Source organism: Sphingomonas sp. LHG3443-2, from assembly GCF_049896405.1.
Taxonomy (GTDB): domain Bacteria; phylum Pseudomonadota; class Alphaproteobacteria; order Sphingomonadales; family Sphingomonadaceae; genus Sphingomicrobium.
Genome location: NZ_JAFCUG010000001.1, coordinates 1658606 through 1715509, shown reverse-complemented (window position 1 = coordinate 1715509; position 56904 = coordinate 1658606). Strand labels below are relative to the sequence as shown.

Sequence of the window (56904 nt, the reverse complement as noted above, 5' to 3'; positions counted from 1 at the left end):
GTGTCGGGCGATGCCATTGTCGCCGAAGGCGCCGATGGTGACTGGCGCCTCCAAACGCTGCCGCTGGTCGCCCTCGCGCCGGTCGCAGCCACCCGCCTCGACTGGCCTGAACCGGAGGGCCAGACCGAGCGCCAGCGCCTCGCCATCGCTCGCGCCAATTCGGTGACGCAGGGCATGGCGGAAGCAGCAACGCTGCACGCCGTGGCCGGGATCGTCGACGATCGGCTCGGCGTCGCCACCGTCGCCAACGGCCAGGTGGTCGAGTGGCTCGACTGGCTCACAGCGCACGGCGGAGATCCGATCGCCATCCTCCCTGCGGGCCTTCTTGTCCCATGGAGCCATGGCTGGACTGCCGCCTCGCTCGGTCCCGAGCACATCATCGCGAAGGGCGGGCTCGTCGCTCCCGACGAGCCCGCCCTTCGCGATGCCCTGGTGGAGCCAGGCGAAGAGGTCGCACTGCTCGCTTCGGAAACGGTGCATCAGCGCCTCGTGTGGCTTGCCCGCGCGCTGCCGCTCAACCTCCGCACCGGCCGCTTCGCGCGCCGCCGCTTGCTGCTGCTCGACTGGCGCCGCCTGCGTGAGCTTGCCGCGCTGGCGCTGCTTATTCCCTTGCTCGGGCTGACGATCGGCCTCGCCACCCTCATTCGCCTCGACAGCGCGTCGGCCGCTCTCGAGGCCGAGACTGCGCGCCTGACCAGCGCTGCGATCGGCCAGGAGGTCTCTGCCGCCGCAGCCGCCGCAGCGCTCGATACCCGCATCGGCGCGACGCCCGGTGCCAGCGGATCGCCCTTTCCGCCGCTTGCCGCTCTTTACCAGCAGTTGCAGCCGCTGACCGGCGTCACCGCCGTGTCGGTCGCCTACCGTGCGGACGGCACGCTTGCAGCGAGCCTTGCCGCGACGCGGGTGGAGGACGTCAACCGCCTGCTGCTTGGGCTACAGCGGCTCGGCTACCGGGTGACGGCGACCACCCGTCCTGGCACCGGCGGGCAGATGATCGCAGACCTTACCCTCCGGAGCGCGGAATGAGCCGCCTCGCCCCTGCCACCGATTGGTTCATGGCGCGCAGCCTGCGCGAGCGGTGGCTGCTTGCGCTGATGCTGGCGATTGCCGTTCCTTTGCTGTGCTTCCTCCTCATCTACCGCCCGCTTACCGCCGCGATCGAGCGGGCCGAGCAGCGCCACGCTGCTGCCATCACCAATCATGGTTTGGTCTTATCGCGCCTGGCACAGCTCGATCGGGTGCAGCGCCCGGCGGCAAGAGCAATGCCGCAAAGCAGCGCACCGCTATCGCTGCGAGTGACCGAGGCGGCGGCACTGGCCGGCGTATCGCTCAGTGCCAATGAACCGCGCGGCACCGCCTCTGCGTTGATCACCCTGGCGCCTGCCGCGCCGACCGCGACGCTACGCTGGCTGCGGCAGCTGGAGGAACAAGGGATCATCGTGCGCGAGCTTACCATCACTCCGCAGCCGGGCGGACAGGTCGTCGCGACCGCCACCCTGTCCCAGGCGGGTGCGCGATGAACTGGCGCTGGGCCGTCTGGACCACGGGCATCGCGCTGATCGCCATGCTATTGCTGCTGCCGCTGCGAATCGCCCTGTCGGCGGCCGATCTTGGATCGCTCGGCATGAGTGCGCGGCAGGCCGGCGGCACTATCTGGGGCGGGCGCATCGGCGAACTCATGCTCGGCCGCCAGCTCCTCGGCACCTTCGACGTTCGTCTTGACCCCGCTGCGCTGTTGCTGGGCCGGATCGCCATGCGGTTCGAGCGGCTGGACCAGGTCCAGGGCCCGCTTACCGGCACCCTGCGCACGGGCGGGTCGATCAGCGGGGTCGAGCGACTGACCGGCGCCATTCCTGCCGGCAATCTCCTTGGCGGCGCGCCGATCGATGCGCTGACCTTCACCGACACCACCATCCTGTTCGATGGAAAACGCTGCGCGGAGGCAAGCGGCCGGATTGCCGCCAATCTCGCCGTCCGCTTCGGTCCGCTCGCCCTCGATCGCGGTTTTGCGGGTACCGTGACCTGTGACGGCGACCGGGTTCGCGCCCGGCTCGCCAGCGAAGCGGGGACCGAGCAGGTGGAGTTCTTCGTCAGCTCGTCGGGCCAGGTTCGCGGCTGGATCACCATTCGCTCGCCCCTACGCGGGCTCGACACTCTGCTGGCGACCTACGGCTTCCGAACCGGGCCTGGCGGCCTCACCCTGCCGTTCGAAACGCGGCTGTGATCGAGCACGTCGCCGGCGCCATTGCCGGCTTCGTCCTCGGCGCCATTTTCGGCAGCTTCATCGCGACCCTGTGCCTACGTTGGCCGAGCGACCGCAGCGTGCTCGCTGGCCGCTCGACCTGCGACGGCTGCGGCAAGCCGATCCCCGCGATCCGCCTCATCCCCCTGCTCAGCGCTGCTTTCTCACGCGGCAGGGCGACCTGTTGCGGGGCGCGGATCGACCCGTTCCACCCCCGGGTCGAGCTGATGGCCGCATTGGTGGGAGCGGTGTCCCTCGGCCTCGCTCCGTCGCTGCAAGGCGCAGCGCTCGCTGCCTTCGGCTGGCTCCTCCTGCCGCTGTTCCTGCTCGACCTGCGCCACTTCTGGCTGCCGGACCTGCTGACGCTGACACTCGCTCTAGCCGGCCTGGCACTAGGCCCCTGGCTCAACGACGTCCCGCTGATCGAACGCCTCCTCAGCGCCCTCGTTGCAGGGGTCGGCCTGGCACTGGTCGGCTGGAGCTACGCCCGCCTCCGCCATCGTGAAGGGCTTGGCGCCGGCGATCCAAAGCTGCTCGGCGCGCTTGGCCTGTGGCTGGGTGCGGAAGGGATCGTCGCCACCTTGCTCTGCGCGGCGCTGATCGGGCTGGCCATCGCTGTATGGCGTCGTCACGCCCGGGACGCGGCGCTGCCGTTCGGCGCCTATCTCTGCCTCGCAGCATGGCTGATTGCCACTCTCCGCCCACTCGGCGTGCCATGATGGCACGAAATTTCCGGGTCGCTGTCAGCAGCTTGTAACAGTGCAGAGCCACTGGCAGAGGCCACAAACATGGTTTCGGCGGCCTTAGGATTCGGCCGCTTAGGAGGGGATTGAAGCGAATGGCCAAGACCTATTTCAGCCTGAAGACCGGCAACTTCCTGCAGGATTGGAGCGACACCGGGCTGATCACGGCCAACGACGATTGGTCAAAGGTGCCAAGCATCGTCGGATATCTTGGCAACGACATGGTCGGCAGCTCAACGGGCGTGAACCCCGGCACGGTGACGGGCGACAGCACCGACGTCGACGTCATCGCCAACCTCACCAATCCCAACACCAGCACCAATGGCGGTGTTGGCGAATTCCAGATCACCAACCCAACGATCGCGTTGCAAGGGTCGGGCACGGCCGGCGCTCCGTACATTGCGCTCTACATGGATTCGACCGGGCGCGAGAATGTCGTCCTGACCTTCAATGCCCGTGACATCGACGGCAGCGCCGACAATGCCGTCCAGCCTCTAGCCGTCCAATATCGCATCGGCGACAGCGGCGCCTGGATCACCGTTCCGGCGGGCTCCTACAGCGATGTGACGACCGGCCCCAATGCCGCCACGCTCAGCACTCCGGTCGTGGTGGCGCTCCCGACCGAAGCGAACAACCAGCCGCAGCTGCAAATCCGCATCATCACCACCAATGCGCCCGGTAGCGACGAGTGGGTCGGCATCGACGACATCAACGTCAGCAGCATGGCGGTTTCCGCGGTGGCGCCTGGCATCCTCTCGATCGGCGATGCCAACCTCGTCGAAGGCGATGCCGGCACCACCGACATGCTGTTCACCGTCACCCGCAATGGCGGCACCGACGGCGCGGTGTCTGCGACCTGGACCGTGTCGCTGAACGGCACTGCGGGCAGCGATGACCTCGGTACCCCGCTGACGGGAACGGTGAGCTTCGCCGCTGGCCAGACCAGCGCCATCATCCGCGTACCCGTCAGGGGCGACCTCGCGACCGAGCAGAACGAGACCTTCTCCGTCCTGCTTTCCAATGCGCTCGGCGGCGCGACGATCAGCGACGGATCTGGTGCTGGCACTATCCGTAACGACGACTTCCCGCCGCTCGCCAACGTCTTCATCAACGAGATCAACTATGATCCCGCCGGCGACGACACCGGGGAGTTCGTGGAGATCGCCGGTCAAGCCGGAACCGATCTCACCGGATGGACGCTGGTGCTCTATAACGGCAACGGCGGCGGCACCTACGGCACCCCCCTCGCCCTCTCGGGTGTGCTGACCGACACCGCCAACGGGTTCGGCTTCCGCTCGGTGACCACGCCCGCCAATGGCCTCCAGAATGGCGAATCCGACGGTATCGCGCTGGTCGATCCCTATGGCCGCGTGGTGCAGTTCTTGAGCTACGAAGGCACGGTGACCGCGGCCAATGGACCGGCTGCGGGCATGACCTCGACCGACATTGGGGTCTTCCAGACCCAGGCGCCGGTCGGCACCAGCCTGTCGCTGACCGGCACCGGATCGAGCTACGCCGATTTCACCTGGGACTTCAACATTGCCGACACCAGCGGCGGCGCCAACACCGGGCAGAGCTTCCTGTCGGGCACCGATCAGGGCCAGATCCGCATCAGCGACGCGGCCGTTGTCGAAGGCAATAGCGGCACCACCGCCATGACCTTCACCGTCAGCCGGTCGGGCGGTTTCGCCACCGCAGCCTCCGTCGCCTGGACGCTTGACCTCGGTACCTCCGCCAGCGCGGACGATCTAGCCCCGGGCACGCCCGCAAGCGGCGTCATCACCTTTGGCCCCAACGAATTCACGAAGACGATCACGATTCAGGTTGCGGGTGACACCGTGGGCGAGAACAATGAAGGCTTCCTCGTCCGCCTCGGCGCGGTCACCGGCAATGCGACGGTGGTCGACGGCAGCGGCCTCGGCATCATCCTCAACGACGATCCGGTCGCCCGCTCGATCATGGAAATCCAGGGCGAAGGCCATGAATCGGCTTATGTCGGTCAGCCGGTCATCACCGGCGGCATCGTCACCGGGGTCGATATCAACGGCTTCTACCTTCAGGACCCCAAGGGCGACGGCAACGCGCGCACATCGGACGGCATCTTCATCAAGACTGCCGCTGCCCCGACCGTGGCGGTCGGTGACGCCGTTCAGCTCACCGGCATCGTCAACGAATACAAGCCCGCCGACACCGGCCTGTCGATCACCCAGGTCACAGCCTCGGCGGTCACCATCCAGTCGAGCGGCAATGCCCTCCCCGCTGCCGTCGTGATCGGCACCGGCGGCATCCTGCCCCCGACCGAAAGCATCGACAGCGACGGCCTCACCGTCTTCAACCCCGACGTCGATGGTATCGACTTCTGGGAAAGCCTCGAAGGCATGCGGGTCACCATCGACACGCCGATCGCCGTGTCCAACAGCAATGAGTTCGGCGAAACCGATCTCGTCGCCTCGGGCGGCATCGGCGCAACCGGCATCAACGAGCGCGGCGGGATCACCATCAGCGCTGGCGACTACAATCCCGAGAAGATCCAACTCGACGATCGCTTCGTCGGCCAGCCCACGTTGTCGATCGGCGACCGGCTCGGCTCGGTCACCGGCGTCGTGAACTACAGCTTCGACCGCTACGAAGTGCTCGCGACCGAGCGCGCGGTGATCACCACCGACCGGACGCTGGGTGACAACGACACGGCGCTCAAGGGCGATGCCAATTACGTCAGCGTCGCGACCTACAATGTCGAGAATATGGACCCGTCGGACAACAAGTACGACATCCTGGCAAACGACATCGTCAACAGCCTCAAGGCGCCCGACATCGTCGCGCTACAGGAAGTGCAGGATGCCGATGGTGCGGGCGGTGGCTCGATCCTCTCGGGTGCGAGCAACGTGCAGGGCCTGATCGACGCAATCGCCAAGCTCAGCGGCCTCGTCTACACCTATGTCGAGATCGCTCCGACCACCGCCAATTCGACCGGAGGCGAGCCGAACGGCAACATCCGCAACGGCTATCTCTATCTCTCCAGCCGCGTGACCCTGCTCGAAGGCAGCCTCGGCCTGATCGAGGATGCGGCGTTCAACGGCTCGCGCAAGCCCTTGGTCGCGACCTGGTCCTTCAACGACCAGGAATTCACCACCGTCAACGTCCACCTCACCTCGCGCCTCGGCTCCGATCCTTTGTGGGGCGATGCGCAGCCGCCGCGTGACGGCGGCGACGCCTCGCGTACGGCGCAAGCGGCGGCGGTTGGCGACTATGTATTCGACATCCTCGCGGCTGACGCCTCGCGCCAGTTCGTGCTGCTGGGCGACTGGAACGGCTTCTATTTCGAGAAGGCGCAGACCCAGCTGACCGATGGCGGCGTGTTCACCAATCTGTCGACCCTGCTGCCGGAGGAGGAGCGTTACTCCTACCTGTTCGAGGGCAATTCGCAGCTGATCGACAACATGCTGGTGACCGGCGGCCTGCTCTCCGGCGCGAAGTATGATGCGGTGCACATCAACGCCGAATTCACCGGCTCGCGCCCGACAGACCACGATCCGCAAGTGGCCCTGCTGCGCCTCGGGATCACTCCGCATGACGTGGTGATCAGCGGTGCCAAGGTGGCCGAGAACCTGCCGGCCGGGACCATCGTCGGAAAGCTCAGCGCGACCGACACGCCGGGCGACGCGCTCAGCTACAAGCTCCTTGACGATGCCGGCGGCCGCTTCACGGTCGATGCGGATGGCGTCGTGCGCACCACCGTCGCGCTCGACTTCGAGGCCGCGTCGAGCTTCACGCTCAAGGTGCAGGTCACCGACAGCGCGGGCCTCACCAGCAGCAATGATGTCACGATTGCCGTCACCGACGTCAACGAGGCGCCGGTTGCCAAGGCTGACAGCATCACGATCGACGAAGATGCGACCAGCGCCAATCTGTGGAGCCTGCTGCTCGGCAATGACAGCGACGTCGATGCCGGTGACATCCTGTCGATCAAGGCAGTCGGCACCGCGGGCACACTCGGCAGCCTGCTGTTCGATCCCGAGACCAAGAACCTGCGCTACGTCGCCGACAACGACGCGTTCGACGCCCTTGCGCCGGGCGCCACGGCGACCGACAGCTTCACCTACACCGTAACCGACAAGGGCGGTCTCACCAGCACCGCCACGGTCAGCGTGTCGGTCAAGGGTATCGCGGACGGGATCACGACGCCCGGTGGCAACGGCAACGACAGCCTGACCGGCACCGGCGGCGAAGATCGCTTGTCCGGCGACAATGGCGACGACCGCCTGTTCGGGCTCGACGGCCACGATCGTCTCGACGGCGGGCGCGGAAATGACCAGCTGTTCGGCGGGCGCGGCAACGACCTGCTGATCGGCGGCCAGGGCGACGACACGCTCGAAGGCGGCACGGGACGCGACAGCTTCGTGCTGAGCGCGCGCGGCGGCAACGACGTGATCCTCGACTTCGACATCGCGAACGACAAGCTGCTGTTCGACGGCACCGCCATTCGCTCCAGCGAGGCGCGCGACTGGAACGGTGACGGCATCACGGACATCCGCCTGAACCTCAGCGCCGGCGGCACCGTGACGCTGCTCGGCCTGTCGTCGCTGTCGGGTGTGCAGACCGGCACCTACAGCGAGGCGGGCGACGCCCAGCAGGCGCTTCGTCTCGACGCCACTGATGGTCTGGCCGAGCGCCAGGCCCTGATCAACGGCGATCTCTGGCTGATTGCCTGAGCTGAGCGGCGGGGTGGTTTGCGAGCCGCCCCGCCGCACTCAGCTGATCACGGCCGCCAGCCCCTGATAGACAATGGCCACGGCCGACAGCGCCGCGCCGAACAGCGCGATCCCGCCAAGCCACGGCCTAAGCTCGTCACCATCGCGCACCTGCCACACGCGCCATGCGCCATGGCCGAGCCATCCCACCACGACCAACGCCAGCACCGTCAACGCGAGCGTCAGCCATGCCGCCAGCGGCTGACCCGGAAACAGGCTGGCGGCGATGTAGATGGCGAAGAAGTGCGCGGTCCACACCAGCAACCCGCCCAGCGCAAACAGCCACTGGCGCATCAGGCCGCCACCGGGAACAGGCGGATCAGCAGAGCCGTCGCTGCGCCCTGCGCCGCTGTATAGAGTGTAAACAGAGCGACCACGTCGAACGTCGTATTGGCAGGCCGCGTCACAAGCCCCCGCGCCGTTCGCGCCGCGAGGTAGACGGCCATCAGCACCACGACCGCGACCAGCTGCCCTTGCAGCGCCAGCATGGCGTGCGACATCGCGCCTTGGCTGGTGAGCTCGGGATCAATCCCCTGCGCGCGCCAGCTGAACCAATCGATCGCTAGCGCGGTGGTCACGGCCACACAGCCGAACAACACTGCCGCGGTCGGGCTCCAGGTGGTTGACCGTTCGCGCTTAAGCAGCCCGCGGCCAAGCAGCACGAGCAGGGCGCCGGCGCCGTACAGGCCCGCGATCGGCCACGCCCACCAGCGGTTCGTTGGCAGCGTCCAGAAGCTCGGGTGAATGCCGTACAGGAACAGATAGCCGAACACGGCCATCAGGAAGATCATGAAGCAGACGATCAGAAGGCAGACGATCGCCCACCATCCGTGCGCGCTTCGTCCCGTGACGTAGGTCGGCAGCATGATCCCCGCGCCGACATCGACCTTGGGCATCGGCGGCGGTCGGTCGGTATCCCACAGCCAGCGCAGCACCGAGAAGATCGCCAGCGGCAGGCAGGCGACCGACAGAAAGTAGGCCTGCACCGTTAGCAGCAGGAAGAAGCCGGCGGTGAACACGGCCGCCAGGAACGGCCACACCGAGGGGCCCATCATGATCGTGAGATACTGCGGCTCGGCCCGAACCGGGCTGGTGATCAGGGTTTCGCGCAGGCCCGTCGCGCTGTTTGGAAGGAAGTAGCGCCCTTCCTCTACGTCGCGCGGTAGATCGGGATCGTCCCACATTGGCTGGCGGCTCTTCACCACCGGAATGCTGCGGGTGGAGTAGAGCCCGGTCGGAAGCCACTCCAGCGTACCGCCGCCATAGACATTGCCGACATCCTCATTGGTCGTGAACCGGAAGTTGCGTGCAAGGTCGAACAGGAACAGCAGCACCGACAGGGCAAGCACGAACGCCCCAACCGTCGAGAGCAGATTGGTCCATTCCCACTCCATCCCGGGCAGATAGGTGTAGACCCGCCGCGGCATCCCCATCAGGCCGGTCAGGTGCATCGGCAGGAACGTCAGGTGCATGCCCGCGAAGAACAGCCAGAACACCCATTTGCCGAGCCGCTCGGATAAGCGTTTGCGGCTGGTCATCCCCGACCAGAAATAGAAGGCGGCGAACACCGGCATCACCGCGCCCCCGATCAGGACGTAATGGAGGTGGGCAACGATGAAGTAGGTGTCGTGCGCCTGCCAGTCGAACGGCACCATCGCGACCATGACGCCGGTCAGCCCGCCCATGACGAAGGTCACCAGACCCCCGATCACGAAAAGGGTCGGCGTATTGAGGCTTGGCCGGCCGGTCGCCAGTGTCGCGATCCAGCTGAACACCTGGATGCCGGCAGGAATGCTGACCGCCATGCTCGCGGCGGAAAAGAAGCTGGTCGACAGCGCCGGCATGCCGGTCGCGAACATGTGGTGAGCCCAGACGCCGAAGCTGATGAAGCCGGTGCCAACCAGGGCGAGGACGATCAGCTGGTACCCGACCAGCTCCGTCTTCGCGAGCGCGGCGACCATCATCGACACCAGCCCTGCCGCCGGCAGGAAGATGATGTAGACTTCGGGGTGGCCGAAGAACCAGAACATGTGCTGCCACAGCATTGGGTCGCCGCCGCGCGTCGCGTCGAAGAACGGCCAGTTGAGCGCCCGCTCCAGCTCCAGCAGCAAGGTGGCCAGGATCACCGAGGGAAAGGCGATCAGGATCATGCCCGCGAACACCAGCATCGCCCACGCGAACAGGGGCATCCGGGCCAATGTCATGCCGGGCGCGCGGGTCTTGAGGATGCCGACCAGGATCTCGATCGCGCCGGCAATCGCGCTGATCTCGATGAAGCCGATGCCGAGCAGCCAGAAATCGGCGTTGATCCCCGGCGAGTAGGTCGTGCTGGTGAGCGGCGGATACATGAACCAGCCACCGTCGGGTGCGAGGCCAGCGAACAGCGACATGAAGAAGCACAGGCCGCCGATGAAATAAGCCCAGAAGGCATAGGCCGACAGCCGCGGGAATGGCAGGTCGCGCGCCGCCAACATCTGCGGCAGGAGCATGACCCCGATCGCTTCCATGATCGGCACCGCGAACAGGAACATCATCACCGTGCCGTGCATGGTGAAGAACTGGTTGTAGGTTTCCTGCGGCAGCACCCCGAGCAGCGGCAGCGACAACTGCAAGCGCATCACCAGCGCCAGCACGCCCGCCAGCAGGAAGAACAGGAAGGCAGCGCCGACGTACCACAGGCCGACATAGTTGTTGTTCACGTCCGTCAGGCGGGCCCAGCCAGTCGGCGACTTCCAGATTTCCTCCAGTCGCTCGAACTCGCCTTCTGGCCGCGGCTCCTTGGTCGGAAAGCGGTCGTAGAGCTTGGGATCGAACGCCGTCTCCGACCTCACTTCTGCGCCTCGAGATAGGTGGCGAGCGCGTTCAGCTGCTCGGCCGACAGGACGGTATAAGGCGGCATCCGGTTGTTGGGCTTGATTGCCTGGCTATTGCCGATCCACCCCATCAACGTGCCGCGATTGTTCGGAAGGATTCCCGCACCCAAGCTGCTGCGGCTGCCGACATGCGTGAGGTCCGGCCCTGCCAACCCGTTAGCGTTGGTGCCGGCAATGCGGTGGCACGACGAGCAGCCGGTGCTTTCGAACAATTGCGCGCCAGCGCTCGCGGTGATCGGTGCGGCGGCCGTCTGCCGCGCCAATTGCGTCGCCATCAACTCCGCGAATTGAGCGGGCTGGTGGGCGATGACCTTGAAGCCCATCAGCGCATGCGGTCCACCGCAATATTCGGCGCATTGCCCGCCGAACACGCCCGCCTTGTCGGCCTGAATGCGCATCAGGTTGCGGCGTCCGGGGATCATGTCGAGCTTGCCCGACAGACGCGGGACCCAGAAACTGTGGATGACATCGGCCGACTGGAGCTCCAGCACGACCGGGCGCCCGACCGGAATGTGCAGTTCGTTCGCGTCCTGCACCACTTCGCGGCCGCTGCCATCGAGATAGGCGACCCGCCACCACCACATCTCGCCGGTGACCCGCACACGAAGCTCGTTGCCGGTGATCGGATCGGACAGGTGCCGCGTCAGCGACAGGCCGTAGATCAGCAAGGCGGTCAGAACGACCAGCGGGAAAGCGACGCCGCCGACCCAGATCGCGGTCTTGCCGCCAACTTTCGCTTGCAGCGCGGACCGCCCGAAGAGCGCAAGGTAAAGTGCAACCAGCACCACCACCAGCACCGCGGAGCCCATGCCGAACAGAATCCAGCTCAACAGGCTGACCGAGGTCGCATAGGGTCCCGCCGGGTCCAGCACGGGGGGCGGCCAGCCTTCCAGCATGTTTTACTTCGCTCCCTGTTCGTAGAGGTAGGCCGCGATGTCGCTGGCATCAGCGTCGCTGATCGGCATCGCCGGCATGGCGGAGCCAGGCACCAGCGCGGGCGCGTTGCGGATGTAGGCGGCGAGCACGTCGGGTTCGTTTGAGAGCTTTCCTGCAATCAGCGCGCGCTCGGCAAGGCCATCGAGCGCAGGGCCAACCTTGCCCTGCGGCCAGCGCACGCCGGGGATGATGTGGCAGCTCCCACAGCCGACCCGCTCGATCACCGCCTTGCCATGCGCGGCATTGGCTTGCGGCATGAACTGGCGTTGGTCGGGCGGCGGCTTGCAGGCGGCAAGGGCAAGCGCCAGCAACGGGAACAACAGGCTCGTTCGGCTGGTTGCGGCTCCGTGCGCAAGTTCATGCTTCTCCTCGCAGCCACGACGCTGCTTGCCGGCTGCGCGGCGGCCGATACCACCTCGCTCGATCGCTTCGCCGCGAATGGCCGGCTGATCGCGCTGAGCGGCGCCAAGGCCGGGGCGTCCAACGCCTGCTTCACCTGTCACGGCCTCGAGGGACGCGGCAACGGCGCCGGAGCCCCTCGCCTCGCCGCGTTGGACGCCGGCTACATGGAGCGGCAGCTCGATGCTTATGCCGATGGGCGTCGCTACCACCCGCAAATGGGCTGGATCGCGCAACAGCTCTCCGCCGACGAACGAAAGGCGGTGTCGACCTTCTACACCGGTCTGCCCTTCGACGTTCGCACCGCCGCACCAGCCGAGCGGCTGGCGCTTTATCACCAAGGCGATTCCAATCGCGGCATCCTCGCCTGCGCCGCCTGCCACGGCGAGCAGGGCCAAGGCCTCGGCGCCGGCAATCCGCCGCTCGCTGGCCAGCCCGCGACCTACCTTGCCGAGCAGCTCCGCTTGTGGCGTATCGCCAAGCGCCGCAACGATCCCGGTGACGTGATGCTGCGGATCAGCCAGCTTCTGACCCCTGTGGAAGCGGCGGCGTTGTCCGCTTATTCGGCGGCACTGCCAGGCGGTGCCCGTCCCAGTCAGGCACTTCGGGAAGCATCGCCGACAGCACGTCGTGTCGATCCCAGAAATGATGCTTCAGCGCCGCCCCTGCATGTGCCGGAATCAGCAAGAGCAGAAGAATGACCGACGCGATATGCACGTCCTCGGCAAGGTCGAGGATGGCATATTGGGTGATCGCGTCGAGCGAGCTCAGCGGCACCTGCGGCCACGGCACGATCCCGCCCAGATAAAGCGGCCCGGGTGCCGCGACCGATGACCACATCACCCAGCCCGACACCGGCAGCGTGAAGAACACGACGTAAAAGGTCATCGCCGTCCAGTGCGCGATCTTGCTCTGAAAGCCCTGCCGATCAGCGTCATTGACGGGATCGGTGATCAGAATCCGCCAGAACACGCGCGCCACCGCAAGCAGCAGGACGGGAAGGCCCGCAGCACTATGCACCTGATAGGCGAATAGCTTGTCCCCGCCCGGCATGATCGAGTCGGCCCAGAACCCCCAGCCGATCTGGAACAGGATCAGCAGCGCCATGACCCAGTGAAAGGTGATTCCGATCGGCGAATAGCGGCCACGCCGCGTATGGCTGTTGCCCCATTCGCGCAGCCGCTCGATCATGCCGGCATGCCGTGATTCTCGGACGTGAACCAGCGCTGCGCGATGACGAGAGCCGCGGCGAGATACAGGCCGGCCGAGGGCGCCCACATGATGAGCCCGGCCATTTGCTGGTCCTCAAGCGCGCTGAAGCCCCACGGTTCGGTGGTGAAGAAATGCGGCGCGTAGAGCGGTGCCGCCGCGAAGGTAATCAGTGCGCCCAGCAAACCCATCTGCACCGTGCTCACCAGCAGCGCCGCGACCGACGCCAGCGCGCTCGTCCGCCGCAGCGCCGCCCAGAAGCCCATTGCGGCCACCGTCAGCGAAATCTGCATCAGCCAGTAAAGCGCATCACTGCTAAGCGCCTCGGCATAAAGTCCCGGCGCGTGCCAGAGCCAGAAGGTCACGGCCTGCACGCCCGTCCAGAACGCAAGTGAGCCCGGCCACCGTGTCCGATGCTCAGGCAGCGCGTGGACCAACAACGGCGCCAGCACTGCGGCGAGCAGCACATGGTGCGTTACCCGCGCGCTGAACAGCGCCGAGCTTAACGCGCAGAAGGGTGAGACGAACAAGAACAGGGCGAGACCAACGGCTGCAAGCGTCAGCCTCCGCTGAATGGCCGTCTCTCCTGCCCGCCACAGCAGCAATGCGGCAACGGCGATCCCGACCAGTAGCAGCGGGTCGAGGTTCCAGCGGCCAAACAGGTCGCCCGGCACCGGCGCCCCTCCGCAATAAGGCAGCCACTCGCGGCCGGCGGAAGGGCTCACCTGACTGAGGCGACCCGGGCCGGCGCTTGCGATCCTGTTGGCGTGACCCGCCACAAGGTGTTCGACAAGTCGTCCGCAACGATCAGCGCGCCGCGCGGATCGACCGTGACCCCCACCGGTCGCCCGAACGTCTTGCCGTCAGCTTGGAAGCCGCTGACGAAATCGACCGGCTGCCCGCTCGGCCAGCCGCCGCGGAAGGGCACGAAGCTCACCCGGTAGCCGACCGGTGTGCCGCGGTTCCAGCTGCCATGCTCACCGATGAACACGCCATCGGCGTAGTTCGCACCCATCGTGCCGTTGGAGAAAGCAACCCCGAGCGGCGCGTGGTGCGATCCAAGCGAGAAGTCGGGCTTGATCGTCTTGCCCACCATCTCCTGCTTGAACGGCTGGACGCGGCGATCCGGGTTGGCACCCCAATAAGCATAGGGCCAGCCATAGAAAGCGCCCTGGCGAACCGAGGTCAGATAGTCTGGAACGAGATTGGGCCCGAGCTCATCGCGCTCGTTGACCACCGCCCACAAACGGCCGGTGCCGGGCTGGATGGTCAGCGCGGTCGGATTGCGGATGCCCGTCGCATAAGGCCGTGAGGCGCCGGTCTGGGCGTCGATCTCCCAGATCATGGCGCGATCTTCCTCGACGTCCATGCCGCGCTCGCCGATGTTGCTGTTCGACCCGATGCCGACATAGAGCAGGCGGCCATCGGGGCTGGCGGTGAGCGACTTGGTCCAATGGTGGTTGATCGCCGCCGGCAGCTTGGTGACCTCCACCGCTGGGCCGCTCGCCGCGGTTTGCCCCGGCTGGTAGGCGAAGCGGACCAGCGCATCCTGGTTGGCGACGTAAAGCTGGTTGCCGACCAGCGCGAGCCCGTAAGGCGCGTTCAAGTTTTTCGCGAACACCGTGCGGCCCTCGTAAGTGCCGTCACCATTGGCGTCGCGCAGCAGGGTCAGCTGGTCGCCGCCTTTGACGCTGCTGGTGCCCTTGGCCATGAAATAGCCCGCGATGAAGTCCTTGGGACGCATTGCCGGGGCGTCGCCGCCGCCCTTGCCCTCGGCAACGAGGATGTCGCCGTTCGGCAGCACCAAAGTCTGGCGCGGGATCTTGAGATCGGTTGCGATCGGCGTGATCGAGAAGCCCTGCGGGACCGTCGGCCGGCGATCGCCCCATCCCGCCGGGCTGGCAATCTTGAGCGTCGGGACCAACCCGCGCTGCTTGTCGGGAAGCGTCGGGTTCGGCCCGAATTGCCGCGCATCGGGGTCCTGGCCGCCGCAGGCCGACAGGAGGCAAGCCAAGGCAGCGGCGGTGAAAAGGGCGGGCGACTTCATCGACGGGCTCCCGAGCGAAGGGTGGAGAAGCCGAGCCACACGGCTGCGACGGCGAGCAGCAAGGTAATGAGCGACATGATCAGCCCGGCCGGCATGGTCGCATAAGCGTCCTTGCTGTGGATGAGGGCAGTGATGAAGCCGATCACGAAGGTGGCGGACAAGACCACCAGATAGAGCACCGAGGAACGATCACGCCGCACATCAGCGCGGAAGAAGTCGATGATCGCCCAGGCGAGCGCCAGTCCAGCGAACACCAGCGCTCCTGCATTCAGCCACGCTGCGAAGTTGATCCACTGCACCTCGAAGGTCGAGGAGTAAGCCCAATCCGCCAAGAGAGCGCCGAGGAACAGCGCAAAGGTCGAGGCGAGGAAGAGTGCGTGGACCGGGTGTATGACCCGCCGCGGCGCGGTAGTGCTGGCCATGAAGCCTCCTTTGCGCGTCGGCCCGCCCCTCTCGGGTCAGGCCATGTGTGGAGCCGTTCTGTTAACGTCGAGGCTCCTTATCGCTGGAGCTACCTTGCCAATGCCGGGCGCCCGTACCGGTTCCGTCACAGATTCACGAAAGCTTGCCGGACGCAGCCGGTTCGGCCCCTGCTCGCGGTTGGCGGCCAAGCCCATCATCACAAAAGTGAATGACGGGATGTTTGGCCTCACTCATCTAAAGGCCTCTAAAGTTGGGGCTAATTCGATGGGCGAGCTTCTTGTCCTTGGCGATCTGAAATTCCGCAGTCATGAACGGCGCCAGCGTCGCATTGCCGAACCACGGCACGCAGAGAGTGATGCGGAATATTTCGAGCGGCGCAGCCGGGAAGAAGCGTGCTTCGCTGCCGAGGTTGCCTGCGACCAGACGCGGCTGATCCATCTCGAACTCGCGAGCCGCCATGCCCAGCGTGCGGCCGCCATTCGCGAGGCGTCGCAAAAGACCGCCTAACCCGCTCAATCGTCGGGGTCGAGATTGGCGCCGTCGCGGTCGAGATGAAGGTAGTTGGGATTGAACATGGCGGCCTCCTGCAGGCGCGCCAGGTCGGGGATGCGCAACCTCTTCTGGCCGATCTCCACCAGCGATTCGCCGCGCAGCAGTTGAAGCGTCCGATTGACGTGCACCGGGGTCAGGCCCGTCGCCTCCGCCAGATCATATTGAGTGAGCGGGAAGTCGCAGCTGTTAGCTTCCGCCAGTCCGATGCTTTGCATACGCATAAAGAGCTCAACAAGCAGGTGCGCCAGGCGCTGAAAGGCAGGTCGCGCTCCGACGTTGTGGGTCCATTCGCGCTGCACGGCGGCGTTGACCAGTTCGTGCCAAAGCAGCGCCTGGGTCACCTGAGGACGGTCGACCATCAGTTGCAAAAGATCGCTCGGTTCTATGGTGGCCACACGAAGCGACGTGATGGCGCCGATGCTGTGGTCCATCTGCTTTAGAACATAGGCGTTTAGGTCGCAGAAGTCGCCGGGGATGAAGAAGCCGACCAACGACCGCTTGCCGTCGGGCAGCATCTTGTAGCGCGCGCCCCAACCTCGCAGCACCAGATTGACGTGCGTTGGTAGGTCACCTTCCCTGATGAGGTCCTTGCGTGGTTCGATGACGCGGATCTTGGTCGTCAGTCGGCTGAGCGCCGCACGATCCTCGCTCGATAGTCGCGTGAAGAGTTCCAGACGTTTGAACAGGGCCGATTCCATTGCATGTGAGCCTCGCTGCCCGCGCTGGTAATCCGTCGCCTCAAAGTCCGATTTAACTTACATCAGTGGTCGATTGGGACGATTTCCAACCCGCTCAGCCAAGGCTTTCGATGATGGTGACATTGGCGATGCCGCCACCCTCGCACATGGTCTGCAGGCCGAAGCGCTTGCCTCGCGCCTTGAGAGCATGAACCAGCGTTGCCATCAGCTTGGTTCCGCTGGCGCCCAGCGGGTGACCAAGCGCGATGGCGCCGCCGTTGACGTTCAGGCGCTCGGGGTCGGCCTCAAGCTCCCGTAGCCAGGCGAGCGGCACCGGGGCGAAGGCTTCGTTCACTTCGTAAAGGTCGATGTCACCAATCGCGCGGCCCGCCCGTTCGAGCGCGCGGCGGGTAGCCGGAATGGGCTCCATCAGCATGATCACCGGGTCACCTGCCGTGACCGTCAGATTGTCGATGCGCGCCAGCGGGGTCAGGCCATGCTCCTTCAAGGCGCGCTCGCTGACGATCAGCGCGCCGCTCGCACCGTCGCAAATCTGGCTGGCGTTGCCGGCAGTGATCACGCCGTCGGGCTTCAGCGTCTTCAAGCCGGCGAGCCCCTCGATCGTTGCGCCCGCGCGAACGCCTTCATCACGGGTGTGGAGTTGGCGATTACCCTCCGCATCGGTCACTTCGAGCGGCACGATCTCGTCGGCGAAAGCGTCTGCTGCGATGGCCGCCTCGGCCTTGCGGTGGCTGCCGAGCGCGAAGGTGTCGAGCTCTTCGCGGCTCATGCCATATCGCTCCGCGATCATCTCGGCGCCGGTGAACTGGCTGAACTCGGTCACGCCATAGCGATCGAGGATCGCCTTGGACCATGGCCCCGTCCCAATACCGGCCTGCATCGGCAGAATGACCGGCGTGCCCATCGGAACCCGGGTCATGCTTTCGACACCAGCGGCGATCACCACGTCCTGCGTCCCGCTCATAACGGCCTGCGCCGCGAAGTGCAGCGCCTGCTGGCTGCTGCCGCATTGACGATCGATGGTCACTGCGGGGACGCTGTCGGGGAGGCGGCTTGCCATCACCATGTTGCGCCCGACGTGAAAGCTCTGCTCGCCGACCTGACTGACGCAGCCGACGATGACATCCTCGATTGCCGCCGGATCAATTCCGCTGCGCTCCACGAGCGCATTCAGTACCGCAGCGCCAAGATCGGCTGGATGCCAATCGCGCAGCGCCCCTCCCCGCTTGCCGCCAGCGGTACGGCGGGCATCGACGATATAGGCTACGGACATGGCGGGCTCTCCGGTGACGACAAGGGTTCCTGTCGACCTGCAAAGCCCTAAGCGGCTGCCCGGTCAAGGCGGAGCAAGCGTGCGCGCCCGCCTTAGCTCAAGTCGTGACCTGCCAGCCGCCACCAAGCGCAAGAAAGAGGCTAACGAGATTGTTCGACAGCTGCGCTTCTGCCTGAGCCACCGCGCTATCGGTCTGCGCCAGCGAGCGCTCGGCTTCGAGGACGATCTGGAACGCTTCGCGGCCGGCACGATAGCGAAGACGCGCGATACGCGCCGCTTCCGCACTGTTGGCACGCGCCCGGCGGAGCGCCTGTAGGCGCTCCTGTTCTCGGGCATAGCGGGTCAGTGCGCTTTCGGTTTCTTCCAGTGCGCCGAGCCACGTGCCGTCGAACCGCGCGAGCGATGCCTGCGCGGACGCTTCGGCCTGCGCAATGCGCGCACGGGCCGCGCCGGTGTTGGGGAAGGTCCAGCTGATCAGCGGGCCGAGCCCGAAGCGAAACCCGCGTGACGACGCCAGATCGCCGACCGAGGTAGCGGTCGAGCCGACCGACAGGCCAAGCTGGATGTCGGGATAAAGGTCGGCGGTGGCGACCCCGATGCGGGCAGTGGCGGCGGCGAGCTCGCGTTCGGCCTGGCGGACATCGGGACGGCGGGCGATCAGGGTGGCGCCAATGCCAACCGGAATCGCCCGGCTCAGCGCAGGCGGAGTGCTGCACGCCGCTGCCTGGGGCGAGATCTCGGCTGGCGGGCGGCCGGTCAGGACGGCGAGGCGGAACAGCGCGCTCTGGCGCTGGGCTTCGAGCGTCGGGACGGTTGCGCGCGTCTGCTCCAGCAGCGAACCCGCCTGACCCGTGTCGAGCGCGGTGCCCCGCCCGCCCGCGACAAGGCGGCGTGTCAGGTCGAAGGTCTGCTCCTGAAGACGCACCGTTTCGCGCGCGACTTCGAGCTGGCGGCCGGCGCTGCAGGCGTCAGCATAGGCTCGCGTGGTCTCTGCGGCGACCGTGACCCGCGCCAGGTCGAATGCGGCCTGCAATGCTCCGACGTCGGCACGGCTCGCTTCGGTAGCGCGGCGCAGGCGGCCGAACAGATCGACCTGGTAGCCAACGTCGAGGCCGACATCGAAGGTCGTGTCCGTCGGCAAGGGATCGGGCTGGTTGGCGTATGTCGCGCTGCCCGAAACGGACGTGGACGGCAGCCGCGCCGAGCGGGTTTCACGCAAGACGGCGCGAGCGCGGGCGAGGTTGGCGGCGGCGACCCTGAGGTCGGTGTTGGCCGTCAAGGCCTGCTGCACCAGCCGATCCAGCGCCGGATCGTTGAACAGGCTCCACCAGCGTCCAGGCGGCTCGTTGCCGGTGAACAGCGGCGAGATCGTTGCACTGACGAACGGCCGCTGCGCCTGTGCCTGCACTTCGGGCGCGGGCGAGCGGTAGTTGGGACCAACGGTCATGCAGCCGCTGAGCGCCAGCAGGCTGGTCACGGTCAGGAGGAGACGCTTCATGAATTTGCTCCATCCGCGGCGAGCGGCGGGTGTGTATCGTCCTTGCGGCGCATGACCCGCGTGCGGACCTTGCGCAGGCGATCGGGAAGACCGCGCATGACGACATAGAAGACCGGCGTGAAGATCAGGCCGAAGATGGTGACGCCGAGCATGCCGAAGCTGACCGCGGTGCCAAGCGACTGGCGCATCTCGGCGCCTGGACCGACGGCGATCGCCAGCGGAATGACGCCAAAGATGAAGGCGAAGCTGGTCATCAGGATCGGGCGCAAACGCTGGCGGGCCGCGGTGACGGCCGCTTCGAGCGGGCTGGCACCATCCTCTTCCTCGGCCTGCTTGGCGAATTCGACGATCAGGATCGCGTTCTTGGCAGCCAGCGCGACCAGCACGACAAGGCCGACCTGCGTCAGGATGTTGTTGTCCATGCCGCGCAGCATGACCCCGAACAGCGCCGCCAGGATACACATCGGCACGATCAGAATGACCGCCAGCGGCAGGGTCAGCGCTTCATATTGCGCGGCGAGCACGAGGAAGACGAACAGCACGGCAAGGAGGAAGATGAGCGTCGAGCTGCTTCCCGCCGCTTTCTCCTGGAACGCGAGACCGGTCCATTCGAAGCTCATGCCCTGCGGAAGCGTGCTCGAGGCGAGCTGCTCCATGGTGGTCAGCGCGTCACCCGAGGAGACGCCCGCCGCTGCCTGTCCCTGCAGCTCGACCGCCGGGAACATGTTGTAACGGACAACGCGTTCCGGACCGCTGTCGTTGCGCAAGGTCGCGACGGAGGCGAGCGGTACCATGTCGCCGTTCGCGGAGCGCACCTGCAACTGTCCGATGTCGGCAAGGTCGTCGCGGGCGGCAGGTTCGGCTTGGGCAGTCACCCGGAAGGTGCGGCCAAGCATGTTGAAGTCGTTGACGTAGGTCGAGCCGAGGTAGGTACCCAGCGCCTCGTAGACCTGCGACGGCTGGACCCCCAGCAGCTGCGCACGATCGCGGTCGATCTCCGCGTCGATCCGGGGCGAGCCGGTGTTGAAGGTCGAGAAAACCTGGGTCACCTTGGGCTGCTGCGCGGCGGCGCCCATCATCGCCATCGTTGCGCCTTCCAGCGCCTGATAGCCGGCGCCGGAGCGGTCCTGGATCATCATGGTGAAGCCGTTGCCGGTGCCAAGGCCCGGAACCGCCGGCGGCGCGATGATGAAGACGTTGGCTTCCTGGATCTGCCCGGCGAGCGCGCCGGTCAACGCCTTGGACAATGCATTGGCAGACAGCTGCCCGCCGCGCTCGCCCCAATCGGCAAGACGAATGAACATGGTACCGGCGTTGGACGCCTGCGAGAAGCTGGCGCCGTCGAGACCGGCAAAGGTGGCGGCATCGACCACGCCTTCTTGCTTGCGGACGATCTCGTAAGCGCGGTTCAGCACCTCCGTGGTGCGGTCGAGCGAGGCGCCCGGCGGCAGCTGGACGACGCCAATCAGGACGCCTTGATCCTGTTCGGGAATGAAGCCGGTCGGCGTGGATGCGAGCTGCACGCCGGTGAGCCCAAGGAAGACGGCGTAGATCACCAGCATCAGCCCGGTCTTGCGCACCAGCTGGCTGGTCAGGCGCCCGTAGCGGTCCGACAGCCAATCGAAACCGGCGTTGAACTTGGTCGCGGCAAATCGCAGCGGGCGGGTCAGCCTGGAGCCACCGCCCGCATCCATCTCGACGTGCGGCTTCAGCAACAGCGCGGCAAGCGCCGGCGAGAGGGTCAGCGACACGACCAAGGAGATCAGGGAGGCCGCCGCGATGGTCACCGCGAACTGGCGGTAGAAGATGCCCGGGATGCCTGACACAAAGGCGGTCGGCACGAACACGGCGGTCAGCACCAGGCCGATCGCGATCAGCGCGCCCGACACTTCCTGCATGGTGCGGTGCGCCGCTTCGCGCGGGCTCAGCCCTTCGCGGATGTGCTTCTCGACCGCTTCCACGACCACGATGGCGTCGTCGACCACGATGCCGACCGCCAGCACGAGCGCGAACAGCGACAGGGAGTTGATCGAATAGCCGAGCGCCAGTTGGACCGCGAAGGTGCCGACGAGCGCGATCGGGATAGCCAAGATCGGGATCACCGCCGCGCGCCAGGTCTGGAGGAAGACCATCACCACGATGATGACGAGGATCACCGCCTCGAGCAGCGTTTCCTGCACCGCTTCGACCGAGGCGGAGACATATTCGGTCGGGTTGTAGGGGACCGAATACACGATGCCCGGCGGGAAGTCCTTGGACGCGGTCTCGACCTCGTTCAAGACCAGCTCGGCCGCGTTCAGGGCGTTGGAGCCCGGCTGCTGGATCACCGCCAGCGCCACGCCGCTCTTGCCGGTGAACGAGCCGCGGATGCCATAATCCTGGGAGCCCAGCTCTACCCGCGCAACATCGCGAACACGGGTGATGCCGCCCGACGGGTCCGTCTTGATGATGACGTCGGCAAATTGCTCGGGATCGCTAAGGCGACCCTGGACTTGGATCGGCAGCTGGAAGGACGGGTTGCCACCGCCATATGGCGGCTGACCGAGCGCGCCGCCCGCTACCTGGACGTTCTGGGTGCGCAACGCGGTGACGATCTCACCCGCGGTAAGGTTTCGAGCGGCCGCACGCGACGGATCGATCCAGATTCGCATGGAATAATTGCCGCCGCCGAACACCTGCACCCCGCCGACGCCTTCGAGGCGAAGCAGCCGGTCACGCAGGTTGGTATTGGCGTAGTTGCCGAGGTAATCGACGTCGAGATTGGGGTCCGTGGACGTCAGCGCCACGATCATCAGGAAGCCGGTGGACTGCTTGTTGACCGTCACCCCGACTTGGCGGACCTGGTCGGGCAAGCGCGGCTCGGCAAGAGCGACGCGGTTCTGGACCAGCACCTGCGCGGCATCGAGGTCGGTGCCGGGCTTGAACGTCACGGTGATCTGCGCAGCGCCGCCGGTCGACGACGAAGACATGTAGAGCATGTTCTCGACGCCGTTGATCTCCTGCTCCAGCGGAGCGGCAACGGTTTCGGCGATCGTCTCGGACGAGGCACCCGGATAAGCGGCCTGGATGCTGATCGTCGGGGGCGCGATCTCGGGATATTGCGAGAGCGGCAGCTGAGGATAGGCGAACAGGCCGATCAGCGTGATGAACACCGCCAGGACCGACGCAAAGATCGGCCGTTCGATGAAGAAGCGCGAGATGTTCACGGGAGCGTGGTCCTTCAGGCGCTGACGGGGGTCGCGGTGGCCGACGGGTTCGCCGCGGGAGGTTGCTGGCGTGCCGGCTCAGGCCCGGTCTGGACCTTGATCTGCCCCGGCTGCGGCTTGACCTTCTGCCCAGGGCGCGCGCGCTGAATGCCGTTGATGATGACCCGGTCCTGCGGCGAGATGCCGCGGCGGATCACGCGCAGGTTGCCGGTCAGCGGACCAAGCTCCACTGGACGTGCCAGCACAGTGCCCGCCTTGTCGACGACGTAGACCACCCGGCGCGCGGCATCGGTAACGATGGCTTCGTCGGGCACCAGCAGGGCGGCATAGGGCCGCGAGGCTTCAAGCCGGAGGTTGCCGAACATTCCCGGCTTCAGGAAGCCGGTCGGATTGGGCACGACTGCGCGGGCCCGAACGGTGCCGGCTTCGCTGTTTACCACCGGATCGATGAAGTCGAGGCGTCCGGCATGAACATAGGACGTCTCATCTCCAAGCCGGATGCGAACGGGGGTGCCAGCGGTGCTGCCGGCATTCTGCCGCTGATACTTCAGCAGCAAGGCTTCGGAGCCGTTGAAGGTGAACTGAAGCGGGTTGGTCGAGACAATCGTGGTGAGCACCGTCTGATCGGCCGTGACCGAATTGCCAACATCGACCCGCCGCTCCGACACCATGCCCGACAGTGGCGCCAGCACGCGGGTGAAGCCGACGTTGAGCTGCTGCGCGCGGATCGCGGCGCGGGCGGCGGCGACATCTGCTTCGGCGGTGCGCAAGGCGGCCTGCCGCTGCTCGACCTCTTCGGTGCTGGCCGCCTGCTGCGCCGCCAGGGCCCGCGAGCGCGCCAGTTCGGTGCGGGCATTGGTGATGGTGGCCTGCGCCCGTGCCAATTGCGCCTGCGACTGAGCAAGCGCAGCCTGCGAAGGCCGCGCGTCGATGGTGAAGAGCAATTGCCCGGCGCGAACGAACTGACCTTCGCGGAAATGCACCGACTGCAGGTAACCGGTGGCACGCGGGCGCACCTCGACGTTCTGTTGCGCTTCGAAGCGGCCGACGAACTCGTCCCAGTCCACCACCTGCTGCTGGATCGGCTGGGCCACGGTTACCGGCATGACCGGCGGTGCGGCCGGCTGCTCCTCCGACTTGGAACAACCTCCCACGAGCGCAAAGGCAAGAAGGGCAAGCGGGACGATGCGCGACCGGGCGCGAGCAAAAGGCATGAAAGTGGCTTTCCGACTATATTCGAGAACCGCTGTGGAGGTCGGAATCGACTCACCGCGACATTCACGCGCCGTCAACACTTGTAGACTTACAAAGTCAATAGCCGTTGACATTCGCGCCGTGCTGTCGCGAAGAACGGCGATCTGGAGACGTGATGCGCCCACCCACCCGCAACGCTGCCGCCACTCGCGAACGGCTTCTCGAGTGCGCCCGCAAGGGCTTCGTGCAGGAAAGCTACGATGCAGTCGGCCTGCGGGAAATTGCGGGAGCTGCCGGCGTCGATGTCGCCCTGATCGGACGGTATTTCGGTTCCAAGGAGCAGCTGTTTCGAGCGGCGTTGGCGACCGAGGACAATCGCTGGGAAGAACTGGCGCAGGCGGACGATTTGCCGAGCTATCTGGCCGCGATGGCCGTAACCGACGATTCCAAGGACGCGGAGCATGTCGAGCGTCTGCTCATCATGCTTCGCTCTGCCGCGTCGCCGACAGCGTCCACCATTGTCCGCTCGACCTTCCAGAACGAGGTGCTGCAACCCTTCGCCAACGTCCTCACCGGCCCACAGGCCGAGCGACGCGCGGCGATGGCGCTATCGGTGCTGATGGGGACGACCATCATGCGAACGATCCTCAGGATCGATCATGATGGCGGCTGTGAGAACGACACGCTCAAGGAGCGTCTGTCGGGCATGTTACGGATTGCGCTCGCACCCGATGAGACGGGTTCTGACGCTAGTCCACCGACCCGGCTCGAGGCGCTGCGTTGAACGAAACAGCGGATCGCCGCTTAGCCCTGAAGGGCTAGCGAGCGCTGAGACCTTGCGAAGCCAGCCGGCGCACGGCGAGCCTGGAGGCTTCGCGCGTTCCCATCACCTCGCCCGAGGCGAGAACAACTTCGCTGTCGGGGGCTTCCGCGACACGGCGGAAGACGGCGCGCGCTTCGTTGACGCGGCCTTGCCGTGCCAGCAGCTGGCCATAGTTCAGCATCCAGGCGACATCCTGCCCGTTGCCGGGACGCGATGCGAGCAACTGACTTTCCGCGCGCTTGAGGTCTCCCTGCACGAGCGCCTGATACGCCAGGGCGCCGTCCGCATAATCCATCTCTGTCGCCGGCTGGGCGCCGCCCGAGGCAAGAAGCATCGCGGCCAAGAAGATCTGCATGTCGGCTCCTCTCAAGAGGTCTCTTGTCACAGCGTTGTAGCATGACCGTAATATCATCGTCATCTTCGAACAAGCGCACCGGCAAGTGTCCGTCACGCGCGTCCTGCGTGATCTGGGCGGCCGCCTTCCCTTCTCAGTGCAAGCTTTGAGGGTGTCGCCGTCGCGACTCCGAACGGCTTTCGCGACGCCGAACTGGCTGAAGGCCTCATCAAGTCGGTGAGAGGCGACGCTTATGTCTTCGACCTTGCCGATGTTCAAAGCCGGCCGGCTGCCACCAAGTCGTTGAACTTGCGGTCAGAGCTGCCCCAGCGGCACGTCGGCGCGCGGCCCGCCCCTCTTTGAACTGTCACAATAGCTACACTGAATCGTCGCGGCCAACGACTAGCCGAGCTCCAGAAGCTGAGGGGCAGCACAGCAGCGCCTCGTTCGTCACAAAAAGTCAGGATTGAGGGGACCTCATGAACATGGTGCAGGCGAGCCGCAAATTGTTGTTGGTCACAGTAGCGGCGAGCGTTCTTGCGGCTTGCGGGGGCGCCGACGACGTCGCTTCGCCGGGTGAAGGAACCATCATCGGTGGCGGCAACACGGGCGGCGGCACGACCACCCCGCCGCCGGTCAGCACCGGCCCCGCCGCAAGCTGTCCCACCGGCACCACCGACCGTGGTGTCAATCCGGTCGTCAATCGCCGCAACTGCGGTCTCCCGGCCCGCATCGCGACGAGCCTCTCGCTGCCCAAGGTCGCGGGTCTCTTCTACTCCATCGATGGCCGCGTCGATGTCGGCACCGACGTCGGCGGTGACGGTGCGGCAACCGGCGGTCAGGCGGCAACCCTGTCGATCGATCCCGGCGTGGTCGTGATCGGCCAGAGCCAGGCGAGCTTCCTCGTGGTCAACCGCGGGTCGCAGATCAACGCCGTCGGCAGCGCCACGGCGCCGATCATCTTCACCAGCCTCGACAATCTCGAAGGCCGTGCGACCGACACCAGCTCCAACCAGTGGGGCGGCATCCAACTGCTCGGCCGCGCCCCGATCAGCAACTGCTTGTCGGCTGTCCCAGGCGGCTCCGCCCAGTGCCAGCAGCAGGCCGAAGGCACCGGCTCGCCGGCGCTGTACGGCGGCAACCTGCCCAACGACAACAGCGGCCAGCTGCGTTACGTGCAGATCCGCTTCACCGGGTTCAGCGCGTCGCCCAACGCAGAGCTTCAGGGCCTGACCACCGGCGGCGTCGGTGCCGGCACGCGGATCGAAAACGTCCACATCCACAACAGCGGCGATGACGGCGTCGAAATCTTCGGCGGTTCGCACAACATGCGCAACATCGTCCTCACCGGCGCGGACGACGACGCGCTCGACACCGATTTCGGCTACAAGGGCTTTATCCAGTTCGTGATCGCCATCCAGCGGCCGCAGTCGCTCGGCGTCAACGGCGACACCATGATCGAAGCCGACAGCAACCCTGAAGTGACCGGCGCCGACGATTTCACGCCCCGCCAGTTCACCCGCCTGTCGAACTTCACCTTCATCCAGACCCGCACCGGCACCCGAGCAATCCACCTTCGCGGCGGCACCGACTATGCCCTCGTCAATGGCGTGGTGGTGAGCCCGTCAGCCTGCCTCGATGTCGACCAGGCAACCACCGTGCAGACCACCGGCCCGGACGAAGCCGGCGTTCCGATCATCCGCTCGGTGCTGTTTGCCTGCACGCCGCGCGACGATGCCGATACCGACACGTTCGAAGCGACTGCCTTCGACGCGCCGACCAACACCAACAATCTGTTCGGCTCCACGTCGACACTGACGAACCTGTTCATCAACGGGGCGAATGAAACGGCAGCGACGCCGTACAGTGCGACGCTGCTCAACACGAGCTTCGTCACCGCGCCATACGTTGCCGGCAACTTCACCCAGACCAACTATGTTGGCGCGGTCCGCGACGGCAACGACATCTGGTATCGCGGCTGGACCTGCGACAGCGGCTACGCGAGCTTCAGCTCGGGTAACAGCTGCAACACCGTTCCGGCCTGAGGCTGTCAGCGAGATGATGCAAGTGTCCAGGTTGGCCTCGCTGCTGCTCGTCACCACCGTTCTGTGTCCAGCGGCAGCGCTGGCGCAGGCCGGTGGCGCCGCGGCCCCGGTCGTCACTCCGCCGACCGGCCCCGCCGGGGAGGCAACCGCCCCCGAGCAGCCGGCGTCCACCGATGAGGTGGCACCGACCGAAGAGCCGGTGATCGAGGTTTCGGCGCCAGGTGTGGACGCGCCGGGCGACATCATCGTCCGCGGCCGTCGCAACATCCTGCGCTCGGCGCCGGAAGTCGTTTCCGTGCTCTCCAGTGAGGATATCGCGCGCACCGGTGACGGTGACATCGCTGGCGCTCTGCAGCGCGTACCGGGCCTCAGCGTAGTCGGCAACGGCTTCGTCTATGTGCGCGGGCTTGGCGACCGCTACAGCCTTGCGCTGCTCAACGGCCTTGCCCTGCCCAGCCCCGAGCCGCTGCGCCGCGTGGTGCCGCTGGACATCTTCCCCACCAGCGTCATCGGCAGCGCGGTTGTTCAGAAGAGCTACTCCGTCAATTACCCGGGTGAGTTCGGCGGCGGCGTCATCAACCTGACCACCACGGCCGCGGCGCGGGAGCCGTTCCTGACCATCGGCGCAAGCATCAGCGGCGATACGGAAACGACCGGCAAGCTTGGCTACACCTACTACGGCAGCAGCACCGACTGGCTTGGCTTCGACAACGGCGACCGCGCCATCGACGGTGCCTTTGGACACGCTTTCCGCTCGAACAAGGTCATCGGTGAAGGTTCGAACTTCACCCGCGCCGAAGTGCAGGCGATCACCGCCGACCTGACCAACAGCCGCACCTCTGTTCTTCAGCGTAACATGGACATTCCCGCCAACTTGGGCGTGGACCTGACCGGCGGCACCACCTTCAACGTCGGCGGGACCGAACTCGGCCTGATCGCCAGCGCTGGCTACAGCAACAGCTGGCGCACGCGCGATGCCACCCAGCAGACGCAGGGCGGCGACCTCATCGGAACCGACTTCCAGGCGGTCCGAACCGACAATCGCGTGATCGCCAATGGCCTCCTCGGGCTGACGGCCAAGATTGGCGGTCACAACCTGCGCTTCACCAATCTCCTGATCCGCGACACGCTGAAGATCGGGCGGCTGGCGGCGGGTTACGACGTTCAGATCGGCGACCCCATTCCAGGTGGCCCGGCGCAGCAGATCAACCAGCGCACCGCCTGGTTCGAGCGCCAGCTCCTGAACTCGCAGCTGGTCGGCGAATTCAAGTTCCGCGACCTCGATCTCGACCTTCGTGGCGGCTATGCCAACAGCCAGCGCAACGCGCCTTACGAGCGCAGCTTCAACTACGTCTACAACAGCCAGATTGGCGACTACGTCAACAACCTCACCACCAATCCGCAAAGCGCCGGGATCACCTTCTCCGAGCTTGACGAGGACGTCTGGAATCTCGGCGGCGACGTCAGCTACCGGCTGCCGGGCGAGCGGAACATCACGCTCAGCGCTGGCGGTGCCTACCTCGACACCACTCGCAACTCCACGCGGCGCGATTTTGCCTTCCGCCCGGCAAATGCATTGCCCGGCGGCGTGACCGAGCAGCGGCCCGACTATCTGCTCTCGGACTTCAACGTCTATACCTACAACATCCTGCTGGTCGAAACCTCGGGTCTTGCCGGAACGGCGCGCTACCAGGGCGATCTCAGGGTCGCGGCAGGCTATGCACAGGCGACCGGCGACATCGTTGAAGGCCTTCGCCTGCAAGGCGGCGTGCGGTTCGAAGACGGCAAGCAGTCGGTCACGCTGGTTGACCTCTTCAATCAAGGCGGCCTTGCCCAGATCCCGGCGATCGAAAAAAGCTACTGGCTTCCGGCAGCGACCCTGACCTGGACCATCCGCCCGGACATGCAGCTGCGTCTGCATGGATCTAAGACGCTTGCCAGGCCACAATTCCGTGAACTGGCGCCGCAGGTCTACTTCGACACCGAAAGCGACCGTCAGTTCTTCGGCAATCCGTTCCTCACCGATTCAACGCTGACCAATGCCGAAGCGCGCTACGAATGGTATTTCGCCACGCAGCAACGCGTCAGCGTCGCCGGCTTCTTCAAGCGGATCAACAAGCCGATCGAGGCGATCGCCAATTTCACCGGTGGCGCCGCCCTCATCACGACGTTCGGCAACGCGCCGCGCGCCAAGCTGTACGGAGTCGAGGTCGAAGCGCAGAAATTCGTGCCGCTCGGCGCCCTCGGCATGGACCAGCATCGCCTCGTCCTGATCGGCAACTATACCTTCTCGAAATCCGAGATCGAAGTATCGGATGGTGACACGACCATCCTGAACGACCTTCGCGGGCCCCGTCCTGCGCGCGAGGTCTTCTTCGACGGCGATCCGCTCACCGGTCAGTCCAAGCACATTGCGAATGGCCAGATCGGCATCGAGAACACGGCGCAATTGCAGCAGCTCACCCTGCTGTTCAACTATGCGTCCAAGCGCGTCACCAGCCGCGGCCCGGCCAGCGCCGGCGTTCGGCAGGCCGACATCTTCGAGCGTCCGGGGCTGACCGTCGACCTGGTCGCACGGCAGGGCATCCGCCTTGGCGGCAAGGAGATCGAAGTGAAGTTCGAAGCGCGCAACCTCACCGAGCAGGACTATGAGGAAACCCAGGACGTTCGCGGCACCCGTATCTTCGTCAACCGCTACGATGTAGGCCGATCCTTTTCGCTCGGCGCATCCGTGAAGTTCTAGGCGCACGCACCTACGCGATCGCTTCCGCCGGGTAGAGCCCCACGTGCTCTACCCGGCGAAGATGGCTCCCTCTTCGATTTGTCGTTCGCCGGGCAATCTGAGGGCTGTCATTCCGACGGGCTGATGCCGGCGTTCGAGCTGGCAACGATCAGCCTTGTTGAAAGCGCTTGGTCAGCAAGCGGACTAGTACAATTTGCAAACAAAAGCCCCAGAAAACCGCTTGGTTTTCCGAGGCTTTGTAATGGTGGGCGTGGCAAGGATTGAACTTGCGACCCCTGCGATGTCAACACAGTGCTCTACCACTGAGCTACACGCCCACTCTGGGACGGGCCTCTAGCGGGGCCTTGGGCACCGCGCAAGGCGTTAGGTCATGCGATGGCGAGGAATTTCTCGCGGCGGGCCTGGCGGAGCTGATCGGGGCTCTTCTCCATAAGGCCGTCGAGTTCTTCCACCACGGCAGCCTTGAGGTTCGCGATCGCCTGGCCCGGCGCGCGGTGTGCGCCGCCCAAGGGCTCGGGGACGATGCGGTCGATGACCTTGAGCGAGAGGAGATCGGCCGCGGTGATGCGCATCGCTTCGGCGGCTTCGGCCGCCTTGTCGGCGGTGCGCCACAGGATCGAAGCGCAGCCTTCGGGGCTGATCACCGAATATACGCTATGTTCCAGCATCAGGACACGGCTGGCAGCGGCAATCGCGATCGCGCCGCCCGAGCCGCCCTCGCCTACGACCGCAGCAATCGAAGGCACACCGAGCGACAGACCGCGCTCGGTCGAGCGAGCAATCGCCTCGGCCTGCCCGCGTTCCTCCGCCTGAACGCCGGGAAAGGCGCCGGGCGTGTCGACAAGGCTGACCACCGGAAGCCCGAAGCGATCGGCAAGGTCCATCAGGCGGATCGCCTTGCGGTAGCCTTCAGGCTTGGCCATGCCGAAATTGTGCTTGAGGCGGCTGGTGGTGTCCGAGCCTTTTTCATGCCCGATCAGCATCACCTTGCGCCCGTCGATCCGCGCCAGCCCGCCGAGGATCGCCTGGTCGTCGGCAAAGGCGCGGTCGCCGGCCAGCGGCACGAATTCGTCGGTGAGGCCTGCGACATAATCGCGAAAGTGCGGCCGCTCGGGATGGCGCGCGACCTGCGTCTTCTGCCACGGCGTCAGCCGCGCATAAGTCTCCTTGAGCATCCGCTCGCTCTTGGCTTCGAGCCGCTCGATTTCGTGGTCGATATCGAGATCGCCGCCGCGCGCGGTGTCCTTGAGTTCGGCCACCCGGGAATCGAGCTCGGCGATCGGCTTTTCGAAGTCTAGAAAGGTCAGCATAGCGGGCGCGGGGCTAGGCCGGACGATGGGGCTTGGCAAGCGCTCCCCTCGCCAGCGGATGCACCCGGTTGACCAGCTCGACCAGCCGGCTGGCATCGACATGGGTGTAGATCTGCGTCGTCGCGATGTCGGCGTGGCCGAGCAAGGCTTGCAGCACACGCAGGTCCGCGCCGCCCGCCAGCAGGTGGGTCGCAAAAGCGTGGCGCAGCACGTGCGGGCTGACCCGGTCGGGCGCAATCCCCGCGTCGGCCGCCATGGCGCGGACCAGCTGGAACAAGCGCACGCGGCTGATGTGCTTGGTTCCGCCTGGAAACAGCCACGCGCTTCCCTTCGGCATCACCGCGCGCCAACGAGCCACCGCGGCGCGGGCGCGGTCGGAGATGGGGACCAGCCGCTCCTTGCCGCCCTTGCCGGCGAGGATCAGGAACGGCTCGGGCCGGGCAAGCGCCGCAGCCGGCAGGCTGACCAGTTCGGTCGCGCGCAGCCCCGAGCCGTAGAGCAGCTCCAGCAGCGCCAGATTGCGCAAGCGAAGCGGTTCGTCGCTGGCAGCGCGGGCCTCGGCTTCGGCGAACATGGCATCCACCTCGTGCCGTTCGAGGATGCGCGGGAGCGGTCGTACGGTGCGCGGGCGGGGCAGGGCGGCGGAAGGGTCGTCCGCGCGGAGGCCTTCGTCGACGAGAAAGCCGTAAAAGCGGCGAAGCGCAGCGGAACGGCGGGCGAGCGTGGCTGCGCTTAGGTCGGCCCACGCCTCCGCCAGACGCCCAATCTCGTCTGTGCCTGCGCCGCCAAGATCGCCCATCACCTTGGCCGCGGCGGCGAGGTCGCTGCGATAGGCCAGCAAAGTATTGCGCGCCGCCCCGCGTTCGGCTGCCAGCGCATCGGCGAAACGGTCGACCAGCGCTCGGTCGTCGGCCCTCACTGCCCGCGGGCGGTCCGCGCCAGCATCTCCGCGGCGATCAGGCGGGCCTGGCTCTCGAGGCCGGCTGAACGCATCGCTTTCAGCGCCTGGAACACGTGCGCAGACGGAATGCGCTCGGGACTTGCGGCTTGCATCCCGACCGCGGCAAGAAGCAGCGCGCTTCCCGGCTGGCGGCGTGTGCCAGCCTCGACCATGAAGCGGGTCCAGCTGCTCGACCGCCCAAGCCCCAGCCCGTAGCTGCGGTTGAGCGTGGTCGCCGTGTCCGAATCGATCCGACCAAGGCCGGCCAATCCTGCCACCAGCAGCTTGGAGCGGCTCTTGTCCTTGCTCGTGTCGGCGTCGATGAAATCCTCGACCCGGCTTGCGGAAACGTCGACCTGGGCCGTTGTGCCGAGCGCCAGCAGGGCCCAGGCCTGGTCGGCGGCGGCCTCGTTGCTGATCTCGCCCAGCACGGGTGCCCAGCGGGCCGCGGCTGCCTCGTTCCCACCGGCAAGCAGCGAGGCGATCAGCTTGGCCGCATCACCGTCGACCGCTGCTGATGGCCGGACTCGGCTGGCAGCGAGCGACAGCAACGCTTCCCCCGCAAGCCGCTGCAGCTGATCGTCGCCCGATCCCCACAAGCGGCGCATCGCAGCCAACCGCTCGGCCGGATCGCGCGCGGCAAAGGCGAGGCGGAGCTGCCAGGCGTCGGTGCCGGCAAGATCCGAAGGGTCGGTGGCGTCGTAGACCGTCGAATAAAGGTCGCCGAGCGCCGAGGAGGAGAAGACCCCCAGCCCTGTGGCGATCCGCGCGGAGGGCAGCCGCTGTTCGGCGCTCAGCATCGGTGCGCGTGCCTGCCACGCCCGGACCCGCGCCGGCGCGCGGTTGAGAAGATTGGCGGGCGGCATCATGCCCGTCGCTGCCGAAAGGCCGAAGCGCCAGGCGGTGAGCGCCTCGACATTGTCCCATTCGACCGTTGCCGCGCGGCCGGTGTCGGCCCCTGCCCCGACAACCTTGTCGGCCAGCACGTGATCGATGCCGGTGATCGGGCCGCGGCGACGCGCCTGTTCGATCCGCGATGCGGCCGTGGTCGCTTCGCCGGTCAGCGCCGAGCACATGGCGTCGGTCAATGGCAGGACCCGTTTCTCGACCTTGGCCATGTTCTCGCGCAGCGGACACAGCGCACCGGGGTCGGCTGAGGCCAGCGCGCTCTGCACCGCGACCTGGGTCATCTTGGGGGTGAAGTCCGACACATCGACGCCCGCGACCAGCATCGCGGCGGCGTCGGCCTCGCCCATGCGCAGCAGCAGCCAGGCGCGCTCGGCGACCCAATCGACCGGGTTCACCTCAGGCGGCGCTTCGCTCCGGGCAAGCAGCGCATTGCGCAGCGCGATATGCAGCCAGCGGCTTGGCAGCGGGGTATCGAGCCGTCGCATCAGCCCGGACAGGAAGCTGCCGTTGGCATTGCCCCAGGGCGCGCTGCCAAGGCCCCAGTTGGCCGGATCGATCGCCCCGACCAGCCGCGGGTCCCGCCTTGACGCGTCGGGGATCTCGACCGGCGGCAGCGGCGCGGGAACCTCCGCCAGCTCTTCCGGGGTCAAGCTCTCGCTCTCGACCACCGCCGAGCCCTCGGCGGCGGCGGCGCTGCGCTGCGGCCGGCTTGCTTCGGTCGCGCTGCTGTCGGGCGCCTGCTCGTTGGATTGCGTGTTCGACGGCTCTGGCGCCGGAGCCGTGTCATTGAAGGTCGGCGGAAGCAGGCTCTGCTGCGCCAGCGCAAGCGCCGGTAGCGCCACCAGCCCCAGCGCCGCGCCGACAGCCAGGCGGTTACGCCGGGCGGGCAACATCCACCTCGATCGGGCGGGTCGGGACTTCTTCAACGCTGCCGGCGAGCCAGATGGCAAAGCCCACCAGAACCGCAAGGATGATCAGCCAGATGATGAGCCCGCGCGCGGGATGCGGAGGCTTGCGTCGGATTGCCATGAAGCGGGCTTTTGCCGACTTGGGCCCACGCTGTATAGCCCCGGCGAACATGTCGCGCCGTCCCCTCCCCTTCAATGGCAAGCTCGACCGGCCCGTGGTGCTGGTCGGGTTGATGGGTGCCGGCAAGTCCACGGTCGGCCGCCGCCTTGCCCGCCGCCTTGGCCTTCCGTTCGTCGATAGCGACAGCGAGATCGAGGATGCCGCGGGCCTTAGCGCCGGCGAAGTGTTCAAGCGCTTCGGCGAACGCGACTTTCGCGACGGGGAGCGACGCGTGGTGGCCCGCCTCGCCAACGGCCCGGTGCGGGTGATCGCCACCGGCGGCGGCGCCTTCGTCAACGCCGGCACGCGCGCACTTCTCAACGAGCGCTGCATCACCGTGTGGCTCGACGCTCCGATCAACCTTCTGGCCGAGCGCACCGCGCGCCGTCCGGAGACCCGGCCGATGCTGACCGATGCCGATCGCGCCGAGACCCTCGCTCGCCTGAACGCCGAGCGCCGCCCCGCTTATGCCGAGGCCCACATCCGGGTGACCAGCGAGGCCGGCGCCCACCATGAAGTGGTCGAGCGCATCGTTGCCGCCATCGACCGCCACCTCAAGGAGAAACCGTGAAGAGCCTGACCGTCGACGCCGGTGACGAACGCTATGACGTCTTGGTTGGCCGGCTGGAAGACTGCCGCAGCCGCTTGCTGCCCCTGGCCGGAGGCAATCCGCTGGTGGTGGTTAGCGAGCCCAAGGTCTGGGGCCTCCACGGCGCACGGCTGCAAGAGCTGCTGCCGTGCGATCCGATCCTGGTGCCGGAAGGGGAAGCGGCCAAGGACTGGCCGCACCTCCAGGCGCTGATCGAGGCGTTCACGGATCGCAATCTCGACCGTTCGGCCGCCGTCGCGGCGTTCGGCGGGGGTTCGGTCGGCGACCTTGCCGGCCTTGCCGCAGGCCTGTTCAAGCGCGGCATCCCCATCGTCCAACTACCGACCACGCTGCTCGCTCAGGCCGACAGCGCAGTCGGTGGCAAGACCGCGATCGACGCCTTTGGGCAGAAGAACCTTGTCGGCATGTTCCACCAGCCCCGGCTGGTCATCGCCGATATCTCGCTGCTCGACACGCTCGACGAACGCCAGCTTCGCGCTGGCTATGCCGAGATCGTCAAATATGGCCTGATCCGCCACGAAGCCCTGTTCGAATGGCTCGAAGGGCATGGCGCCGCCCTGCTCGACGGGCAACGCGAATATCGCGAGGAAGCGGTGTGGCAGAGCATTGCGGCCAAGGGGCGCTCGGTGGAGGCCGACGTCACCGACCGCAACGGCATTCGGGCGCTGCTCAATTTCGGCCATACCTTTGCCCATGCCATCGAGAGCGCCGCGGGGCTTGGCACCCTGCTCCACGGCGAGGCGGTGGCGACCGGCATGGTCCTTGCCTTTGATCTCTCGGCAACGCTCGGCCTGTGCGCTCATGACGACGCCGCGCGGGTCCGCGCCCATCTTCAGGCCGCCGGCCTTCCGGTCACGATCGCGGAGACCGGGGTGAACCGTGCCGACCTCCTGCCGCTGATGCGCAGCGACAAGAAGAACGCCGGCGGCGCGGTGCGATTGGTGCTGACCCGCGGGATCGGCGACGCCTTCCTCAGCGAGGGCGTCGACGAGAGCGTGCTCGGCGACTTCCTCGAAACGGCGGCCTAGTCTTCCAGCGGAGCGTGGGCGAAGCTTCGTTCCAGCCCGCTGCGCAGATCGCCACTCGCATGCTGCGCCTTCAGCCGTTCGCGGTCACGGCTGCGATATTCCTGCTCAACCCGGTCGACCTCGCGCGCGGCGATGCCAAGCGCCGAAAGCGCCTGACAGCCCATCACCACCGCACTGTCGAAGACTTCGCGCTGGATCCACGCAATGCCGAGCCCCTTCAGCGCCAGCATCTGCCGCCGGTCGAAGGTGCGGACCATGATCCGTGCCTTGGGAAAAGCCTCCACAATCGGCCGAAGCTGTTCGGGCCCGAGCTCGGCATCGTCGATGCAGAAGAAGATGCCCTCGGCTTCCTCGGCGCCTGCCGTCCTGAGCAGGTCGATCCGCGTGCCGTCGCCATAATAGACCTTGGTGTCGAACTGTCCCGCCCGCTCGATTTGCTCGGGATTGATGTCGATCAGGGTGACGGGGACGCGCTTGGCCATCAGCATTTGCGCCACCGTCTGCCCGAACCGGCCATAGCCGACCACGATGGCATTGGTTTCGGGGCTGAATTCGGGCCCGGGCAAGTCAACGTGCTTCTCCGGCTGATTGGCCTGGAGCCAGCCGATGAAGCGCATCAGGAAAGGCGTTGCGACCATCGATGCGGTGACCACCGCGCCCAGCAAGCTCGCCTGATCGCGGGTGATCAGGCCCCCGACGGCGGCACTGGCGAAAAGCACAAAGCCGAACTCGCCCGCCTGGCTCAACAGCAGTGACAAGGTCGCGGACCGGCCCGGCCTGCTGCCGAACAGCCGTGCGATGGGGTACAGCGCCGCCGCCTTGAGGATGATGACCGCAAGGGCCAACCCGATGACGAGGAACGGCTCGCCGGCGATGGCGCGAAGGTCGAGCAGCATGCCGACCGACATGAAGAACAGGCCGAGCAGGATCGACCGGAACGGCTCGATGTCGCTTTCCAGCTCGTGCCGGTAAGGGCTTTCCGCCAGCATCACGCCCGCGACAAAGGCACCCAGCGCGACCGACAGGTGCAGCGCGTGCATGAGCGCCGCAGCGCCGACCACCACCGTCAGTCCGGCGACAATGAACAATTCGCGCTCGCCGAGGCGGCCGATCAGCGCGAACAGCGGCGCGACGATGAAGCGGCCCGCCAGCACCAGGCCGACCACAGCACCGATAGTCATGCCGGTCATTGCGAGGCCCGACGGCGTGCTCGGGTCGCCTGCCACGCTCAAGGCGGCGATCAGCGTGATCAGCGGGATCAGCGCCAGGTCCTGCAGCAGCAGGATGGAGAAGGCTCGCTCGCCATGCGGGCTATTGAGCTCGCCCGTCGAACGCAGCATCGGCAGCACCTGCGCGGTCGATGACAGGCCGAGCGCGAGCCCGATCGCGATCGCCGGCCCCCAGCCGAGCCCCAACACCAGCTTCACCAGCACCGCCAGCAGCGCGCCAGAAGCCAGCAGCTGCGCCAGACCCAGCCCGAAAATGTCGCGCTTCATCCGCCACAGCCGCGAGGGCTGGAGTTCCAACCCGACGATGAACAGCAGCAGCGCGATGCCGATCTCGCTGACCCGGTTGATCGCTTCGGCATCGCCCGACAGGTTGAGCACTGAAGGCCCCACCACGATCCCGCCGACGATATAGCCGAGGGTCGCGCCGAGCCCGAGGCGGCGGAACAGCCCCACGAACAACAAGGCCGCGCCGAGAAGAACGGTCAGCCAGGTCAGATAATCGGTCAAGCTTGGCCCTCCGTCGCCGGTTCATCCAAGGCCTTCAGCAAGGCATCGAACGGCAATAGCACCGCACCATGGCGCCCTGCCCTTGCCTGCACGGGGCCGAGCACCGCAAAGCCCTCCGGCACCTCGCCGCGGCCGTCCAGCCAGGCCTTCACCGCCGCGCGCAACACGATCACCTCGGCCTTGAGCCGGCCGGGCGCCCAGCCTTGCACCAGCGCGGCGCTGGCCTGCCCGTAGGCGCAGGCGGTGACCTTTTGCGCGATAGCAGCGATGCGCCCGCTCTCGCTGCTAAGCTCGGTCCGGATGGTGGAGCCGCAGGTCGCCGACCGCGCGTCGGCCGCATGGGTCACTTGTGGAAGCGAAGTCTCCACCGGCAAGGACGCCGCCAGCCGCAGGATGTCCAGCGTGTAAGGCGGCTCGCGGTTCATGCTCTGCGCCAGCTCGTGCCCTGCGGCCCGTCCTCGAGCAGAATGCCCTCGGCCTTCAGTTCATCGCGAATGCGATCGGCGGTCGCGAAATCACGCGCCTTCTTGGCGGCGTTGCGTGCCTCGACCTGCGCCTCGATCCGCGCCGCATCGTCGCTCGCGGCATCGCCCTGGAACCAGCGCGTGCCGCTTTCACCCAGAAGCCCGAGCAGGTTGGCACTAGCCTTCAGGCTTGCCGCATTTTCGATCTGGCCAAGCCGCGAGATCGCCAGCGGCGTGTTGAGATCGTCGCCAAGGGCCTCCAGCACGCCCGCATCCACCTCACCCGCCTTGGCGTCGCCGACACGGCGATAAAGCCCGTCCAGTGTCGCCTTCGCCTGCGCCACCAGCGCCTCCGTCCACGGCAGCGGCGAGCGATAATACGCACTCAGCAGCGCAAACCGCAGCACCTCGCCCTTGTGACCCGCGTCCAGCAGCTCGCCCGGCGTGATCACGTTGCCGAGGCTCTTGCTCATCTTCTCCGCGCCCATGTCGACGAAGCCGTTGTGCAGCCAGTAGCGCGCAAGCGGCTTGCCGTGCGCGCAGCGCGATTGCGCGGCCTCATTCTCGTGATGCGGAAAGACGAGGTCGATCCCGCCCGCGTGAATGTCGATCGTCTCGCCCAGATGTGCGCGGATCATGGCCGAGCATTCGATATGCCAGCCCGGCCGCCCCCGGCCCCACGGGGAGTCCCAGCCGATCACGTCAGCCTGGCTCGGCTTCCACAGCACGAAATCGCCTGGCGCTCGCTTGTAGGGCGCAACCTCGACCCGCGCGCCGGCCAGCATCGCCTCGCGATCGCGCCGGCTGAGGCTGCCGTAATCGGGATCGGACGCGACATCGAACAGCACGTGACCTTCGGCGGCATAAGCATGGCCGCCTTCGATGAGCCGCTCGATCATCGCGATCATGCCCGCAATCTCGCGCGTAGCATGCGGCTGCACCTCAGGATCGCGCACGCCGAGCGCCCGCATGTCCTCGAGGAACAGCTGCTCGTAGCGATCGGTCACAACTTCCGGCGCCACACCCTCGCTGGCGGCCGAAGCGATGATCTTGTCATCGACGTCGGTGATGTTGCGGGCATAAACCACGCCGTCCTCACCATATTGATGACGCAGCACGCGGCTCAGCGTGTCGAACACCACGTAAGGCCGGGCATTGCCGATATGCGCACGGCCGTAGACCGTTGGCCCGCACACATACATGGTGATACGGCTGGGATCGGCAGGCTCGAACGAACGCTTCTCGCGGGCGGCGGTGTCGTAAAGGCGGATCATTCTTGGTTCATTCGCTTGAGACGGGTCTCGTTCCAGGTGGCGAGCAACGCCCGGCCGCTGGCGTCGAGCAGGGGATAGGTGCGGCTGTCGCGCATCCACTCGGGGCGCTCGGCCTTCGGGCCGTAGACGAGATCGGTGCCGAGGTTGGCGAGGAGAAAGAACAGGGTCGCGCCGACCAGCCCCTTGAGCATCCCGAACCCGCCGCCGAGCAGCCGGTCGAGCGGCATCATCGCCGATGCACGCGCCTGCCGGCCGAGCCGATGGGCGAGGAAGCGCATCCCGATATAAGCGGGGAGAAACAGGATCACGAACGCCAGCGCGGCGGCGCCGGCCGGCCCCTTGGTCGTTCCGCTCACCGCTTCGGCAACCGGCGCATGGAACAGGATCAGCGCGACGATGCCGGCGGCCCAGGCTGCCAGCACCAGCGCTTCCTGCACGAACCCGCGCACGAACCCGACCAGCGCGCCGCCGCCGAGCGCCAAGAGGACAAAGATATCGAGCGCGGTCATGGTGCAGTGCAGCGTTAAGGGAGAGCGGCGAGCGGCGCTAGAGGCGCGTCACCGTCCGGTGACCTTCTCGACCAGGCCGCGCAGCTGGCCGAAGCGGGCGACCTTGATGCCCTTGGCCTCAACCCCGCCCGGCACCCACGCTTCCTCGAACCCGAGCTTGGCCGCTTCCTTCAGCCGCAGCTGGGTATGCGCCGCCTGCCTGACTTCGCCCGACAGCGCGACTTCTCCCATCACCACCGCTTCCGCCGGCACCGGCCGTTCGCTGAGCGCCGACACCAGCGCCGCTGCCACCGCGAGGTCCGCCGCCGGGTCCTGCAATTTGTAGCCGCCCGCGATGTTGAGATAGACCTCGGCCGTCGCGAAGCTCACCCCGCAGCGGGCCTCCAGCACCGCCAGCAGCATCGCCAGCCGCGAGCTGTCCCACCCCACCGCCGAGCGCCTTGGAGTAGCCCCGCTCGCCAGCCTCACGGTCAGCGCCTGGATCTCGACCAGCACCGGCCGCGTGCCTTCCAGCGCGGGGAAGATCGCCGTCCCGCTGACCGGGTCGTCACGTCGGGTAAGGAACAGTGCGCTCGGATTCGGCACCTCGGCCAGCCCTGCCCCTTCCATCGCGAACACGCCGATCTCGTCCGTCCCGCCGAAGCGGTTCTTCACCGCGCGCAGGATGCGATACTGGTGGCTGCGCTCGCCTTCGAAGCCAAGCACCGCATCGACCATATGCTCCAGCACGCGAGGACCAGCGATGCTGCCGTCCTTGGTGACATGGCCGACCAGGATCAGCGCCGTGCCGCGTTCCTTGGCGAAGCGGATCAGCTCCTGCGCGCTGGCGCGGACCTGGCTGACCGTCCCCGGCGCACCCTCGATCAGGTCCGAATGCATCGTCTGCACGCTGTCGATCACCAGCAGCGCCGGGTTCTCGCCCTGCAGCGTCGTCAGGATGTCCCGCACGCTGGTGACGCTCGCCAGCTTGACCGGCGCCGCGCCCAGCCCCAGCCGCAGCGCGCGCAGCCGCACCTGGTCGACCGCCTCTTCGCCCGAGACATAGACCGCGCCCTTGCCGGCGCTCGCTACCGCGGCCGCGACCTGGAGCAGCAAGGTCGATTTGCCGATCCCCGGATCGCCCGCCAGCAGCATCGCCGATCCCGGCACGATCCCGCCGCCCACCGCCCGGTCGAACTCGGCAATGCCGGTCGACACGCGCACCGGCAGCGCGACTTCGGCATCCAGACCGACCAGCTCGATCGCCCGCCCGCCGGTGGACAGATCATGTTTCTGGCTGAACACGGTCGGCGCCGCGCTCTCCTGGACCAGCGTGTTCCATTCCGCGCAATCGGGGCATTGCCCCTGCCAGCGGGAGTGATCCGACCCGCAGGCCTGGCAGACGTAATGGGCTTTCAGCTTGGCCATCGACTGGCTGGCCTAAAGAACAGCCCGCGCCAGAGCAACGGCGCGCCCTGTCATTCGTTAGCGAACCGCAACTCAGATGGAGAAACCGAATGCCGTATGCAAAGGCCAAGGATGGCACGATGCTCTACTACAAGGATTGGGGGCGCGGAGATCCCGTGGTGCTTCTGCACGGGTGGCCGCTGACGGGCGACACCTTCGACGATCTGGCGATCAAGCTGGTCGAAAACGGCAAGCGCTGCATCATCCCCGACCGCCGCGGCTTCGGACGCTCGGAGCAGCCGTGGGACGGTTATGACTACGACACCTTCTCCGACGATGTCGCGGCGATCCTCGAGGACGCCCGGATCAACCAGCCGGTGGCGCTGGTCGGCTTCTCGATGGGCGGCGGGGAAGTTGCCCGCTTCACCTCCAAGCAGGGCAAGGGCCGTGTCAGCGCGGCGGTGTTCGCCAGCTCGGTCGTGCCCAAGGTTGCGCAGAGCGACGATTGGCCCGACGGCGTGCCGCAGGCAAAGCTCGATCAGATTACCCAGCAGATGACCGAAGATCGCGCCGGGTTCATGAAGACGTTTCTGCAGCAATTCTACGGCTGGGGCGTGCTGTCCCGGCCGGTCAGCGAGGCGGTCCTCGACTCAGGCTTCCAGCAGGCCATGATGGCTGGCGCGCGTCCGACCTATGCGGCGGCGGCGGCGTGGGCCGGGACCGACTTCCGTCCCGATCTTCCCGCATTCGAAGGCATTCCGACGCTGATCCTGCACGGCACCAGCGATGCCAACGTGCCGATCGAAGGCACCGGCCGAAAGACCGCGGAGCTCATCCCGCACGCAACGCTGATCGAATATGACGGCAGCCCGCACGGCATCTTCGAAACCGACAAGGAACGCTTCTGCCGCGACGTGACGGAATTCCTGACCCGCGAGGTCCGGGGCACCAGCGCCGACACCAGCGCCAGCGCCATTCCGCTGAACAGCTAAACCAGAACCTCCCGCGCGACCCCCTGGCTCAGAAAAGTCTGGGGGCTCGCGGTGAGGGCATAGGCCCCGGCGCAGAAGATGGCGATCACGTCGCCGATCTCTGCGCGCGGGAGCATCACTTCGTCGGCAAGCAGGTCGAGTGGGGTGCAAAGGCAGCCGACGATCGTGACCTCCTCCTCCGGCTCGTGCCCAAATCGATTGGCCACCGCCACCGGATAATTGCGCCGCAGCAGCTGGCCGAAGTTGCCGGACGCCGCCAGCATGTGGTGAAGCCCGCCATCCACCACCAGGAAGGTCTTGCCGCGGCTCACCTTGCGGTCGACGACCCGAGTGAGATAGACCCCGCACTCCCCCACCAGCCATCGGCCAAGCTCGATCACGAACTTGGTGTCTTGGAGGACCGCGGGACGTGCCGCGAGCGTGTCTCGCAGTGCCGCACCGACCGCCTCGATGTCGAGCGGCTTGTCCCCGCTGAAATAAGGAATGCCGAATCCACCGCCGAGATTGACCTCCGGCGGCGTCAGCCCGACCTCGGTTGCAATCTCAGCCGCCAGCGCCACCGTCGCCCGCTGCATCTCGATCACCGCCTCAGCCGACAGAGATTGCGAGCCCGCATAGACATGCAGCCCCCGCCACTTAGCACCCACCTCGACGATGCGCCGCACCAGAGCGGGAACCCGATCGTGATCCACCCCGAACTGACTCGCCAGCCCGCCCATCTTCATGCCCGAGCCTTTAAGGCCGAACGGCGGATTGACCCGGACGCCAATCGCCGGACGCTGACTCATTATGTCAGCGACTTGCAAGAGCCGCTCCAGCTCGTGCTCGCTTTCGACATGAACGCACACGCCCGCCGCCAACGCTTCGGAAAGGTCGTGATTGCTCTTGCCGGGCCCCGCAAAGCTCAGTGGCAGCCCCGGCTGCAGCAGCCCCGCCGCTTCGACCCGCGCCAGCTCTCCTGCCGAAGCGAGGTCGAAGCCATCGACCAGACCCGCCATATGCTGGAGCAGCGGCGCGTGGGGGTTGGCCTTCACCGCAAAGTGCAGGCCAATGCCGGGGAAAGCCGAGCGGAACGCCTCAACTTGCCGCGCGACGATCGCGCGATCGTAGGCGAACAGCGGCGCGCCGTGAGATCCGATCAACTCCTCTGTGCCGAAGCCGCCAAGCGTGAGTGCGCCATCGGCGCCTGCCGCGAAGCCGGCCGGGATCGGCCCCATCGCCTTCATGCCGCCAGCTCGGAGCTAAGCGCCGCCCGGTCGATCTTGCCGTTGGGCGACAGCGGAAGCGCATCCACCCACCGCACCTCGCTCGGGCGAAGATGCGCCGGAAGCTCGGCGGCAAAGTGGCGCTGCAGCCGCTCCTCCGCACGATCGCCCTTGGCCACCGCCACCAGCACGATCCGCTGGCCGAGCCGCTCGTCCTTGACCCCGAACGCCGCGCCATCCTCCACCGCGCCGCTCGCCAGCGCGGCTTCCTCGATCTCGCTTGGGCTGACCCGGTGCCCCGACACCTTGATCATCGCATCATCGCGGCCCCTAATCCGCAGCAAGCCATCCTCCCCGATCACCGCCCGGTCTCCCGACCACACCGCGCCACCGCGAAAGCGTTGGGCGGTCCGCTCCACATCGCCCCAATAGCCCTGCGCGACCAGCGGCCCGGCATGAACCAGCTCGCCTTCTTCACCCGCCGCCGCCTCGCTACCGTCCATGCGGCGCACCGACAGCTCGGCAAAGGGAATGGCGGCACCCACCGCGTCGGGCGCGTCGTCCACCAGTGCCGGATCGAGACTGGCCGAGCGGAAGGCTTCGGTCAGCCCATACATCAGGTGCAGCCGCGCCTCCGGGAACAGCGCGCGCAATCGCCGCACCAGCGGCTCCGGCATATGCCCGCCCGAATTGGTCAGCGTCCGCAAGCTCGCGCCCGCTTCGCCCCATTCCTGCTCGGCCAACTGCACCCACAAGGGAGGCACCCCGGCCAGCACCGTTGCACCGGTCCGATCCACTGCCCGCACCACATCGCGCGGCAGGAGATAGTCGAACGCAATCGCCTCGCCCCCGACTGCCCAGGTCGAGAGCAACTGGTTCTGCCCATAATCGAAGGCCAGCGGCAGCACGCACAGCGTTCGATCGGCCGCCGACAGCGCAAGATAATGCGCCACGCTGATCGCACCGAGCCACAGGTTGGCGTGGCTCAGCATCACGCCCTTGGGCCGCCCGGTCGAGCCCGACGTGTAGAGCAAAGCGGCAAGATCATCGGGATCGGAATGCGAGGGCGGCAAGACGGTCTCGCCCGACTGCCACTCCTCCAGCGCGAGCACCTGCTCCGGCCGCTGCTCCAGCGTGTCCAGCCGTGCGCGGTTGGCCACCAGCAGTCGCGCTCCGCTGTCGGCCAGGATGTGCTCGGCCTGAGTGCGGCGCAGCACGGGATTGATCGGCACATGCACCAACCCCGCCCGTGCGCACGCCAGCGGCAGGAGGCAGGCGAGCCGCGTCTTGCCCATCCAGCTCGCGACCCGGTCACCCCGCTTCGGTCCCAGCGCCAGCAGCCGGTCCGCCGTACGCCCAATCGCTTCCTCCAGCGCCGCATAGCTCAGCCTATCGGCCCCGACCGTCAGCGCGGGCGCATCCGGCTCACCGCGCAAGGTCAGATGATCGAGCGGAAAAGGCGTCGGGTCAGGATGCATCTCCCTTCTGCGAATGCCGCCTAACTTGCGCCTTGGCCAGCCCTCCCCTAGAGGCGCGCCACCATGGCCGCCCAGCCTCAGATCCCGTCGGCCGACGTCGACCCTGCGCTCCGCCGATTGCTGGCCGAGACGCTTGGCCTTCCCGCTGCCCGAGTCGACACCTTCGATGACAGCACCGAATTGTTCGGCGCCTTAGCCGAGTTCGATTCGATGGCGGTCGCCAATCTCCTCACGGGGATCGAAGAGACCTTCTCGGTACTGATCGAGGACAGCGACGTCGAAGCGGAAGATTTCGCCAGCCTCGGCTCGCTGAAAGCCTTTGTGGAGCGGTTGGTTAAGCCTTTGCGACACGACTAATCGTCGCGCGCGCTCCCGACCGCATGGCGCTCCGCAAACGTCCGCTTACGACCCAAAGCGGACATCCAGTTAGACGGTTGCAGCCAGTTACCTTGGTCTGCCACACGCGACCGTTGAGGAAACTGGATGGGCTGCCGTGACTGAGCTTGGAATACCGCCTGCCGCTACGCGAGACCCACGAGCATTTGAGATGATGCGTGTGTGGATTGCAGAACATCGACTGCACTGCGCGATGAATATCGGCGTCTACGAAGCGCAATGCATCGCTGAAGAAAGAGCATGGGGCATTATCTTGGCGGATGCAGCGCAGCATCTTGCTGACGCTCTCTCGTCCGAAGGGCTGCGCGAAAGAAAAGATGTTCTCAGGGACATTCGGACTCATTTCCAAGCAGAACTCGATGACCCCACCTCAAGAACATGCGGCTCATTTCGCGATTAGCCGATGTCCGCTTTCCACCCATAGCGGACAAACAGCCCTGTCGCGCGAGCCACACTCACTCAGCCGCCTGCAACTCCGCAAATTCTTCGGCCGCCAGGAACCGCTCAGCGTCGAGCGCGGCCATGCAGCCCGTGCCCGCCGCGGTCACCGCCTGGCGATAAGTCTTGTCCATAACGTCGCCGCAGGCGAACACGCCGGCGATGTTGGTCCGGGTCGAGCCCGTCTCGACTTTCAGATAGCCGTCTTCGTCCAGCTCGAGCTGGCCGGCAAACAGTTCGGTCGCAGGCTTGTGCCCGATCGCCACGAAAGCGCCATCGACATGCAAGTCGCTCAGCTCCCCGGTGACCCGGTTCTTGAGCCTGAGCCCGGTCAGCGCCTCCGGCTCCCCGCCCGACAGGAACTCGTCCACTTCGCTGTTCCAGATGACCTTGATCGCCTTGTGGGCGAACAAGCGGTCCTGAAGGATCTTCTCCGCGCGAAAGCTGTCGCGGCGGTGGATCAGGGTCACGTCGTCCGAGTGGTTGGTGAGGTAAAGCGCTTCCTCGACCGCGGTATTGCCGCCGCCGATCACCGCCACCTTCTTGCCGCGATAGAAGAAGCCGTCGCAGGTCGCACAGGCGCTGGCGCCCTTGCCCTTCATCCGCTCTTCCGTCGGCAACCCCAGCCACTTCGCTTGGGCGCCGGTCGCGATGACCAACGTGTCGGCAAGATAGGTCGTGCCGCTGTCGCCATGGAGGCGGAACGGGCGGCCGTTCAGCTCGACCCGCTCGATATGATCCCACACCATGCGCGTGCCGACATGCTCGGCCTGCGCCTGCATCTCTTCCATTAGCCACGGCCCCTGGATTACATCGCGGAAGCCGGGATAATTCTCGACGTCGGTGGTGGTCGTCAGCTGGCCGCCGGGCTGGATGCCCTGAATGACGATCGGCTGGAGACCAGCGCGGGCGGCATAGATGGCGGCGGTCAGGCCGGCCGGGCCGGAGCCCAATACGATCAGGCGGCTGTGGATGGTCTCACTCATGGGATTGCTTACTTAGTGATCATGCTCGTGGGCGCCATGCCCCTCGGCGGCAGGCGCCTCAGCCGCAGCCTTTTTCTCGCAGCAGGGCATCGGCTTGTCCTTGCAGCAATCCATCGGCTTGCCGTCTTTGGGACAGCAAGGCCCTTCATGCTTCATGCCCTGGTGGTGGCCGGCATGCTCTTGCGCGGGAGCAGGAGCGATGGCGGGAGCGACGGCAAGCGCGGCGGCGAGAAGAAGATGAATCATCCCCGACACCTAGCGCAAGCCGCGCCCCCGCGAAAGCGGACTAGCCGATCTTGAGCCGCACGAACGCCATGCCGCCGAGCGGCCGCGCCTTGCGATAATCGGCGCGCAGGCCCTCGGGCACGAAGTTGACCGCAACCAAACCGCCGACGCCGAGCTTCACATGCGGCCCGATGGCGAAGTCCCGGATCGCCCCGGCCGACACCTTGCCGACGGTAAACGCCTCGCCGTGATGATCCTCGTCCTCGTGATCGATCTGGATCAGCTCGCTATTCTCGGTCATCTCGCCCCGGCCGAAGATGGTCCACAGCCCTTTCTTGAGCGAGCTTTCAGCGACGAACGCATCGTAATGATGGCCTTCGGCGCTCTTGCGACCCCATGCCAGCGTCGAGGCCGAGCGCCATCCGTTCGCCAGATCCGTCGCGTAGATGCCGCTCGCCGACAGCCGTGTCTGGTTGACGCCGGGCTCGAGCTGCTCGGGATCCTTGAGGCGGGCCCAGCTCGCCTGCAGCGCCAGGTCGCGGGTCGGATTGACGCTGACCCGCACCGCGGTCGAATCCAGCGGCCCGGTCTCGATATTCCAGCGATACTGGTCCGGCTCGCGCCCGTTGAAGCGCGACACCTCGACCTTGAGCCGGTCGAGCACCACGCCGCCCGTCAGCACGCCGAAACTGATGTGCTGCGAATCGAGCCAATGGTGGCTGATCGGCGCTTCGGGCGAGTCCATGATCGATTCGCGGTGCATGAAGGCGCCCGGCCCGAACGCCGGCTCACCCGGCAGCCCGCCATAGACGAACACGCTGCTGTTAGCCCCAATCGGTTGGGACAGGCTGGCCGACAGCTCCATCACGAAATCATGCGGGTGCTGGCGGTCGATCAGGCGGTTGACCCCGTCCGCGGTCTCGCCGCTCGCCAGCAGCAGCGGATAACCGCTCTTGCCCATCAGCGGATCGGGGCTGAACCCGGCGCGCAACTGCAGCGTGCCGCCTCCGACCGGGCGCCGGGCCATGCCCATGATCATGCCGGCACCGAACAATTTGTCGTCGCCGCGGCGGCTGCCCTGGTTGGAATAGACCCCGAACAAGTCGGCATGGCCCATCAGCATCCAGTCGCCGGCCATGGTCATCAACCCGCGGTGCTCCGCCGAATCCGGCTGCCACGAAGTGCCGGAGGATTCGCGGCCCATCGGGTACGAGCCGAGCGCACCACTCATCTCGTCGTGGCTGCCGTCGTCCATCGGCCCCATGTCATGCCCGGCATGCGGATCGGCGGCGGGCATCTGGTGGCCGGCATGAGGGTCGGGGATCGTCACAGGCGTCGGCGCTTCGGGCGCCGGGGTCGGTGCCGGCATCGGCATATTATGCCCTTGATGCCCGGCATGCTGCGCGGCAGCGGGGGTGGCGGCGAGCAGCGTCAACAGGCTGCTGGCCTCAAGAAGAAGGGTCTTGGTCATCGTGAAATCCTGATCACACGGGCGCGCGTCGACACCCTCATCCGTAGCGTTGGCCCGCAACTCGGCAGGCCGGCTGGTGGAAGCGGATCAGGCCCGCGGCGGCGGGACTTCGACCTCGCGGCGAGGGCCGACCTGCAAGGTCAGCACCTTGGTCCGCGGGGGCGTGAAGCATCGGCATGGGCAAGGCCGCGTCCGCTTCGGGCAGTGCCGCCGGCATCGCCGTGCAGCAGCTCTTGCTCGGCTGCGGCGCTGACGGATCGGGCTTGGCCCCGTGATGCTCCATGCCGGCCATCTCGGTGCAATGATCGTCCATCGCCCGCGCTTCGGCCGGCATGCCAAGCGGCGCCAAGGCCAACGCCACGAAGGCGAACAAGGCGAGCAACAGCCGCATCACCGCCCACATGGGCGAGCCGGCGGCCGCCGACAAGCGATCACTTGGCCACCATCCACAGCGCCATCACCACCATCATCACATTCTCAGTCAGCGAGACGAAGCCCAGCGGCACGTTGGACGACCCGCCGACGCACGCGCACTTCAGCTCGCGCTTGTCGACGTATACCGCCTTGAACACCGACACCGCGCCGATCCCGCCGATGAACAGCGCAATCGGCACCGACAGCCACATCGCCGCGCCCGACAGCATCAGCACGCCGGCCAGTCCCTCCAGCCACGGATACAGGCTCGCATAAGGCACCCAGCGCCGCGCCAGCAGGTCGTAGTTGAGGAACATCGACGAGAATTTGCCGATGTCCTGCAACTTGAGCAGCGCCAGCACGCACATCGACAGCGCGATGAACCATTCGCCCGCCATCACCGTCAGGGCGCTTCCGAACACCGCATAGCTCAGCGCCAGCGCCATCGCCGCCGTCATGCCGAACAACGCCGCAACCGGCCGATAGCTGGTCTCCCCCGGCTCGGCGACGCGAAGCCCTAGGAACCGCCGCAGATCGTCGTGCCCGCCAATGCGCTGGCCGTCGAGGAACACCTGCGGCGTCGTCTTGACGCCCACCTCGGCCTTGAACGCGTCGGTTTCCTCACGCGTCGTCAGATGCCGGTCCTCAACCGTATAACCGCGGCTTTTCAACAGATGCAGCGCCTTCAAACCAAACGGGCAGACGTGCCCCGGCATCACCATGCGGACGAGGATGGCGCGGCGTGTTGTCGAGGCGGGCGCGTTCATCCGCCCGATATAGGGAGCGTCAGTCCTAGACCAATCGGCTCTGCTTCACCGCCGCCGCGATGAAGCTCGCGAACAGCGGATGCGGGTCGAACGGGCGGCTCTTGTATTCAGGATGAAACTGCACGCCCACGAACCACGGATGATCGGGCCGCTCGACGATCTCGGGCAGGCGACCATCGGGCGACATGCCGCTGAACACCAGGCCGCTCTTCTCGAGATCCGCCTTGTAATGCGAATTCACCTCGTAGCGATGACGATGCCGCTCGGTGATCTGGGTCGTGCCGTAGATGGCCGCGACATGGCTGTTGCCGCCCAGCGTCGCCTCATATGCGCCGAGCCGCATCGTCCCGCCAAGATCACCCCCGGCGCGGCGCTCCTGCAAGCCCTCTTCGCTCATCCACTCGGTGATCATGCCGACCACCGGCTCGGTCGTATCGCCGAACTCGGTCGAGGAAGCGCCCTCGACCCCGGCCGCCCGGGCGCCTTCAATGCAGGCCATCTGCATGCCGAGGCAGATGCCGAAGAACGGCACCTTGCGCTCCTTGGCGAAGCGCACCGACGCGATCTTGCCCTCGGTCCCGCGCTCGCCGAAGCCGCCCGGCACCAGGATCGCGTGCATCGGCTCCAGCTCGCTGATCGTGTCGCCATCGGGCTTCTCGAACAGCTCGGCGTCGACCCACTTGATATTGACCTTGACCCGGTTGGCGATGCCGCCGTGAACCAGCGCCTCGCGAAGCGACTTGTAAGCGTCGGGCAGGCCGACATACTTGCCGACCACGCCGATCGTCACCTCGCCCTCGGGATGATCGACCGCATCCATCACCTGCTCCCACCGGCTGAGATCCGGGCGCGGGTCGGTCGGCAGCCCGAACGCCTTCAGCACCTCGTCGTCGAGGCCTTCGCGGTGATATTGCAGCGGCACGTCGTAGATCGACCGCGCGTCCAGCGCCTGGATCACCGCGCTCTTGGGCACATTGCAGAATTGCGCGATCTTGGCCCGCTCGGCTTCCGGGATCGGCATTTCGCAGCGGCACAGCAGCACGTCGGGCTGCACGCCAAGTGACGCGATCTCGCGCACGCTATGCTGCGTCGGCTTGGTCTTGAGCTCGCCCGCGACCTTGATCCACGGCACCAAGGTGGTGTGGACGCTGACCGTATTGCCCCGGCCAAGGTCGTTCCTCAGCTGCCGCAGCGCTTCGATGTAGGGCAGGCTCTCGATATCGCCGACCGTGCCGCCGATCTCGCAGATCACGAAATCCAGCCCGTCGGTGTCGGCCAGCGCGAATTCCTTGATCGCGTTGGTGACGTGCGGGATCACCTGCACCGTCGCGCCAAGGTAATCGCCGCGCCGCTCGCGGGCGATGATGTCGCGGTAGATGCGGCCGGTCGTGACATTGTCCGACTGCCGCGCCGACACGCCGGTGAAGCGTTCGTAATGGCCGAGGTCGAGATCGCTCTCCGCCCCGTCGTCGGTCACATAGACTTCGCCATGCTGATAGGGGCTCATCGTCCCCGGATCGACGTTCAGATAGGGGTCGAACTTGCGGATGCGGCACTTGTAGCCGCGCGCCTGCAGACAGGCTGCAAGACTAGCCGAGAGGAGACCTTTGCCGAGGCTGGAGACCACGCCGCCGGTAACGAAAACAAACCGCGCCATGGGAGTCGGGCCTTAGGGATGAGAGGGGGGAGGAAGCAAGCGCAAAAACTTGTCCGTCGTCCCGGCGCAGGCCGGGACCTCAGGCGGAAAGCGCTTCATTGCACGAGGTCCCGGCCTTGCCGGGACGACGCGATTGTTACTGCGCCAGCGGCACCGCGCCATTGTCGGCCGGCGCCGGAGTCGGCGTCGTCGCCGGGGCGGTGGCCGGAGCCTGCTGAGCGGGCGCCTGAATCGGGGCGTTGGCGATGGAAGCATCAACCGACACACCGTCGCTCCGCGTGCCGGCCAGCGCCGCCAGCGCGATGCACAGCACGATGAATGCGCCGCCCAGCCACGCCGTCGCGCGGCTCAGGAAATCGGCCGCGCCGCGCGCCGTCATGAAGCCTGCCGACGAACCGCCGACGCCAAGCCCGCCGCCCTCGGAGCGCTGGAGCAGGATCACGGTGCACAGCGCGACCGCGACGATCGCCTCGACAATAAGCAGGAAGGTGAACATGACGGCTTTCAGGTAAGGAAGGTTCGCGCGGCCACTTAGCGGCGGGACCGCCAAAGTTCAATCGCGGGTCGGCCCTCAGACCGCGCCTGCCTCGACGATCGGCAGGAAGTCCGCAGCCTTCAGGCTCGCGCCCCCGACCAGCGCTCCGCCGACCTCCGGCACCGCAAAGATCTCGGCCGCATTACTGCTCTTGACGGACCCGCCGTAGAGGATGCGCACGTTTGACCCGTCCGGGCCGAGTTCGGCCAGCAGGGTTTGTCTAAGCGCCGCGTGCATCTCGGCAATGTCGGCGGTGGTTGGCACCTTGCCAGTGCCGATGGCCCAGATGGGCTCATAAGCGACGTCGAGGCCCGGCGCCCTGAGCGCGGCCGTGTTTCCGCGTGGAAGAGAGGCGGCGAGTTGAGCCGTCACGACATCGACCGCGCGACCGGCTTCCCGCTCCGCATCGCTTTCCCCGACACACAGAATGACCCGAAGTCCGGCTGCCAGCCCGCTTTCAGCTTTGGCGCGGACATCGGCATCTGCCTCGCGATGAGCGTCGCGCCGCTCGCTATGCCCCACGATGACAACCCTTGCGCCCGCATCGCGCAGCATGTCCGCCGAGCAATCTCCGGTGTGAGCGCCGTTTTCATTCGCGTGGATGTCTTGTCCACCGATGGCGAAACCGGGCACGGTCTCGACCGCGCGGTGGATCAGCGTCGCAGGCACGCACAGGGCGACCTCAACCTTTCCCGCAAGCTCGGCGGCGCGCTCAGCTACCGCGTGCACCTCGCCGAGGTCGGCGGCCGTGCCATGCATCTTCCAGTTACCCGCGATCAGCTTGGTCATGCCCAGTCCCGTTCAGTTCCGCTCAAGGGGCCGCCTAGCAAGGCCGTCTGCTTGAAGGAAGGCGGCGCCGCCCCTAAAGCGCCGTGCAACCGCTCGTTTCAGGATCCCAGCCGCCCCATGAAGACCTTCCGCCGCCTGTCGAAGTCCAAAGTCGGGACCGGCATCCTCGTGCTGTTCCTGCTGCTCATCCTGGCGAGCTTCGCGATTGCGGACATTTCCAACCTCAGTCAGGGCGGCGGCTCCCTGCCGCAGAATACGCTGGCCAAGGTCGGCAACGTCGAACTGACCGCGGCCGACCTCGACAATGCCATGCAGCGCCGGCTGACCCAAATCCGCCAGCAGAACCCCCAGGCGACTTATGCCGACCTGGCTGGCGACTTCGATGCGATCGTCAACGCGCTGATCCAGGAACGCACCTTGTGGGCCTACGCCCGCAAGCATGGCTTCACCGTGTCCAAGAAGCTGGTCGACGCCGAAATCGTGAAGATTCCCGGCGTGCGAGGGCTCGACGGACGCTTCAGCGAGCAGGCGTATCGTGCCTTCCTCGCGCAGCAGCGCCTGACCGACGCGCAGGTTCGCCGCGAGATCGAAACCAGCCTGCTCCAGCGCCTCGTCATCACGCCCGTCGCCGCCAGCGTCCGCGTCGCACCGGGCATCGCACGCCCGTACGCCAACGCCTCGCTCGAGCAGCGCAGCGGCAGCATCGCGCTGCTTCCGTACGCAGCGTTCACCGGCGGCGCGGCTCCGACCGCGGCCGAGCTGCAGACCTTCTACCGCCAGAATGTCGCGCGCTACACGGTGCCGGAACGCCGCATCTTCCGCCTTGCCCGCATCACCCCCGAACAGCTTGGGGCAGTGGCCGCGACCGACCAGGAAATCGCAGCCTACTACCAGCAGAACCAGGCGACTTACGGAGGCGTCGAAAAGCGAGTGATCAGCCGCGCCACCTTACCCGACCGTAATGCCATCGCCGCCATCGCCCAGCGCGCCAAGGCGGGCGGCACCTTCGCCGCCGCCGCCGCGCCCGCCGGCTTCTCCGCCGCCGACGTTAGCGTTGGTCCGGTGACCCGCGCCGAGCTCGTCTCCCGCGCCGGTGAAGCCGTCGCCGCGCAGGTCTTCTCCGCGCCCGCTGGCAGCGTGGTCGGCCCGGTCCAGTCCTCGACCGGCTTCGACGTGATCAAGGTCGAAAGCATCCAGACCGCCTCCGGCCGCACCCTCGCCGATGTCCGCGCCGAAATCGCCGCGCAGCTCACCGCCGAAAAGCGCAAGAACGCCCTCGCCGATCTCGTCGGCAAGGTCGAGGACAGCCTCGCCGACGGCCGCACCTTCGAGGAAGTCGCCACCGCCAACAAGCTGCCCGTGCTCGTCACCCCCGCGCTGACCCGCGCCGGGGCCGCGGTCGACCAGCCCGGTTTCAAGCTCCCGCCCGAATATGCCGCCGTGCCAGGCGCCAGCTTCGACATCGGCGCGGACGACGAGCCGGTTGTCGAGCCGCTCCCGAACGATGCCGGCTATGTGCTGGTCGACGTCGCCGAAGTAGTCCCCGCCGCCCCTGCCCCGCTGGTCCGCATCCAGGACCAGGTCCGCACCGACTTGGTCGCCAAGCGCGCACAGGACCGCGCCAATGCCGCGGCGACGACCATTCTCCAGCAGGTTGGCCAAGGCCGCTCGCTGGCCGAAGCGGTCGCAGCAGCCGGTGCCTCCGGCGTCAAGGCGCCCGAAGCGATCGAGCTTCGCCGCGGCGCGCTTGCCCAGTTCGCGCAGCAAGGTCAGGACGTCCCCCCGCCGCTCCGCATCCTGTTCACGCTGGCGCCCGGCAAGGCACAGCGCGCAGCGGGCCCCTCGGGCATCTACCTCGTCAAGCTCGACCGGGTGGTGCCGGGCAATGCCGCTTCCAACCCGCAGCTGATCGCCGGCGAGGTCACCAACCTCCAGCGCAGCGCGGGCGAAGAACTGGCGCTGCAATGGCTCGCCGCTGCGCAAAAGGAGCTGGGGGTCACCCGCAACGACGACGCGATCCGCGCCGCCCGGAGCCGGATCCTCGGCGGCGGCGCCCAGGCGGAGTAAGAGGCACCGGCGTAACGTGCACCTCCTCGTCGTCGACAACCACGACAGCTTCACCTTCACGCTGGTCGACTATGTCCGTCAGCTAGGCGCAGCGGTGAGCGTCGCGCAGGCTGACGCGCTTACCGTTGTCGAGGCGCTAGCCCACGACGGCCCGCTGCTGATCAGCCCCGGCCCCGGTCACCCCACCGATGCCGGCATCTCCGTCCCCCTCGCCGCCGCCTGCATCGAGCGTGCCAAGCCGCTGCTCGGTGTCTGCCTGGGCCATCAGGCGATCGCGCTCGCCAGCGGCGCCACCATCGCGCGTGCCGCCCCCATGCACGGCAAGACCGACCTCATCGCCCACGATGGCAGCGGCGTCTTCGCCGACCTGCCCTCACCGCTCACCATGACCCGCTATCACAGCCTGGTCGCCGCCGCCCTCCCCCCAGTGCTCCGCCCCACCGCGCACGGCAGCGACGGCACCGTCCAGGCCCTCTCCCACCGCACTGCCCCGGTCCACGGCGTCCAGTTCCACCCAGAAAGCATTGCCAGCGACCACGGCCTCGCTCTGCTGGCCAACTTCCTAAGGCTCGCACGCGACACCGCTTGACACCCCCGGTTCCGTTCCTTACTCGTTCTCCGTCTGTTCACTACAGGGCCTCGTGAACCATGCTCACCGTCAAGCAACGCGAACTGCTCACCTACATCGATCAGCAGCTCAAGGCCTCGGGCGTCAGCCCCAGCTTCGACGAAATGCGTGAGGCGCTCGACCTCAAGAGCAAGTCGGGCGTCCATCGCCTGATCTCCGCGCTCGAAGAACGCCAGTTCATCCGCCGACTCCCCAATCGCGCCCGCGCGCTGGAGGTGGTGCGCCTGCCCGACACGCCGGGCAACACCGCCGCCCCGGCCACGCCGCCGCAGCCGCGCATGGTCGTCGCAGCGAACGACACCATCGACCTGCCGCTCGCCGGCCGCATCGCCGCCGGGACCCCGATCGAAGCGCTGCAGGGCCAGGACAGCTTCCCCGTCCCCGCCGCCCTGCTTGGCCCCGGCGAACATTATGCGCTGGAAGTCAGCGGTGACTCGATGGTCGACGAAGGCATCTTCGACGGCGACTATGTCCTGATCCGCAAGTCGGACACCGCGCGCGAGGGGGAGATCATCGTCGCCCTGATCGACGACGCTGAAGCGACGCTCAAGACCTTCCGCCGTGAAGGGCAGATGGTCCGCCTCGACCCCGCCAACCGCGCGCACGAGCCGCAGCGCTACGACCCGCGCCGGGTCAAGATCCAGGGCAAGCTCGCCGGCCTGATCCGCCGCTACCACTAAACGGCGCCGTCCGGCTCAGGGCCAGGACCGCTCTAAAGCAAACCCTCGATCACATGATGCTGCTCGATCATCTCGAGCCTGTCGACCACCCGGCAGGACAGGTGATCGCGCACACGCGGCGGAAGCGCGTCGAAATAGCTGCGCGTCACCTGCAGGTCATGGTGCGCGGCGTTGGTCGCATCGGGGGCATCGACGCCCACCACCAGCACCGGTCGCGGCTCGCTTGAGCGATTGGCGGTGCCGCGGTGGATGGTCAGCGCCGAGCGCGCGGACATGTCGCCGCGCTGAGGCTTCTTGCGCACCGCGCGCTCCTCGTAGCGTCGCCATAGCGAGCGATCCGGGAACATCCCGTCGATTGCTCCCTCGATCGCGTCCCACTGCGTGCCGGGCGCAATCTCGAACGGCCCATGCTCGTCCCGAGTGTCGATCGCCGTCAGGTTGAAGGCGAGGCTGTTCAGGCGCCTTCCTTCCAGCGTCGCGGCGGGCGCACGAAAGTCGCGGTGCCAGGGCTGATCCTCGGCGCCCGGAAACGGAATGTCGAAGCCGATCTCGACGATGCGGTAGTCACGGGTCAGCACCGCCTCGCACACCGCCACGAACCAGGGGTGCGTTACGATGTCGACGAACCCGGAGATATCCTCGGGCGCCACCTCGACATAGAAGCGCTGGGGCCCGCGCGGCAGCGCCCCGCCCGGCTTGTCCTTGACCCGCTCCCATACCCGCCAGATATCGATCGCCATCCGGTCCGCCCACTCGGTCGTGAAGGCTCCCTGGCAGGCGATGATCCCGTCGCCATACAGGCCGCCCATGATCCCTGCTTCGTCCAACGCCATCACCGCTGTCCTCCCGATTCGTCGGTCCGCAGCTTGCCCGCGCCAGCCCGCGTGGTCACGCGCCGGCAAGCGGAACGCCGGGCCGCCTGCCGCTTTATTCTTCGGCACTGTGCAGCAGGA

The 56904-nt window shown here is 66.7% G+C and carries 51 protein-coding genes, 1 tRNA gene and 1 pseudogene (1 of these 53 running past the window's edge); 18 read left to right on the top strand and 35 right to left on the bottom strand.

Translation table 11 applies throughout. From position 1 onward, the window contains the following. The 5 genes from gspL to ACP69Z_RS08565 form a co-directional block, all read left to right on the top strand. A protein-coding gene (gene gspL / locus ACP69Z_RS08585) for a type II secretion system protein GspL (RefSeq protein WP_426267086.1) crosses the window boundary here: on the top strand, positions 1 to 1026 show its 3' portion. Its footprint begins 72 nt before the window's first position; 1026 of the gene's 1098 nt are visible here — the last part of the coding sequence; its start codon lies beyond the left edge, outside the window; the stop codon is at positions 1024 to 1026. Beyond that, positions 1023 to 1520 (top strand): type II secretion system protein GspM, encoded by a 498-nt coding sequence (gene gspM, locus ACP69Z_RS08580; RefSeq protein WP_426267085.1) that lies wholly within the window; start codon positions 1023 to 1025, stop codon positions 1518 to 1520. The genes gspL and gspM overlap by 4 nt, the downstream gene beginning before the upstream one ends. Next, a complete protein-coding gene (gene gspN, locus ACP69Z_RS08575; RefSeq protein ID WP_426267084.1) occupies positions 1517 to 2224 on the top strand; it encodes a type II secretion system protein N in 708 nt (235 codons plus the stop codon). The genes gspM and gspN overlap by 4 nt, the downstream gene beginning before the upstream one ends. After that, complete coding sequence (locus ACP69Z_RS08570) at positions 2221 to 2961, top strand: prepilin peptidase (protein WP_426267083.1); 741 nt, start codon at positions 2221 to 2223, stop codon at positions 2959 to 2961. Before gspN ends, ACP69Z_RS08570 begins: the two co-directional genes overlap by 4 nt. 119 nt (positions 2962 to 3080) lie before the next feature. Continuing rightward, positions 3081 to 7697, top strand: a complete 4617-nt coding sequence (locus ACP69Z_RS08565; RefSeq protein ID WP_426267082.1) for an Ig-like domain-containing protein — start codon at positions 3081 to 3083, stop codon at positions 7695 to 7697. A gap of 39 nt (positions 7698 to 7736) precedes the next feature. Here ACP69Z_RS08565 and ACP69Z_RS08560 read toward each other — a convergent pair whose 3' ends face one another. From ACP69Z_RS08560 to ACP69Z_RS08545, 4 genes are read right to left on the bottom strand one after another with little or no spacing between them, the layout of a single operon-like run. Then, a complete protein-coding gene (locus tag ACP69Z_RS08560) occupies positions 7737 to 8030 on the bottom strand; it encodes a hypothetical protein (RefSeq protein WP_426267081.1) in 294 nt (97 codons plus the stop codon). Beyond that, on the bottom strand, positions 8030 to 10567 hold the full coding sequence (locus ACP69Z_RS08555) for a cbb3-type cytochrome c oxidase subunit I (RefSeq protein WP_426267080.1): 2538 nt from the start codon (positions 10565 to 10567) through the stop codon (positions 8030 to 8032). Before ACP69Z_RS08555 ends, ACP69Z_RS08560 begins: the two co-directional genes overlap by 1 nt. Further along, positions 10564 to 11505 (bottom strand): cytochrome c oxidase subunit II, encoded by a 942-nt coding sequence (gene coxB, locus ACP69Z_RS08550; RefSeq protein WP_426267079.1) that lies wholly within the window; start codon positions 11503 to 11505, stop codon positions 10564 to 10566. The genes ACP69Z_RS08555 and coxB overlap by 4 nt, the downstream gene beginning before the upstream one ends. Positions 11506 to 11508: 3 nt before the next feature. Further along, positions 11509 to 11865: a c-type cytochrome gene (locus ACP69Z_RS08545; protein WP_426267078.1), complete on the bottom strand. Its 357-nt coding sequence runs from the start codon at positions 11863 to 11865 to the stop codon at positions 11509 to 11511. Between ACP69Z_RS08545 and ACP69Z_RS08540 the strand changes: the two are divergent. Next, a pseudogene (locus ACP69Z_RS08540) lies at positions 11779 to 12435 on the top strand (c-type cytochrome); the annotation flags it as partial. The gene ACP69Z_RS08545 and the pseudogene ACP69Z_RS08540 overlap by 87 nt on opposite strands. A 25-nt stretch (positions 12436 to 12460) precedes the next feature. On the opposite strand, the gene ACP69Z_RS08535 reads toward ACP69Z_RS08540, so the two are convergent. Genes ACP69Z_RS08535 through ACP69Z_RS08520 form a run of 4 tightly spaced genes read right to left on the bottom strand, consistent with a single transcriptional unit; the run spans position 12461 to position 15622 of the window. Then, a complete protein-coding gene (locus ACP69Z_RS08535; RefSeq protein WP_426267077.1) occupies positions 12461 to 13135 on the bottom strand; it encodes a cytochrome b in 675 nt (224 codons plus the stop codon). Continuing rightward, positions 13132 to 13878 carry a cytochrome c oxidase assembly protein gene (locus ACP69Z_RS08530; RefSeq protein ID WP_426267076.1) on the bottom strand — a complete coding sequence of 249 codons (747 nt, stop codon included), beginning with the start codon at positions 13876 to 13878 and terminating at the stop codon, positions 13132 to 13134. Before ACP69Z_RS08530 ends, ACP69Z_RS08535 begins: the two co-directional genes overlap by 4 nt. Next, complete coding sequence (locus tag ACP69Z_RS08525) at positions 13875 to 15200, bottom strand: PQQ-dependent sugar dehydrogenase (protein WP_426267075.1); 1326 nt, start codon at positions 15198 to 15200, stop codon at positions 13875 to 13877. The genes ACP69Z_RS08530 and ACP69Z_RS08525 overlap by 4 nt, the downstream gene beginning before the upstream one ends. Further along, a complete protein-coding gene (locus ACP69Z_RS08520) occupies positions 15197 to 15622 on the bottom strand; it encodes a DUF2231 domain-containing protein (RefSeq protein ID WP_426267074.1) in 426 nt (141 codons plus the stop codon). The genes ACP69Z_RS08525 and ACP69Z_RS08520 overlap by 4 nt, the downstream gene beginning before the upstream one ends. A 178-nt stretch (positions 15623 to 15800) precedes the next feature. Here ACP69Z_RS08520 and ACP69Z_RS08515 point away from each other — a divergent pair, with 178 nt between their 5' ends. Next, positions 15801 to 16130 (top strand): hypothetical protein, encoded by a 330-nt coding sequence (locus ACP69Z_RS08515; protein ID WP_426267073.1) that lies wholly within the window; start codon positions 15801 to 15803, stop codon positions 16128 to 16130. 5 nt (positions 16131 to 16135) lie between these two features. Here ACP69Z_RS08515 and ACP69Z_RS08510 read toward each other — a convergent pair whose 3' ends face one another. The 5 genes from ACP69Z_RS08510 to ACP69Z_RS08490 all read right to left on the bottom strand — a co-directional run bounded on the left by ACP69Z_RS08510 (position 16136) and on the right by ACP69Z_RS08490 (position 24064). Then, positions 16136 to 16873 (bottom strand): Crp/Fnr family transcriptional regulator, encoded by a 738-nt coding sequence (locus ACP69Z_RS08510; protein WP_426267072.1) that lies wholly within the window; start codon positions 16871 to 16873, stop codon positions 16136 to 16138. A 94-nt stretch (positions 16874 to 16967) separates the two neighbouring features. Beyond that, the gene (locus tag ACP69Z_RS08505; protein ID WP_426267071.1) at positions 16968 to 18146 is read right to left on the bottom strand and encodes an acetyl-CoA C-acetyltransferase; all 1179 of its coding nucleotides are present in this window, start codon (positions 18144 to 18146) and stop codon (positions 16968 to 16970) included. 97 nt (positions 18147 to 18243) lie between these two features. Beyond that, entirely contained in the window at positions 18244 to 19644 is a 1401-nt protein-coding gene (locus ACP69Z_RS08500; RefSeq protein WP_426267070.1) for an efflux transporter outer membrane subunit, read from the bottom strand. Continuing rightward, the gene (locus ACP69Z_RS08495) at positions 19641 to 22850 is read right to left on the bottom strand and encodes an efflux RND transporter permease subunit (protein ID WP_426267069.1); all 3210 of its coding nucleotides are present in this window, start codon (positions 22848 to 22850) and stop codon (positions 19641 to 19643) included. The genes ACP69Z_RS08500 and ACP69Z_RS08495 overlap by 4 nt, the downstream gene beginning before the upstream one ends. Positions 22851 to 22864: 14 nt before the next feature. Next, the gene (locus ACP69Z_RS08490; RefSeq protein WP_426267068.1) at positions 22865 to 24064 is read right to left on the bottom strand and encodes an efflux RND transporter periplasmic adaptor subunit; all 1200 of its coding nucleotides are present in this window, start codon (positions 24062 to 24064) and stop codon (positions 22865 to 22867) included. Between the two features lie 155 nt (positions 24065 to 24219). Here ACP69Z_RS08490 and ACP69Z_RS08485 point away from each other — a divergent pair, with 155 nt between their 5' ends. Further along, entirely contained in the window at positions 24220 to 24828 is a 609-nt protein-coding gene (locus ACP69Z_RS08485; protein WP_426267067.1) for a TetR/AcrR family transcriptional regulator, read from the top strand. Positions 24829 to 24862: 34 nt separating this feature from the next. On the opposite strand, the gene ACP69Z_RS08480 is transcribed toward ACP69Z_RS08485, so the two are convergent. Next, positions 24863 to 25222 (bottom strand): hypothetical protein, encoded by a 360-nt coding sequence (locus ACP69Z_RS08480; protein ID WP_426267066.1) that lies wholly within the window; start codon positions 25220 to 25222, stop codon positions 24863 to 24865. Between the two features lie 458 nt (positions 25223 to 25680). Between ACP69Z_RS08480 and ACP69Z_RS08475 the strand changes: the two genes are divergently transcribed. Together ACP69Z_RS08475 and ACP69Z_RS08470 are read left to right on the top strand one after the other, a co-directional pair. Then, positions 25681 to 27246, top strand: a complete 1566-nt coding sequence (locus ACP69Z_RS08475; protein WP_426267065.1) for a hypothetical protein — start codon at positions 25681 to 25683, stop codon at positions 27244 to 27246. Between the two features lie 22 nt (positions 27247 to 27268). Beyond that, a complete protein-coding gene (locus ACP69Z_RS08470; protein ID WP_426268073.1) occupies positions 27269 to 29989 on the top strand; it encodes a TonB-dependent receptor domain-containing protein in 2721 nt (906 codons plus the stop codon). A 242-nt stretch (positions 29990 to 30231) separates the two neighbouring features. Here the strand turns inward: ACP69Z_RS08470 and ACP69Z_RS08465 are convergent. The 5 genes from ACP69Z_RS08465 to ACP69Z_RS08445 all read right to left on the bottom strand — a co-directional run bounded on the left by ACP69Z_RS08465 (position 30232) and on the right by ACP69Z_RS08445 (position 34177). Continuing rightward, a tRNA-Val gene (locus ACP69Z_RS08465) sits at positions 30232 to 30306 on the bottom strand. Between the two features lie 51 nt (positions 30307 to 30357). Continuing rightward, on the bottom strand, positions 30358 to 31299 hold the full coding sequence (locus ACP69Z_RS08460) for an acetyl-CoA carboxylase carboxyltransferase subunit alpha (protein WP_426267064.1): 942 nt from the start codon (positions 31297 to 31299) through the stop codon (positions 30358 to 30360). A 13-nt stretch (positions 31300 to 31312) separates the two neighbouring features. Further along, positions 31313 to 32218, bottom strand: a complete 906-nt coding sequence (locus tag ACP69Z_RS08455) for a tyrosine recombinase (protein ID WP_426267063.1) — start codon at positions 32216 to 32218, stop codon at positions 31313 to 31315. Beyond that, on the bottom strand, positions 32215 to 34041 hold the full coding sequence (locus ACP69Z_RS08450) for a hypothetical protein (RefSeq protein WP_426267062.1): 1827 nt from the start codon (positions 34039 to 34041) through the stop codon (positions 32215 to 32217). Before ACP69Z_RS08450 ends, ACP69Z_RS08455 begins: the two co-directional genes overlap by 4 nt. Next, the gene (locus tag ACP69Z_RS08445; protein ID WP_426267061.1) at positions 34022 to 34177 is read right to left on the bottom strand and encodes a hypothetical protein; all 156 of its coding nucleotides are present in this window, start codon (positions 34175 to 34177) and stop codon (positions 34022 to 34024) included. Before ACP69Z_RS08445 ends, ACP69Z_RS08450 begins: the two co-directional genes overlap by 20 nt. Before the next feature lie 49 nt (positions 34178 to 34226). Between ACP69Z_RS08445 and ACP69Z_RS08440 the strand changes: the two genes are divergently transcribed. Continuing rightward, on the top strand, positions 34227 to 34787 hold the full coding sequence (locus ACP69Z_RS08440) for a shikimate kinase (RefSeq protein ID WP_426267060.1): 561 nt from the start codon (positions 34227 to 34229) through the stop codon (positions 34785 to 34787). Then, entirely contained in the window at positions 34784 to 35854 is a 1071-nt protein-coding gene (gene aroB / locus ACP69Z_RS08435; protein ID WP_426267059.1) for a 3-dehydroquinate synthase, read from the top strand. Before ACP69Z_RS08440 ends, aroB begins: the two co-directional genes overlap by 4 nt. Here the strand turns inward: aroB and ACP69Z_RS08430 are convergent. The 5 genes from ACP69Z_RS08430 to radA are packed head-to-tail and all read right to left on the bottom strand — an operon-like array spanning position 35851 to position 41244. Then, the gene (locus ACP69Z_RS08430; RefSeq protein WP_426267058.1) at positions 35851 to 37590 is read right to left on the bottom strand and encodes a cation:proton antiporter; all 1740 of its coding nucleotides are present in this window, start codon (positions 37588 to 37590) and stop codon (positions 35851 to 35853) included. The two genes, aroB and ACP69Z_RS08430, sit on opposite strands and share 4 nt — an antisense overlap. Further along, complete coding sequence (locus ACP69Z_RS08425) at positions 37587 to 38015, bottom strand: iron-sulfur cluster assembly scaffold protein (protein WP_426267057.1); 429 nt, start codon at positions 38013 to 38015, stop codon at positions 37587 to 37589. Before ACP69Z_RS08425 ends, ACP69Z_RS08430 begins: the two co-directional genes overlap by 4 nt. Next, positions 38012 to 39328: a cysteine--tRNA ligase gene (gene cysS, locus ACP69Z_RS08420; RefSeq protein ID WP_426267056.1), complete on the bottom strand. Its 1317-nt coding sequence runs from the start codon at positions 39326 to 39328 to the stop codon at positions 38012 to 38014. Before cysS ends, ACP69Z_RS08425 begins: the two co-directional genes overlap by 4 nt. Further along, positions 39325 to 39837, bottom strand: coding sequence for a CvpA family protein (locus ACP69Z_RS08415; RefSeq protein WP_426267055.1), 513 nt, complete (start codon positions 39835 to 39837; stop codon positions 39325 to 39327). Before ACP69Z_RS08415 ends, cysS begins: the two co-directional genes overlap by 4 nt. Before the next feature lie 48 nt (positions 39838 to 39885). Beyond that, positions 39886 to 41244 carry a DNA repair protein RadA gene (radA, locus tag ACP69Z_RS08410; RefSeq protein WP_426267054.1) on the bottom strand — a complete coding sequence of 453 codons (1359 nt, stop codon included), beginning with the start codon at positions 41242 to 41244 and terminating at the stop codon, positions 39886 to 39888. A gap of 89 nt (positions 41245 to 41333) precedes the next feature. Between radA and ACP69Z_RS08405 the strand changes: the two genes are divergently transcribed. Beyond that, entirely contained in the window at positions 41334 to 42215 is an 882-nt protein-coding gene (locus ACP69Z_RS08405; RefSeq protein WP_426267053.1) for an alpha/beta fold hydrolase, read from the top strand. On the opposite strand, the gene ACP69Z_RS08400 is transcribed toward ACP69Z_RS08405, so the two are convergent. Beyond that, a complete protein-coding gene (locus tag ACP69Z_RS08400) occupies positions 42212 to 43441 on the bottom strand; it encodes a pyridoxal-dependent decarboxylase, exosortase A system-associated (RefSeq protein ID WP_426267052.1) in 1230 nt (409 codons plus the stop codon). The genes ACP69Z_RS08405 and ACP69Z_RS08400 overlap by 4 nt on opposite strands. Beyond that, the gene (locus ACP69Z_RS08395) at positions 43438 to 44898 is read right to left on the bottom strand and encodes an AMP-binding protein (protein WP_426267051.1); all 1461 of its coding nucleotides are present in this window, start codon (positions 44896 to 44898) and stop codon (positions 43438 to 43440) included. The genes ACP69Z_RS08400 and ACP69Z_RS08395 overlap by 4 nt, the downstream gene beginning before the upstream one ends. A 63-nt stretch (positions 44899 to 44961) precedes the next feature. Here ACP69Z_RS08395 and ACP69Z_RS08390 point away from each other — a divergent pair, with 63 nt between their 5' ends. Beyond that, complete coding sequence (locus ACP69Z_RS08390) at positions 44962 to 45255, top strand: acyl carrier protein (RefSeq protein ID WP_426267050.1); 294 nt, start codon at positions 44962 to 44964, stop codon at positions 45253 to 45255. A gap of 136 nt (positions 45256 to 45391) precedes the next feature. Then, positions 45392 to 45694: a DUF5076 domain-containing protein gene (locus tag ACP69Z_RS08385; protein WP_426267049.1), complete on the top strand. Its 303-nt coding sequence runs from the start codon at positions 45392 to 45394 to the stop codon at positions 45692 to 45694. 55 nt (positions 45695 to 45749) lie between these two features. Here the strand turns inward: ACP69Z_RS08385 and trxB are convergent, their stop codons facing one another. The 8 genes from trxB to tpiA all read right to left on the bottom strand — a co-directional run bounded on the left by trxB (position 45750) and on the right by tpiA (position 52576). Further along, positions 45750 to 46718 carry a thioredoxin-disulfide reductase gene (trxB, locus tag ACP69Z_RS08380; RefSeq protein ID WP_426267048.1) on the bottom strand — a complete coding sequence of 323 codons (969 nt, stop codon included), beginning with the start codon at positions 46716 to 46718 and terminating at the stop codon, positions 45750 to 45752. Between the two features lie 12 nt (positions 46719 to 46730). Next, positions 46731 to 46964 (bottom strand): hypothetical protein, encoded by a 234-nt coding sequence (locus ACP69Z_RS08375; protein ID WP_426267047.1) that lies wholly within the window; start codon positions 46962 to 46964, stop codon positions 46731 to 46733. Positions 46965 to 47004: 40 nt separating this feature from the next. Further along, positions 47005 to 48414, bottom strand: coding sequence for a hypothetical protein (locus ACP69Z_RS08370; protein WP_426267046.1), 1410 nt, complete (start codon positions 48412 to 48414; stop codon positions 47005 to 47007). A 37-nt stretch (positions 48415 to 48451) separates the two neighbouring features. Next, complete coding sequence (locus ACP69Z_RS08365; RefSeq protein WP_426267045.1) at positions 48452 to 48805, bottom strand: hypothetical protein; 354 nt, start codon at positions 48803 to 48805, stop codon at positions 48452 to 48454. A 40-nt stretch (positions 48806 to 48845) separates the two neighbouring features. Beyond that, positions 48846 to 49595, bottom strand: a complete 750-nt coding sequence (locus tag ACP69Z_RS08360; RefSeq protein ID WP_426267044.1) for a MauE/DoxX family redox-associated membrane protein — start codon at positions 49593 to 49595, stop codon at positions 48846 to 48848. A 25-nt stretch (positions 49596 to 49620) separates the two neighbouring features. Further along, positions 49621 to 51252, bottom strand: coding sequence for a CTP synthase (locus ACP69Z_RS08355; protein ID WP_426267043.1), 1632 nt, complete (start codon positions 51250 to 51252; stop codon positions 49621 to 49623). A gap of 136 nt (positions 51253 to 51388) precedes the next feature. Then, positions 51389 to 51748 carry a preprotein translocase subunit SecG gene (secG, locus tag ACP69Z_RS08350; RefSeq protein WP_426267042.1) on the bottom strand — a complete coding sequence of 120 codons (360 nt, stop codon included), beginning with the start codon at positions 51746 to 51748 and terminating at the stop codon, positions 51389 to 51391. Positions 51749 to 51823: 75 nt separating this feature from the next. Next, on the bottom strand, positions 51824 to 52576 hold the full coding sequence (tpiA, locus tag ACP69Z_RS08345; RefSeq protein ID WP_426267041.1) for a triose-phosphate isomerase: 753 nt from the start codon (positions 52574 to 52576) through the stop codon (positions 51824 to 51826). 117 nt (positions 52577 to 52693) lie between these two features. Here tpiA and ACP69Z_RS08340 point away from each other — a divergent pair, with 117 nt between their 5' ends. Genes ACP69Z_RS08340 through lexA form a run of 3 tightly spaced genes read left to right on the top strand, consistent with a single transcriptional unit; the run spans position 52694 to position 55951 of the window. Then, positions 52694 to 54643 (top strand): SurA N-terminal domain-containing protein, encoded by a 1950-nt coding sequence (locus ACP69Z_RS08340; protein WP_426267040.1) that lies wholly within the window; start codon positions 52694 to 52696, stop codon positions 54641 to 54643. Positions 54644 to 54659: 16 nt separating this feature from the next. Continuing rightward, a complete protein-coding gene (locus tag ACP69Z_RS08335) occupies positions 54660 to 55232 on the top strand; it encodes an anthranilate synthase component II (protein ID WP_426267039.1) in 573 nt (190 codons plus the stop codon). 59 nt (positions 55233 to 55291) lie between these two features. After that, positions 55292 to 55951, top strand: a complete 660-nt coding sequence (lexA, locus tag ACP69Z_RS08330; protein WP_426267038.1) for a transcriptional repressor LexA — start codon at positions 55292 to 55294, stop codon at positions 55949 to 55951. A 32-nt stretch (positions 55952 to 55983) separates the two neighbouring features. Here lexA and ACP69Z_RS08325 read toward each other — a convergent pair whose 3' ends face one another. Further along, positions 55984 to 56784, bottom strand: a complete 801-nt coding sequence (locus tag ACP69Z_RS08325) for a phytanoyl-CoA dioxygenase family protein (RefSeq protein WP_426267037.1) — start codon at positions 56782 to 56784, stop codon at positions 55984 to 55986. Between the last annotated feature and the right edge of the window lie 120 nt (positions 56785 to 56904).

Coding starts and splice junctions, on each gene's coding strand:
- ACP69Z_RS08340 (WP_426267040.1), top strand. CDS start 52,694: ATGAAGACCTTCCGCCGCCTGTCGAAGTCCAAAGTCGGGACCGGCATC.
- ACP69Z_RS08425 (WP_426267057.1), bottom strand. CDS start 38,015: ATGAACCGCGAGCCGCCTTACACGCTGGACATCCTGCGGCTGGCGGCG.
- tpiA (WP_426267041.1), bottom strand. CDS start 52,576: ATGACCAAGCTGATCGCGGGTAACTGGAAGATGCATGGCACGGCCGCC.
- ACP69Z_RS08400 (WP_426267052.1), bottom strand. CDS start 43,441: ATGAAGGCGATGGGGCCGATCCCGGCCGGCTTCGCGGCAGGCGCCGAT.
- ACP69Z_RS08325 (WP_426267037.1), bottom strand. CDS start 56,784: ATGGCGTTGGACGAAGCAGGGATCATGGGCGGCCTGTATGGCGACGGG.
- gspM (WP_426267085.1), top strand. CDS start 1,023: ATGAGCCGCCTCGCCCCTGCCACCGATTGGTTCATGGCGCGCAGCCTG.
- ACP69Z_RS08450 (WP_426267062.1), bottom strand. CDS start 34,041: ATGTTGCCCGCCCGGCGTAACCGCCTGGCTGTCGGCGCGGCGCTGGGG.
- ACP69Z_RS08440 (WP_426267060.1), top strand. CDS start 34,227: ATGTCGCGCCGTCCCCTCCCCTTCAATGGCAAGCTCGACCGGCCCGTG.
- ACP69Z_RS08525 (WP_426267075.1), bottom strand. CDS start 15,200: ATGAAGTCGCCCGCCCTTTTCACCGCCGCTGCCTTGGCTTGCCTCCTG.
- ACP69Z_RS08485 (WP_426267067.1), top strand. CDS start 24,220: ATGCGCCCACCCACCCGCAACGCTGCCGCCACTCGCGAACGGCTTCTC.
- ACP69Z_RS08355 (WP_426267043.1), bottom strand. CDS start 51,252: ATGGCGCGGTTTGTTTTCGTTACCGGCGGCGTGGTCTCCAGCCTCGGC.
- secG (WP_426267042.1), bottom strand. CDS start 51,748: ATGTTCACCTTCCTGCTTATTGTCGAGGCGATCGTCGCGGTCGCGCTG.
- ACP69Z_RS08415 (WP_426267055.1), bottom strand. CDS start 39,837: ATGACCGCGCTCGATATCTTTGTCCTCTTGGCGCTCGGCGGCGGCGCG.
- ACP69Z_RS08505 (WP_426267071.1), bottom strand. CDS start 18,146: ATGTCCGTAGCCTATATCGTCGATGCCCGCCGTACCGCTGGCGGCAAG.
- ACP69Z_RS08475 (WP_426267065.1), top strand. CDS start 25,681: ATGAACATGGTGCAGGCGAGCCGCAAATTGTTGTTGGTCACAGTAGCG.
- ACP69Z_RS08535 (WP_426267077.1), bottom strand. CDS start 13,135: ATGATCGAGCGGCTGCGCGAATGGGGCAACAGCCATACGCGGCGTGGC.
- ACP69Z_RS08500 (WP_426267070.1), bottom strand. CDS start 19,644: ATGAAGCGTCTCCTCCTGACCGTGACCAGCCTGCTGGCGCTCAGCGGC.
- ACP69Z_RS08510 (WP_426267072.1), bottom strand. CDS start 16,873: ATGGAATCGGCCCTGTTCAAACGTCTGGAACTCTTCACGCGACTATCG.
- ACP69Z_RS08445 (WP_426267061.1), bottom strand. CDS start 34,177: ATGGCAATCCGACGCAAGCCTCCGCATCCCGCGCGCGGGCTCATCATC.
- ACP69Z_RS08460 (WP_426267064.1), bottom strand. CDS start 31,299: ATGCTGACCTTTCTAGACTTCGAAAAGCCGATCGCCGAGCTCGATTCC.
- ACP69Z_RS08560 (WP_426267081.1), bottom strand. CDS start 8,030: ATGCGCCAGTGGCTGTTTGCGCTGGGCGGGTTGCTGGTGTGGACCGCG.
- ACP69Z_RS08565 (WP_426267082.1), top strand. CDS start 3,081: ATGGCCAAGACCTATTTCAGCCTGAAGACCGGCAACTTCCTGCAGGAT.
- coxB (WP_426267079.1), bottom strand. CDS start 11,505: ATGCTGGAAGGCTGGCCGCCCCCCGTGCTGGACCCGGCGGGACCCTAT.
- gspN (WP_426267084.1), top strand. CDS start 1,517: ATGAACTGGCGCTGGGCCGTCTGGACCACGGGCATCGCGCTGATCGCC.
- trxB (WP_426267048.1), bottom strand. CDS start 46,718: ATGAGTGAGACCATCCACAGCCGCCTGATCGTATTGGGCTCCGGCCCG.
- ACP69Z_RS08480 (WP_426267066.1), bottom strand. CDS start 25,222: ATGCAGATCTTCTTGGCCGCGATGCTTCTTGCCTCGGGCGGCGCCCAG.
- radA (WP_426267054.1), bottom strand. CDS start 41,244: ATGGCCAAGCTGAAAGCCCATTACGTCTGCCAGGCCTGCGGGTCGGAT.
- ACP69Z_RS08360 (WP_426267044.1), bottom strand. CDS start 49,595: ATGAACGCGCCCGCCTCGACAACACGCCGCGCCATCCTCGTCCGCATG.
- ACP69Z_RS08405 (WP_426267053.1), top strand. CDS start 41,334: ATGCCGTATGCAAAGGCCAAGGATGGCACGATGCTCTACTACAAGGAT.
- ACP69Z_RS08490 (WP_426267068.1), bottom strand. CDS start 24,064: ATGCCTTTTGCTCGCGCCCGGTCGCGCATCGTCCCGCTTGCCCTTCTT.
- ACP69Z_RS08390 (WP_426267050.1), top strand. CDS start 44,962: ATGGCCGCCCAGCCTCAGATCCCGTCGGCCGACGTCGACCCTGCGCTC.
- lexA (WP_426267038.1), top strand. CDS start 55,292: ATGCTCACCGTCAAGCAACGCGAACTGCTCACCTACATCGATCAGCAG.
- ACP69Z_RS08520 (WP_426267074.1), bottom strand. CDS start 15,622: ATGGCCAGCACTACCGCGCCGCGGCGGGTCATACACCCGGTCCACGCA.
- ACP69Z_RS08370 (WP_426267046.1), bottom strand. CDS start 48,414: ATGACCAAGACCCTTCTTCTTGAGGCCAGCAGCCTGTTGACGCTGCTC.
- ACP69Z_RS08365 (WP_426267045.1), bottom strand. CDS start 48,805: ATGCGGCTGTTGCTCGCCTTGTTCGCCTTCGTGGCGTTGGCCTTGGCG.
- ACP69Z_RS08395 (WP_426267051.1), bottom strand. CDS start 44,898: ATGCATCCTGACCCGACGCCTTTTCCGCTCGATCATCTGACCTTGCGC.
- cysS (WP_426267056.1), bottom strand. CDS start 39,328: ATGATCCGCCTTTACGACACCGCCGCCCGCGAGAAGCGTTCGTTCGAG.
- ACP69Z_RS08375 (WP_426267047.1), bottom strand. CDS start 46,964: ATGATTCATCTTCTTCTCGCCGCCGCGCTTGCCGTCGCTCCCGCCATC.